At 71.0% G+C, this 55,190-nt stretch carries 55 protein-coding genes and 2 pseudogenes (1 of these 57 running past the window's edge); 28 read left to right on the forward strand and 29 right to left on the reverse strand.

Annotated elements, in window-relative coordinates:
• Positions 1-340: 340 nt before the first annotated feature.
• Positions 341-2,398 carry a HelD family protein gene (locus ADK36_RS29740; RefSeq protein WP_053199659.1) on the reverse strand — a complete coding sequence of 686 codons (2,058 nt, stop codon included), beginning with the start codon at positions 2,396-2,398 and terminating at the stop codon, positions 341-343.
• A 290-nt stretch (positions 2,399-2,688) separates the two neighbouring features.
• On the opposite strand from ADK36_RS29740, the gene ADK36_RS29745 reads away from it, so the two are divergent.
• Entirely contained in the window at positions 2,689-2,868 is a 180-nt protein-coding gene (locus ADK36_RS29745) for a hypothetical protein (protein ID WP_048581198.1), read from the forward strand.
• A gap of 10 nt (positions 2,869-2,878) precedes the next feature.
• Here ADK36_RS29745 and ADK36_RS29750 read toward each other — a convergent pair whose 3' ends face one another.
• Positions 2,879-4,522, reverse strand: coding sequence for a DNA repair helicase XPB (locus tag ADK36_RS29750; protein WP_048581199.1), 1,644 nt, complete (start codon positions 4,520-4,522; stop codon positions 2,879-2,881).
• Between the two features lie 158 nt (positions 4,523-4,680).
• Between ADK36_RS29750 and istB the strand changes: the two genes are divergently transcribed.
• Positions 4,681-5,889 (forward strand): IS21-like element helper ATPase IstB, encoded by a 1,209-nt coding sequence (gene istB, locus ADK36_RS51160; RefSeq protein WP_107086929.1) that lies wholly within the window; start codon positions 4,681-4,683, stop codon positions 5,887-5,889.
• Here the strand turns inward: istB and ADK36_RS29760 are convergent.
• The 3 genes from ADK36_RS29760 to ADK36_RS29765 all read right to left on the reverse strand — a co-directional run bounded on the left by ADK36_RS29760 (position 5,867) and on the right by ADK36_RS29765 (position 8,992).
• Positions 5,867-6,079: a hypothetical protein gene (locus tag ADK36_RS29760; protein WP_048581201.1), complete on the reverse strand. Its 213-nt coding sequence runs from the start codon at positions 6,077-6,079 to the stop codon at positions 5,867-5,869. The two genes, istB and ADK36_RS29760, sit on opposite strands and share 23 nt — an antisense overlap.
• A gap of 81 nt (positions 6,080-6,160) precedes the next feature.
• Positions 6,161-6,289, reverse strand: coding sequence for a hypothetical protein (locus ADK36_RS51045; RefSeq protein ID WP_267132852.1), 129 nt, complete (start codon positions 6,287-6,289; stop codon positions 6,161-6,163).
• Between the two features lie 168 nt (positions 6,290-6,457).
• Positions 6,458-8,992, reverse strand: a complete 2,535-nt coding sequence (locus ADK36_RS29765; RefSeq protein ID WP_048581202.1) for a helicase C-terminal domain-containing protein — start codon at positions 8,990-8,992, stop codon at positions 6,458-6,460.
• Between the two features lie 130 nt (positions 8,993-9,122).
• Between ADK36_RS29765 and ADK36_RS29770 the strand changes: the two genes are divergently transcribed.
• Both ADK36_RS29770 and ADK36_RS29775 read left to right on the forward strand, forming a co-directional pair.
• Positions 9,123-10,121 (forward strand): hypothetical protein, encoded by a 999-nt coding sequence (locus ADK36_RS29770; protein WP_048581203.1) that lies wholly within the window; start codon positions 9,123-9,125, stop codon positions 10,119-10,121.
• Positions 10,122-10,172: 51 nt separating this feature from the next.
• Positions 10,173-10,802 (forward strand): HAD family hydrolase, encoded by a 630-nt coding sequence (locus ADK36_RS29775; RefSeq protein WP_048581204.1) that lies wholly within the window; start codon positions 10,173-10,175, stop codon positions 10,800-10,802.
• Here the strand turns inward: ADK36_RS29775 and ADK36_RS50575 are convergent.
• Positions 10,778-11,029, reverse strand: coding sequence for a hypothetical protein (locus tag ADK36_RS50575; RefSeq protein WP_053215189.1), 252 nt, complete (start codon positions 11,027-11,029; stop codon positions 10,778-10,780). The genes ADK36_RS29775 and ADK36_RS50575 overlap by 25 nt on opposite strands.
• 165 nt (positions 11,030-11,194) lie before the next feature.
• Between ADK36_RS50575 and ADK36_RS51165 the strand changes: the two genes are divergently transcribed.
• Positions 11,195-11,578, forward strand: a complete 384-nt coding sequence (locus tag ADK36_RS51165) for a cold-shock protein (protein WP_048581205.1) — start codon at positions 11,195-11,197, stop codon at positions 11,576-11,578.
• 161 nt (positions 11,579-11,739) lie between these two features.
• Here ADK36_RS51165 and ADK36_RS29785 read toward each other — a convergent pair whose 3' ends face one another.
• The 4 genes from ADK36_RS29785 to ADK36_RS29800 form a co-directional block, all read right to left on the reverse strand.
• Entirely contained in the window at positions 11,740-12,603 is an 864-nt protein-coding gene (locus tag ADK36_RS29785; protein WP_048581206.1) for a 1,4-dihydroxy-6-naphthoate synthase, read from the reverse strand.
• Positions 12,593-13,294 (reverse strand): futalosine hydrolase, encoded by a 702-nt coding sequence (locus tag ADK36_RS29790; protein ID WP_199830276.1) that lies wholly within the window; start codon positions 13,292-13,294, stop codon positions 12,593-12,595. Before ADK36_RS29790 ends, ADK36_RS29785 begins: the two co-directional genes overlap by 11 nt.
• A complete protein-coding gene (locus ADK36_RS29795) occupies positions 13,264-13,761 on the reverse strand; it encodes a DUF2771 domain-containing protein (RefSeq protein ID WP_199830277.1) in 498 nt (165 codons plus the stop codon). Before ADK36_RS29795 ends, ADK36_RS29790 begins: the two co-directional genes overlap by 31 nt.
• Positions 13,762-13,841: 80 nt before the next feature.
• Complete coding sequence (locus ADK36_RS29800; RefSeq protein WP_048581208.1) at positions 13,842-15,269, reverse strand: MFS transporter; 1,428 nt, start codon at positions 15,267-15,269, stop codon at positions 13,842-13,844.
• Positions 15,270-15,594: 325 nt separating this feature from the next.
• Here ADK36_RS29800 and ADK36_RS29805 point away from each other — a divergent pair, with 325 nt between their 5' ends.
• Both ADK36_RS29805 and ADK36_RS29810 read left to right on the forward strand, forming a co-directional pair.
• Positions 15,595-16,521, forward strand: a complete 927-nt coding sequence (locus tag ADK36_RS29805; protein ID WP_048581209.1) for a DUF3027 domain-containing protein — start codon at positions 15,595-15,597, stop codon at positions 16,519-16,521.
• Positions 16,522-16,620: 99 nt separating this feature from the next.
• Positions 16,621-19,743: a sacsin N-terminal ATP-binding-like domain-containing protein gene (locus tag ADK36_RS29810; protein WP_048581210.1), complete on the forward strand. Its 3,123-nt coding sequence runs from the start codon at positions 16,621-16,623 to the stop codon at positions 19,741-19,743.
• Positions 19,744-19,759: 16 nt separating this feature from the next.
• Here the strand turns inward: ADK36_RS29810 and ADK36_RS29815 are convergent, their stop codons facing one another.
• On the reverse strand, positions 19,760-19,996 hold the full coding sequence (locus ADK36_RS29815; protein ID WP_048581211.1) for a DUF7683 domain-containing protein: 237 nt from the start codon (positions 19,994-19,996) through the stop codon (positions 19,760-19,762).
• Positions 19,997-20,217: 221 nt separating this feature from the next.
• On the opposite strand from ADK36_RS29815, the gene ADK36_RS29820 reads away from it, so the two are divergent.
• Both ADK36_RS29820 and ADK36_RS29825 read left to right on the forward strand, forming a co-directional pair.
• Complete coding sequence (locus ADK36_RS29820; RefSeq protein ID WP_048581212.1) at positions 20,218-20,997, forward strand: hypothetical protein; 780 nt, start codon at positions 20,218-20,220, stop codon at positions 20,995-20,997.
• 226 nt (positions 20,998-21,223) lie between these two features.
• Entirely contained in the window at positions 21,224-22,135 is a 912-nt protein-coding gene (locus ADK36_RS29825; protein ID WP_048581213.1) for a hypothetical protein, read from the forward strand.
• 119 nt (positions 22,136-22,254) lie between these two features.
• Here ADK36_RS29825 and ADK36_RS29830 read toward each other — a convergent pair whose 3' ends face one another.
• Complete coding sequence (locus ADK36_RS29830; RefSeq protein WP_048581214.1) at positions 22,255-24,651, reverse strand: cation-translocating P-type ATPase; 2,397 nt, start codon at positions 24,649-24,651, stop codon at positions 22,255-22,257.
• Positions 24,652-24,748: 97 nt separating this feature from the next.
• The gene (locus ADK36_RS29835; RefSeq protein ID WP_048581215.1) at positions 24,749-25,045 is read right to left on the reverse strand and encodes a DUF2530 domain-containing protein; all 297 of its coding nucleotides are present in this window, start codon (positions 25,043-25,045) and stop codon (positions 24,749-24,751) included.
• 128 nt (positions 25,046-25,173) lie between these two features.
• Between ADK36_RS29835 and ADK36_RS29840 the strand changes: the two genes are divergently transcribed.
• Complete coding sequence (locus ADK36_RS29840) at positions 25,174-26,574, forward strand: NCS2 family permease (protein ID WP_048581216.1); 1,401 nt, start codon at positions 25,174-25,176, stop codon at positions 26,572-26,574.
• A 9-nt stretch (positions 26,575-26,583) separates the two neighbouring features.
• Here the strand turns inward: ADK36_RS29840 and ADK36_RS29845 are convergent, their stop codons facing one another.
• Positions 26,584-26,766 (reverse strand): ribbon-helix-helix protein, CopG family, encoded by a 183-nt coding sequence (locus ADK36_RS29845; protein ID WP_048581217.1) that lies wholly within the window; start codon positions 26,764-26,766, stop codon positions 26,584-26,586.
• A gap of 166 nt (positions 26,767-26,932) precedes the next feature.
• Here ADK36_RS29845 and ADK36_RS29850 point away from each other — a divergent pair, with 166 nt between their 5' ends.
• Together ADK36_RS29850 and ADK36_RS29855 are read left to right on the forward strand one after the other, a co-directional pair.
• On the forward strand, positions 26,933-27,370 hold the full coding sequence (locus ADK36_RS29850; RefSeq protein WP_048581218.1) for a MarR family winged helix-turn-helix transcriptional regulator: 438 nt from the start codon (positions 26,933-26,935) through the stop codon (positions 27,368-27,370).
• Between the two features lie 27 nt (positions 27,371-27,397).
• Entirely contained in the window at positions 27,398-28,813 is a 1,416-nt protein-coding gene (locus ADK36_RS29855) for an MFS transporter (RefSeq protein ID WP_107086927.1), read from the forward strand.
• Positions 28,814-28,977: 164 nt separating this feature from the next.
• Here the strand turns inward: ADK36_RS29855 and ADK36_RS29860 are convergent, their stop codons facing one another.
• A complete protein-coding gene (locus ADK36_RS29860) occupies positions 28,978-29,496 on the reverse strand; it encodes a GNAT family N-acetyltransferase (protein WP_053199663.1) in 519 nt (172 codons plus the stop codon).
• Positions 29,497-29,522: 26 nt separating this feature from the next.
• Between ADK36_RS29860 and thpR the strand changes: the two genes are divergently transcribed.
• Positions 29,523-30,095: an RNA 2',3'-cyclic phosphodiesterase gene (gene thpR / locus ADK36_RS29865; RefSeq protein WP_048581220.1), complete on the forward strand. Its 573-nt coding sequence runs from the start codon at positions 29,523-29,525 to the stop codon at positions 30,093-30,095.
• A 35-nt stretch (positions 30,096-30,130) separates the two neighbouring features.
• Here the strand turns inward: thpR and ADK36_RS46900 are convergent, their stop codons facing one another.
• The gene (locus ADK36_RS46900; RefSeq protein WP_234329925.1) at positions 30,131-30,589 is read right to left on the reverse strand and encodes a LuxR C-terminal-related transcriptional regulator; all 459 of its coding nucleotides are present in this window, start codon (positions 30,587-30,589) and stop codon (positions 30,131-30,133) included.
• A gap of 39 nt (positions 30,590-30,628) precedes the next feature.
• Positions 30,629-31,621, reverse strand: a complete 993-nt coding sequence (locus tag ADK36_RS29870; protein WP_048581221.1) for an aldo/keto reductase — start codon at positions 31,619-31,621, stop codon at positions 30,629-30,631.
• 150 nt (positions 31,622-31,771) lie between these two features.
• Here ADK36_RS29870 and ADK36_RS29875 point away from each other — a divergent pair, with 150 nt between their 5' ends.
• A complete protein-coding gene (locus ADK36_RS29875; RefSeq protein ID WP_048581222.1) occupies positions 31,772-32,704 on the forward strand; it encodes a nuclear transport factor 2 family protein in 933 nt (310 codons plus the stop codon).
• On the opposite strand, the gene ADK36_RS29880 is transcribed toward ADK36_RS29875, so the two are convergent.
• Together ADK36_RS29880 and ADK36_RS29885 are read right to left on the reverse strand one after the other, a co-directional pair.
• Positions 32,701-32,934, reverse strand: coding sequence for a DUF397 domain-containing protein (locus tag ADK36_RS29880; protein ID WP_048581223.1), 234 nt, complete (start codon positions 32,932-32,934; stop codon positions 32,701-32,703). The genes ADK36_RS29875 and ADK36_RS29880 overlap by 4 nt on opposite strands.
• Positions 32,931-33,740, reverse strand: a complete 810-nt coding sequence (locus ADK36_RS29885) for a helix-turn-helix domain-containing protein (protein WP_048581224.1) — start codon at positions 33,738-33,740, stop codon at positions 32,931-32,933. Before ADK36_RS29885 ends, ADK36_RS29880 begins: the two co-directional genes overlap by 4 nt.
• An 83-nt stretch (positions 33,741-33,823) precedes the next feature.
• Here ADK36_RS29885 and ADK36_RS29890 point away from each other — a divergent pair, with 83 nt between their 5' ends.
• Positions 33,824-34,252: a hypothetical protein gene (locus ADK36_RS29890; RefSeq protein WP_048581225.1), complete on the forward strand. Its 429-nt coding sequence runs from the start codon at positions 33,824-33,826 to the stop codon at positions 34,250-34,252.
• A gap of 8 nt (positions 34,253-34,260) precedes the next feature.
• Here ADK36_RS29890 and ADK36_RS29895 read toward each other — a convergent pair whose 3' ends face one another.
• The 3 genes from ADK36_RS29895 to ADK36_RS29905 form a co-directional block, all read right to left on the reverse strand.
• Positions 34,261-34,926, reverse strand: coding sequence for a maltokinase N-terminal cap-like domain-containing protein (locus ADK36_RS29895; protein ID WP_048581338.1), 666 nt, complete (start codon positions 34,924-34,926; stop codon positions 34,261-34,263).
• Positions 34,927-34,939: 13 nt separating this feature from the next.
• On the reverse strand, positions 34,940-35,533 hold the full coding sequence (locus ADK36_RS29900; RefSeq protein WP_048581226.1) for a Uma2 family endonuclease: 594 nt from the start codon (positions 35,531-35,533) through the stop codon (positions 34,940-34,942).
• Between the two features lie 114 nt (positions 35,534-35,647).
• A complete protein-coding gene (locus ADK36_RS29905) occupies positions 35,648-36,328 on the reverse strand; it encodes an SGNH/GDSL hydrolase family protein (protein WP_048581227.1) in 681 nt (226 codons plus the stop codon).
• A gap of 165 nt (positions 36,329-36,493) precedes the next feature.
• Here ADK36_RS29905 and ADK36_RS29910 point away from each other — a divergent pair, with 165 nt between their 5' ends.
• From ADK36_RS29910 to ADK36_RS29925, 4 genes and pseudogenes are all read left to right on the forward strand, one after another.
• Positions 36,494-37,480, forward strand: coding sequence for a WD40 repeat domain-containing protein (locus ADK36_RS29910; protein ID WP_048581228.1), 987 nt, complete (start codon positions 36,494-36,496; stop codon positions 37,478-37,480).
• A 168-nt stretch (positions 37,481-37,648) separates the two neighbouring features.
• Positions 37,649-38,275, forward strand: coding sequence for a hypothetical protein (locus ADK36_RS29915; RefSeq protein WP_048581229.1), 627 nt, complete (start codon positions 37,649-37,651; stop codon positions 38,273-38,275).
• Positions 38,272-38,823 carry a hypothetical protein gene (locus ADK36_RS29920; protein ID WP_048581230.1) on the forward strand — a complete coding sequence of 184 codons (552 nt, stop codon included), beginning with the start codon at positions 38,272-38,274 and terminating at the stop codon, positions 38,821-38,823. Before ADK36_RS29915 ends, ADK36_RS29920 begins: the two co-directional genes overlap by 4 nt.
• A 345-nt stretch (positions 38,824-39,168) precedes the next feature.
• Positions 39,169-39,318: pseudogene (locus tag ADK36_RS29925) on the forward strand (endonuclease/exonuclease/phosphatase family protein); the annotation flags it as partial.
• 4 nt (positions 39,319-39,322) lie between these two features.
• Here the strand turns inward: ADK36_RS29925 and ADK36_RS29930 are convergent.
• Together ADK36_RS29930 and ADK36_RS29935 are read right to left on the reverse strand one after the other, a co-directional pair.
• Positions 39,323-40,294, reverse strand: a complete 972-nt coding sequence (locus ADK36_RS29930) for a CU044_5270 family protein (RefSeq protein WP_048581232.1) — start codon at positions 40,292-40,294, stop codon at positions 39,323-39,325.
• A complete protein-coding gene (locus tag ADK36_RS29935; RefSeq protein ID WP_048581233.1) occupies positions 40,287-40,919 on the reverse strand; it encodes an RNA polymerase sigma factor in 633 nt (210 codons plus the stop codon). The genes ADK36_RS29930 and ADK36_RS29935 overlap by 8 nt, the downstream gene beginning before the upstream one ends.
• 100 nt (positions 40,920-41,019) lie before the next feature.
• Here ADK36_RS29935 and ADK36_RS29940 point away from each other — a divergent pair.
• Positions 41,020-41,319, forward strand: a pseudogene (locus ADK36_RS29940) (metallophosphoesterase family protein); the annotation flags it as partial.
• 161 nt (positions 41,320-41,480) lie between these two features.
• Here the strand turns inward: ADK36_RS29940 and ADK36_RS51050 are convergent.
• Both ADK36_RS51050 and ADK36_RS29945 read right to left on the reverse strand, forming a co-directional pair.
• The gene (locus tag ADK36_RS51050; protein ID WP_267887426.1) at positions 41,481-41,606 is read right to left on the reverse strand and encodes a hypothetical protein; all 126 of its coding nucleotides are present in this window, start codon (positions 41,604-41,606) and stop codon (positions 41,481-41,483) included.
• 32 nt (positions 41,607-41,638) lie between these two features.
• Entirely contained in the window at positions 41,639-42,436 is a 798-nt protein-coding gene (locus ADK36_RS29945) for a TetR/AcrR family transcriptional regulator (protein ID WP_048581234.1), read from the reverse strand.
• A gap of 88 nt (positions 42,437-42,524) precedes the next feature.
• Between ADK36_RS29945 and ADK36_RS29950 the strand changes: the two genes are divergently transcribed.
• The 3 genes from ADK36_RS29950 (at position 42,525) to ADK36_RS29960 (ending at position 46,047) form a co-directional block, all read left to right on the forward strand.
• Positions 42,525-43,535 carry an ATP-binding cassette domain-containing protein gene (locus ADK36_RS29950; RefSeq protein ID WP_048581235.1) on the forward strand — a complete coding sequence of 337 codons (1,011 nt, stop codon included), beginning with the start codon at positions 42,525-42,527 and terminating at the stop codon, positions 43,533-43,535.
• Entirely contained in the window at positions 43,532-44,359 is an 828-nt protein-coding gene (locus ADK36_RS29955; protein ID WP_048581236.1) for an ABC transporter permease, read from the forward strand. The genes ADK36_RS29950 and ADK36_RS29955 overlap by 4 nt, the downstream gene beginning before the upstream one ends.
• A 125-nt stretch (positions 44,360-44,484) precedes the next feature.
• Entirely contained in the window at positions 44,485-46,047 is a 1,563-nt protein-coding gene (locus ADK36_RS29960) for a cellulase family glycosylhydrolase (protein WP_048581237.1), read from the forward strand.
• Between the two features lie 48 nt (positions 46,048-46,095).
• On the opposite strand, the gene ADK36_RS29965 is transcribed toward ADK36_RS29960, so the two are convergent.
• Entirely contained in the window at positions 46,096-46,710 is a 615-nt protein-coding gene (locus ADK36_RS29965; RefSeq protein WP_048581238.1) for a dihydrofolate reductase family protein, read from the reverse strand.
• 68 nt (positions 46,711-46,778) lie between these two features.
• On the opposite strand from ADK36_RS29965, the gene ADK36_RS29970 reads away from it, so the two are divergent.
• Positions 46,779-47,357 carry a TetR/AcrR family transcriptional regulator gene (locus ADK36_RS29970; RefSeq protein WP_048581239.1) on the forward strand — a complete coding sequence of 193 codons (579 nt, stop codon included), beginning with the start codon at positions 46,779-46,781 and terminating at the stop codon, positions 47,355-47,357.
• 32 nt (positions 47,358-47,389) lie between these two features.
• Here the strand turns inward: ADK36_RS29970 and ADK36_RS49100 are convergent, their stop codons facing one another.
• Positions 47,390-47,542 (reverse strand): hypothetical protein, encoded by a 153-nt coding sequence (locus ADK36_RS49100; protein ID WP_159029134.1) that lies wholly within the window; start codon positions 47,540-47,542, stop codon positions 47,390-47,392.
• Positions 47,543-47,701: 159 nt separating this feature from the next.
• On the reverse strand, positions 47,702-48,820 hold the full coding sequence (gene serC / locus ADK36_RS29975) for a phosphoserine transaminase (protein ID WP_048581240.1): 1,119 nt from the start codon (positions 48,818-48,820) through the stop codon (positions 47,702-47,704).
• A gap of 182 nt (positions 48,821-49,002) precedes the next feature.
• Here serC and ADK36_RS29980 point away from each other — a divergent pair, with 182 nt between their 5' ends.
• The 4 genes from ADK36_RS29980 to ADK36_RS29995 all read left to right on the forward strand — a co-directional run.
• The gene (locus tag ADK36_RS29980; RefSeq protein WP_048581241.1) at positions 49,003-51,939 is read left to right on the forward strand and encodes an FAD-binding and (Fe-S)-binding domain-containing protein; all 2,937 of its coding nucleotides are present in this window, start codon (positions 49,003-49,005) and stop codon (positions 51,937-51,939) included.
• 211 nt (positions 51,940-52,150) lie between these two features.
• Positions 52,151-53,284, forward strand: a complete 1,134-nt coding sequence (locus ADK36_RS29985; protein ID WP_276525473.1) for a lipid II:glycine glycyltransferase FemX — start codon at positions 52,151-52,153, stop codon at positions 53,282-53,284.
• A gap of 214 nt (positions 53,285-53,498) precedes the next feature.
• Positions 53,499-54,443 carry an EamA family transporter gene (locus ADK36_RS29990; RefSeq protein ID WP_048581242.1) on the forward strand — a complete coding sequence of 315 codons (945 nt, stop codon included), beginning with the start codon at positions 53,499-53,501 and terminating at the stop codon, positions 54,441-54,443.
• 120 nt (positions 54,444-54,563) lie between these two features.
• A protein-coding gene (locus ADK36_RS29995; protein ID WP_048581243.1) for a hypothetical protein crosses the window boundary here: on the forward strand, positions 54,564-55,190 show its start. 1,866 nt of this gene lie beyond the right edge of the window; 627 of the gene's 2,493 nt are visible here — the first part of the coding sequence; the start codon lies at positions 54,564-54,566; its stop codon lies beyond the right edge, outside the window.

The following is a 55,190-nucleotide window of genomic DNA, read 5'->3' on the forward strand; positions in this document are numbered from 1 at the left end:
GGTGTCCGCTGCCGCTGTGGCGCAGTGGCGGGCTGTGCTGGACGGCGGTTCGTAAGCGGGGCGGGGTTCGTAGGTACCCGGCGTGCGGGCTGGCCCGGGGTGGGTCGCGCAGCCCGGCGCTACGGGGTGCCGCCGCGCCCACCCGTGCCGCCCCAGCGGCACGACTGCCCGCAGCTACGGCGCCGCGTCCGCAGCTACGGGCTCGCGTCCGCTGCAACGCCCCCAGGGGTGCGGGGCTGTGTCGGTGTGCGGCTGCGCCGCGTGGGCGCGACCAGCCATATCTGTCCCGCAGCCCGCGACGAGACCGCACCACCCCCGAGCCTCTCGACCCTCGCCCCCGTCACCCCAACTGCGCCGGCAACGGCGCCCCATGCACCACGATCAACCCCGACACCGCACGCGTCAGGGCGACATACAACCGCCGCAACCCCGTCCGCTCGTCCGGCTCGCCGTCGACCACCGCCTGGGGTTCGTCCAGGACGACGTAGTCGTACTCCAGGCCCTTGGCGAGCGACGCCGGGACCAGCGTCAGACGGGTCTGCCGGGTCGTCTCCTCACCCGGGGCCAGGTAGCTGATCCCCGCCTCCGTCAGCGCCTCCGCCAGGGCGGGGATCCGGGCGTCCGCGGCGATCAGGCCGATCGAGCCCTCGTTGCGCAGCAACTCCTCGCAGGCGGCGACGACTTCCGGGTCCGCCGACTCCCGCGACGCCGGACGAACCTCGAAGAACCCGGGGTTCTCACGGATCGACGCCACGGGCGTCAAACCCGGCGCGATCGAAGGGAGCAGGCGGGAGGCATACGTGATGACGTCCGTCGGGACGCGGAAGCCGGCCGTCAGCTCCTCGATGACCCCCTCCGACTTGCCCAGGTGGGCCAGCGCCTCGTCCCAACTCCGCGTCGCCCAGGGAGTCGTCCCCTGTGCCAGGTCCCCGAGGACCGTCGCCGAACCGGTCGTGCAGCGGCGGCCCACCGCCCGGTACTGCATGGGGGAGAGGTCCTGTGCCTCGTCGAGGACGACATGCCCCAGGGAGGGCGTCCGCGCGACGATGTCGTTCGCCTCGTCGATCAGCACGGCATCCGCGGCCGACCACTTGGCCGACTTCACGCTGCGCGCCGGCTTCGCCCACAGGATCGTCTTCTGCTCGTCCGCGCTCAGCACGCCCTCCGCGTGTACGGCGAGGAAGTCCGCGTCCGACAGCAGCCGCAGTACGAGCTTCGCCGGGTCGACCGGCGGCCAGATCTCCTTCACGGCGGCCTTCACCGCGCTGTTGCGGGCCACCGCGTCCTGCACCCGGTCGTCCGGCGCCTCGCCCGCCCGTTCCATCTGGACGAGCACGGCGTGCGCGATGCGCTGCGGAAGAGCCTCGCGGGCGGCGCCGTAGCGGATGTCGCGGGCGAGCAACTCGCCGACGATCTCCTCGACTTCGTACGCCGGGACGCGCCACCTTCGCGACCCGCGCACGACGACGACCGCCTCCGTCGGCATGGTCACGTGCGAGTAGACGGCCCGTCGCAGCACCTCCGCCAGCCTCGCGTCGCCCTTGACGACCGCGGCCGCCGCGTCGTCCGTGCCGCGCACCTCGACGTGGGCGACGAGGTCGTCCACCGTCGCCTGGCGGACCGTCAACTCGCCCAGCGCCGGGAGGACCTGCTCGATGTAGTGCAGGAAGGACTTGTTCGGCCCGATGACGAGGGTGCCGGTGCGGGCGAGCCGCTCGCGATGGGCGTAGAGGAGATACGCGACCCGGTGCAGGCCCACCGCCGTCTTCCCGGTGCCCGGGCCGCCCTGGACGCAGACCGTCCCGCCGAGCCCCGACCGCACGATCTCGTCCTGCTCCGGCTGGATCGTCGCCACGATGTCGCGCATCGGGCCGACGCGCGGGCGCTCGATCTCCTGCTGGAGCAGCTTGCTGGTCCGGGCCGCCTCCGCCGGGTCGGACAGGTGCTCGTCCTCGTACGCCGTGAGGTCGCCGCCCGTGTAGCCGAAGCGGCGGCGCAGCGCGATGTCCATCGGGTCCTTCTTGGACGCCCGGTAGAACGGCTGGGAGACGGGTGCGCGCCAGTCGATGACCATCGGGTCGCCCTCTGCGTCGTGCACATGCCGACGCCCGATGTAGAAGTGTTCGCCCGCCGCGCCTTCCGCCCGCTCCGCGCCGGGCGCGTGCAGGTAGTCGAGCCGGCCGAAGAACAGCGGGGTGTCGCTGAGATCGGCCAGCGCCTTGATGCGCTCGTCGATCTGGCGGGCGAGGACTTCGGCGTTGACCCAGTTCGCGGTGACGTCGCTGATGTCGAGGGACTCGACGTCCTCGCGCATGGCACGCAGGGCGGAGCGGGAGGAGGCGAGATGGGAGCGCTCTCGGGCGAGCGGGTCGAGGGCGTCGTCGACGGGCGTGGACAAGGGGGTGCCTCCGGAGGGACCTACAGGTGGGTGACAGGCAGGTGGTCGAGAGAACCGACCGGTTTCCGTCCGGGCGGCGGCACTCCGCGGGGGGAGGCAGGCAAGAGCGGAGATTTTAGGTGAGCGGGGATGGCGAACGCCAACGAATATCCGGCCCGGCATCCGTCCCCTAGGGGACGAGGCCCTCCTCCCTGGGGGTACGCGCTCCGTCCGGAGGCGTACGCGGGCAGTAGGCGGCTTCGGCCCGTAGGCCGATGCCCTCTTTATGTCCGCGAACGCATCATGGAGACATGAGCGCAGCAACCATCCACCCAGCACCCGTGGGTCCCCCCGGAGCGACAGCGCTCCAGGGGAACCACCGTCATCGCCTCGGTGAAGCCCTGCGTGCCGTCAAGGTGTTCGCAGGTGCGGCCTTCGACGTGATCATCCTCGGTGAGTACGGCGAGGAGGCGGGCGTCCGCCGCAAGTGACGCCGTAGTCCTACCCCTCCGAAAGGATCTCGTCCGCGTCCACGATCCGGTACGCGTACCCCTGCTCCGCCAGGAAGCGCTGGCGGTGGGCGGCGAAGTCCTGGTCGATCGTGTCGCGGGCGACGACGGAGTAGAAGTGGGCCTGATGGCCGTCGGCCTTCGGGCGCAGCACCCGTCCCAGCCGCTGCGCCTCCTCCTGGCGGGAGCCGAAGGTGCCCGAGACCTGGATGGCGACCGTGGCCTCCGGCAGGTCGATGGAGAAGTTGGCGACCTTGGACACGACGAGGACGCTGATCTCGCCCTCCCGGAAGGCGTCGAAGAGCTTCTCGCGCTGGGCGTTGGAGGTCTCGCCCTTGATCACGGGGGCGTTCAGGTGCTCGCCTAGTTCGTCGAGCTGGTCGATGTACTGGCCGATGACCAGGATCTGCTGCCCGGCGAAACGCCGGACGATGGCCTCGGTGACCTTCCGCTTGGTGGCGGTGGTCGCGCAGAAGCGGTACTTCTCCTCCTGCTCGGCGGTGGCGTACGCGAGCCGCTCGGAGTCGGTGAGGTTGACGCGGACCTCCACGCAGTCGGCGGGCGCGATGTAGCCCTGCGCCTCGATCTCCTTCCACGGGGCGTCGAACCGCTTCGGCCCGATCAGTGAGAACACGTCCGACTCACGGCCGTCCTCCCGCACGAGGGTCGCGGTCAGCCCGAGCCGGCGCCGGGCCTGAAGGTCGGCCGTGAACTTGAAGACCGGCGCGGGCAGCAGGTGCACCTCGTCGTAGAGGATGAGCCCCCAGTCGCGGGAGTCGAAGAGCTCCAGGTGCGGATAGACACCCTTCCGCTTCGTCGTCAGGACCTGGTACGTCGCGATGGTGACGGGCCGGATCTCCTTCTTCGTCCCGCTGTACTCCCCGATCTCGTCCTCCGTCAGCGACGTCCGCTTCACCAGCTCGTGCTTCCACTGCCGGGCGGAGACGGTGTTGGTGACGAGGATGAGGGTGGTCGACTTCGCCTGGGCCATGGACCCGGCGCCGACCAGGGTCTTCCCGGCGCCGCAGGGCAGCACCACGACCCCGCTCCCGCCGTGCCAGAAGTTCTCCACCGCCTGCTTCTGGTACGGCCGCAGCGCCCAGCCGTCCTCGTGCAGCTCGATGTGGTGCGCCTCGCCGTCGACGTACCCGGCGAGGTCCTCGGCCGGCCAGCCCAGCTTCAGCAGCGTCTGCTTGATCTGGCCGCGCTCGGAGGGGTGCACGGCGACGGTGTCGGGGTCGAGGCGGGCGCCGACGAGCGGTGCGATGCGCTTGGAGCGCAGCACCTCCTCCAGGACCGGGCGGTCAGTGGTGGTGAGGACGAGGCCGTGCGCCGGGTGCTTGCTCAGCGTCAGCCGGCCGTACCGGTCCATCGTGTCGGCGATGTCCACCAGCAGCGCGTGCGGCACGGGGTAGCGGCTGTACGTCACCAGCGCGTCCACGACCTGCTCGGCGTCGTGCCCGGCCGCGCGCGCGTTCCACAGGCCGAGCGGCGTCACCCGGTAGGTGTGGATGTGCTCGGGCGCCCGCTCCAGTTCCGCGAACGCCGCGATCGCCCGACGGCACGCGTCGGCCTGCTCGTGATCGACTTCCAGGAGCAGGGTCTTGTCCGACTGGACGATCAGTGGTCCGTTCACGTGCGTGAGTCCTTCCGCTCGACCACCCGACCAAACGTCCAGTGTGCCTGATCGATTCCTGGTCGATTCCGGAGTCCTACAGGATGTCTTTTCATTCCTGTGAGTGGTGTGGTTTCACCTGGACGGCGGAGGCTGCGAAGAATGCGACCGTGCAGGCCATCTCTCGTGACTCGTCCCCGACCACCACCACTCCCCTCGGGTACGCCCTGTTCGCCACCCGTTGGCTACAGGCCCCGCTGTACTTCGGCCTCGTGGCCGCGCAGGGGGTGTACGTCTACAAGTTCTTCAACGAGCTGTGGACCTTAGTGCTCCGCTGTGTGACCGGCCAGGCGACCGAGACGTACGTCATGCTCGCCGTGCTCAAGCTGGTCGACGTCGTGATGATCGCCAACCTGCTGATCATGGTGATCGTCGGCGGCTATGAGACGTTCGTCTCCCGCATCGGCCTCCAGGGCCACCGCGACCAGCCCGAGTGGCTCTCGCACGTCAACTCCAACGTGCTGAAGGTCAAGCTCGCCACCGCCATCGTGGGCATCTCCTCCGTCCATCTGCTCCAGATGTTCGTGGACGTCCACCACACCTCGCGGCACGCTCTGCTGTGGGGCACGGTGATCCACATGGCGTTCATCGCGTCGGCGGCGATCCTGGCGTACATGTCGGGGCCGATGGCCGCGCAGAGCGAGCGGGTCTCTCATGAGACCCACAAGGAGCCCGCCCCCGAGGAGGTGCGGTCCCCGAAGGCGTTCGTCCCGGCCCAGGCCGGGTCACGCCACGACGACGAGCCCAGCGTCGAGGAGCGGCTGCGCGCCGCCGGGTTCCCGGCCCGCAAGCTGCTGGAGGAATTCGACTCCGAGCATCCGCACTCCTTCGACCGGGAGACGGTGGCCCGGCTCGGCAAGCTGGACTTCGTCGCCGCCCGCCGCAACGTGGTCTTCGTCGGCCCGCCCGGCACCGGCAAGACGCATCTGGCCGTCGGCCTCGGCGTGCGGGCCTGCCAGGCCGGGCACTCGGTGCTGTTCGCCACCGCCGAGGAATGGGCGGCCCGGCTGGCCGGCGCGCGGGACGCCGGGCGGCTCGCGGAGGAGCTGGCCGCGCTCGACGACCACCCGGTGCTGATCGTCGACGAGGTCGGCTACACCCCCTTCGACGCGGGCACCGCCGGCCTCTTCTTCCAGCTGATCGCGCACCGCTACGAACGCTCCTCGCTGATCGTGACCAGCGACCGCCCGCTCGGCCGCTGGGACGAGATCTTCGGCGGCCCCTCGGCCCTGGCGATGGTGGACCGGCTGGCCCACCACGCGGAGCTGGTGCGGATCGACGGGGAGAGCTATCGGACGCGGCGTGCTACTTCAGCGTGGGCAGATTGAGGTTGTTGACCAGCGGCTGGGCGAACACGTGCCCGTCGACGTTGACGATGGGCTCGCCTCCGGCCCCGGCCACCGGGAGCGGCAGGGGTGCCGCCGAGGCCTCGGGCGTGAGGACGGCAGCCATCGCGGCCGCCGAGCAGAGGACGGCGACGGCGGCGGTACGGGTGCGGACGGGGCGCTTGGGACGCATGGGGCTTCAGGGCCTTTCAGGTACGGAGGGCGGGCCGGCCCTGGGACGCCGGGGCCGGCCCGAGGGTGCGCTGCGGTCGCGTCAGATCTGCGGGGTCTCGATGACCAGCCCGGCGGCGTCGATGCCGATCGCTGCGGCCTGGGCGGTGAAGGCGCCCATCATCAGGGCTGCGGCGGCCAGGACGGTGGCAAGGCGACGAGCTGTGCGCATGGGACAACTACCTCTCTGTTGCGCTCACTTGAGCGTGATCAGGACACCCGGTGGCTGCCCTGCGCCGTGAGACGCGATGCGGAAAGGTCCCGAAGGTCGCTCAACAGTTGGACAAGCCCGGCGTGGCGCGCATGAACCGCCGCGTACACCCGAACGGGTGGGGTGCCGTCAGGTCTGGTCGTCCGCCAGTTCCGCCACCCCCGTGATCCGGTGCAGCGGATACGTCCGCACCTCGTCCGCCGTGTGGTCGTACGCCGTCACGAACCCGCCCTCCACCCGCACCGGCGCGATCACCCGCTGACTGGCGGCGCCCTCGGCGTTGACGTACCCGATCCACAGCGCCTCGCCGGTCAGGACGGCGGCCTGCATGGTGGCGAGGGTCTCCGCGGGGGTGGTGCGGGGCAGCTCGCCGCCGGTCACGGCGGGGCCGGTCGCGCTCGGCTTGCGTGGGGTCGTGGAGGCGAGGTCGCCCGCGCGGATGGCGCGGATCGCGGCCGCCAGCAGGGTGGCGTCCGGCGTCGGCGGGCCGTCCGGGACCGGCTCGGGCGCCGTGCGCGGCGGTGTGCGGTGGGCGTCGGCGCGGGTGATCAGGACGTCGCCCTCCGCCGACTCGGCGGCCGGCGCGAAGCCCATCGCGCGCAGGCCCTCCAGCAGCGTGGCCGGATCCGTGTGGGTGGCCAGGACCGTCGGGGCCAGTCGGCGCAGGCGCAGACCCGCGGCCCGCTTGTCGGCGAGGATCTCGTTCAGCACCGCGTCGTCGTCGCAGCGGACGTACCCGGAGGCCGCGCCCACCCGCAGATGGCCGTGCTTACGGGCCACGTCGTCGATCAGGTACGCCAGCGGCTGCGGCACCGGCGTCCGGGAGTGCTCGGCGAGGAAGGCGTGCAGGTCGGAGGCGCTGCGGCCGGCGTCGAGGGCGCGGCGTACCGAGCCGGGCGTGAACCGGTACACCGTCGCACCGCCCTTCGACTCGACGTCCGCGAGCACGCTCAGCATGTCGGCCAGCGGTCGTCGCAGCGGGCCGGGTGCCACGGCCGTCAGGTCGGCCTGGAGGAGGACGTGGTCCAGCGGCTCGGGGAGGAGGGGGGCCAGGAGACGGGCGGCCGTGGCGGAGGCGGTGGCCTGTTCGGTGGGGGAGAGGGGTTCCGGGGGCGGGGCCGGGCGGTGGTGCACGGGGAGTTTGTCGCCGGGGCCGGCCGGCTGCTCCTCGGCCGCCGGTTCCGGCTGCGGCGCGCCCAGCAGTGCCCGTCCGTGCGCCGACAACGCCCCCCGCCCCGTCACCCCGAGCATCTCCGCCTCGCTCAGCGTCCACCGGGCGAGGCGGCCCCGCAGGTCGTCGTCCTGCTGGGGTCCCCGGAGCGGACGCTCCCAGCGCAGGCGGGCCAGCACCGACTCGGTGGACGGGGACGCCCCCTCCGGCAGGCCGGCGAGGAGGGTCAGCACCCGGTGCCGTACCTCCGGCGCGGCCGAGCGGTCCAGGCCGGGGCCCAGCGCCGACAACGTACGGTCCTTCGTGTCCCGTCCGCCGACCACGCCCGCGGTGCGCGTCGCCGTCAGCCACGCCTGCGCCAGCAGGGCCCAGCGCTGGGCGGGGGGCTGCTCCAGCCACTCGTCGTAGGCGGGGGTCGCCGCGTACCGTTCGTCGGGCTCGCCGTCGGAGGCCAGCAGCCCGGCGGCGTAGGCGAGCTCGACCCAGAAGGCGGCCAGGGGTTCGGACACGTCGAGGGCGACGGCGGTGCGCTTGAGGTCACGCACGCTCAGGCCGCCCGCCCGCAGCACGGTGGGCCCGCCCTCGTGCCAGTCCTTCAGCAGCTCCTCGACGGTCGCCAGCGCGGTGTACGCCTGCCCGGCCGCGGCCGCGTCCACAACCTGTGGACGGTGCGTCGCGGCCGCCTCGACGGGCGGCGGCAGCGGCTCCGTGGTGCGGTGCGCGCGGCCGGCCCGCAGATGCAGGGCGACCTCGCGGGGGAGTACGACCGTGCCGGGCGCGGTGGGCAGGAGCAGGCCGCGGTCCAGGAGCCAGCGCAGGCGCGGGGCCGGGTCCGCGGTGACCTGGCCGTACGGCGGCCCCCAGACCAGGCGGGAGAGGACCTCCCGGGACTCCTCCGGGGCGTCGGCGAGCAGGGCCGCCATCCGCCGCCGGTCGCTGAACAGGGCGGACAGCGACGACACGGCGGACACGGCGTCGTGGGTCGAGGGCAGCCCGGCCGTCGTGACGATCTCCTGGATACGGCCCGGCGACATACCCGCGGTGGCTTCCTGCACGGTCGGGCCCAGCCCGGTGGGGGACGGGTGCTGCGGCGAGGGCGCCAGCAGCTCACGTGCCGTACGCACCAGCCGCAGCCGGTCGTCGGCGCCCCACACCAGGGCCTGCTCGCGCAGCGTCCCGAGAGCGTGCGGCAGCGCCCCGGCGACGGCCGGGTCGCCCGCGTCGCCGGCCATCAGCGCGAGCAGTTCGTCGTACGTCGCCGGATCCGCCGCCACGGCCAGCGCCTCCGCCGTCTGCAACGCGAGGCGGTCCAGCCGTTCCAGGGCCCGCACGACGGAGGCCCGGGTGCCGGCCCGGGTCGCCAGCTGTGTGAGGTCCGTCGGGACGGGGGTGATGAGGTCGGGGCGGCTGCGCAGAAGTACGGCCAGGGAGGCGTCGTCCCGCACGCGGAGCGCTTCCGCGAGGGAACGGGGCGGTGTAGCCGGGTCGCTCATCCTGCCCACGTTAGCGGGTTGCCTCCGGCGGCAAGAGGGACCGCCCGGGTCCGGCCCGGACCTGGCACCCCTGTCCTGCGCTAACGTCGTCCCCACCGGGCTTCAGCACACCCACCCCGGAGGGGACTTCGTGGGGATCGAGAGCGACCAGGTCGTCTACGAGTATCTGAGCCGCGTCGGTGACGTGGCGCAGCAGCGGCAGCTGCCGTCGGGCACCCGCATGCGCCTGGTGAACGAGCTGCGGGGCGAGATCGACCGGCGTCGCGCCAAGGCCGCCGTCGACAGTCCCGCCGCCGTCCGCCGCATCATCGCCCGCCTCGGCACCCCGGACGAGGTCGTCGCCGCCGCCGGAGGCACCGCCGCCCCCGCGCCCCAGGCGCCGGTCACCTCCGTGCCGGTGCAACCGGACGGCGCGGACCACGACGAACGACCCAAGGGCCTGCGCCGGATCGTGCCCCGCCCGCGCCCCGCCGAGGCCCCGGCCCGGCCCGACGACGCGCCCCCGCCGCCGCACCTCGCCAGCACCGCGGACCTCGGGGGAAGCGCGCTCCAGCCGGACTGGTGGCGGGTGGACAGCAGCACGTTCGGGCCCGGCGAGGACGTCCCGGGATTCGTCGGCGGCGTCGAGATCCCGGAGATGCTCAGGCGCCCGCCCGCGCAGGAGGAGACGCGGCTCCGGAAGAAGGAGCCGGTCGAGGAACCTGAAGCGGACGCCGTGATCGAGGCCGAGGCCGAGGTGCCGGAAACCTCCCGTCGCCGTCGCCTCATCCGTCGGCCGACCCTCCCGTCCGGCCGCTGGAGCAACCCCCTCCTCCTGCTCGCCGCCGCCCTCCTCGTCGTCGGCGCGGTCCTCGGTCACCTCGTCGTCCTGCTCCTCGGCTGGCTCATCGCCTGGGGCTCGCGACGGCTGAGCGACGCCGAGACGAAGTGGGCGGTCGTGATCCTGCCCGGCCTGTCCCTCACCGCCGGCGTCGTCTGGCTGTGGGGCCGCACCAACGGCCGCTGGGGCGACCCCATCGCGGAGGGCCACATGAACGCCGCGCTCAGCGAGACCTGGCCCTGGGTACTGCGGGGAGCGGCGGTGGCGTCGGCGCTGTTCATCGTCTGGCGATCACAGAGGCAGCAGTAGCGCCCCGAACGGGGGCGAGGTGACCGACCTCAGTGGCGCGGGCTGGGCACAATGACCCACATGGCTTCCCTCACCGTCGGCTTCGACCTCGACATGACCCTCATAGACTCCCGCCCCGGCATCCACGCCTGCTACACGGCGCTGTCCGCGCGCACAGGGACCCGCATCGACGCCGACCTGGCGATCACCCGGCTGGGACCGCCCCTCGCCGACGAGCTGATCAACTGGTTCCCGGCGGAACAGGTCGAGGCCATGACCGACCTCTACCGCGAGATGTACCCGGCGATAGCCATCACCGCCACCCCCGCACTCCCCGGCGCCCGCGAGGCGATCACCGCCGTACGGGACGCGGGCGGCCGCGCGATCGTCGTCACCGCCAAGTACGAACCGAACGCCAAACTGCACCTGGAACACCTCGGCATCCAGCCCGACGCGGTCATCGGCAACCTCTGGGCCGAGCAGAAGGCCGAGGCCCTGCGCGAGTACGCGTCGGGCGTCTACGTCGGCGACCACCAGGGAGACATCCGTGCCGCCCGCGCGGCCGACGCGCTGTCCGTCACCGTGGCGACCGGGCCCTACAGCGCGGCGGAACTCGGCGAGCTCGGCGCGGACGTCGTCCTCACGGACCTGACGGAGTTCCCGGACTGGCTCTCCGGCTACCTGGCCGCGCCACGCGCCTGACGTCGCCCCGCCGCGACCGAGCGGAGCACCCCCGCACCGGCGACGAGGAATCCGACGCCCATGAGCATGCTCAATCCGAACATGTATGTGGGAAATGGCGTCGTTCCGAGCAGGAACGGGGCCACGGTGACCAGAGTGGCCACAGCACCGATGAAGAAGACGACCGCACCGGCACGGATCAGTCGGTCACCGGGAGCGGCGGAATTCGTTTGGGTTTTGTCACGCACCGGACCAGGGTAGTTCCCTGCGCGAAGGAACAACCGGGCGACGTCTTGTCACCGGCTCCGGGAGCATTAGCCTTGGTAGCGGCGGGTCATGGTCGACCCGCTGTAGTGCTATCAAGAGCCGTTTTCAGAAGCAGTTTTCCGACGAGTACGAGGACGAGGACAGACGTGCCTACCGGCAAGGTCAAGTGGTTCAACAGCGAGAAGGGCTTCGGCTTTCTCTCCCGCGACGACGGCGGTGACGTCTTCGTTCATTCCTCGGTCCTCCCCGCCGGAGTAGACACACTCAAGCCGGGACAGCGAGTGGAGTTCGGGGTGGTCGCCGGTCAGCGCGGTGACCAGGCACTTTCGGTCGCGATTCTCGACCCGACCCCCTCGGTCGCGGCCGCCCAGCGCAAGAAGCCGGACGAACTGGCCTCCATCGTCCAGGATTTGACGACCGTCCTGGAGAACATCACGCCGATGCTGGAGCGGGGCCGCTACCCCGACAAGGCCGCCGGCAAGAAGATCGCCGGGCTGCTGCGGGCGGTCGCCGACCAGCTCGACGTATAGGAACTTCCAGGCAGTTGCCGGGCTTACCGGTCTTAAACGGACAGGTTTGCGCGGGCTTACGCGTTCTTACGGGAAATCCAACGTAACCGGGCCGAGGGGCGACACCAGCCCCTCGGCTTCTGCGCGTCAGCTCCTGCGCGTCGGTTCAGGGGCGCGGGGGTTCAGGGAAAAGACAGGGCTTCGGGCCCGAGGGGCGGAACCAGGCCCTCGGCCGCCGCGCGGGTGAGCAGTCCGCGTACGGCCGCGTAGCCGTCCTCGCCGAGGTCGGACGTGAACTCGTTGACGTACAGGCCGATGTGCTGGTCCGCGACGGCCGGGTCCATCTCCTGGGCGTGCTCCATGACATACGGACGCGACGCCTCGGGGTCGTCCCAGGCGGCCCGTACGGAGGTGCGGATCGAGTCGGCCAGGAGCAGCAACTTCTGTGCGCCCAGCGACCGCTTGGCGATGATCGCGCCCAGGGGGATGGGCAGACCCGTCGTGCTCTCCCAGTGCTCGCCCATGTCGGCCAGCTTGTGCAGGCCGTAGTTCTGGTACGTGAAGCGCGCCTCGTGGATGACGAGCCCCGCGTCGACCTTCCCGTCCCGCACGGCGGGCATGATCTCGTGGAACGGCATCACGACGATCTCGCCGACGCCGTCGGGGAGCGTGTCCGCCGCCCAGAGGCGGAAGAGGAGATACGCCGTCGACCTCTCGCTCGGCACCGCGACCGTACGGCCGGTGAGGTCCACCCCCTCCTCCCGCGTCAGCACCAGCGGGCCGCAACCCCGGCCCAGCGCGCCCCCGCAGGGCAGCAGGGCGTACTCGTCGAGGACGTACGGCAGGACGGCGTACGACACCTTCAGCACGTCGAACTCGCCGCGCTCGGCCATGCCGTTGGTGATGTCGATGTCCGCGAAGGTGACGTCGAGCGTGGGGGCGCCGGGGACGCGGTCGTGGGCGAGGGCGTCGAAGACGAAGGTGTCGTTCGGGCAGGGGGAGTACGCGATCTGCACGGTCTGTCGCTGCTGCTGCTCACCGGTCATGCGGGTGCCAACCTTCCAGGACGGGTGCGAGCTTCCCGAACGCCTCGTTGAGGGCCGCGAGGGCGTCGCCGATGCGCCAGGCGGCGCGGTCGCGCGGGCCGACGGGGTTGGAGACCGCGCGCAGCTCCAGTACGGGCGTGCCGTGCGCGGCGGCGGCCTCGGCGACGCCGAAGCCCTCCATGGCCTCGGCCAGCGCGGTGGGATGGCGCTCGCGCAGCCGCGCGGCGCGCACGGCGGTGCCGGTCACGGTGGAGACGGTGAGGACGGCGCCGGGGCGGGCGCCGGCGGCGGTCGCCACTTCTCGTACGAGTGCTTCCGGCGGACGGTGGGTGACGGTGCCGAAGCCCAGCTCGGTGACGGGCAGGAAGCCGTCGGGGGTCTCCGCGCCCAGGTCGGCGGCCGTGATCTCGTCGGCGACGACGAGGGAGCCGACGGGGGCGTGCGGGGCGAACCCGCCCGCGATGCCGGCGGAGACGGCCAGGCCGTAGGGGGCGCCTTCGAGGGCGGCCCGGGTGAGGGCGGTGGCGGTGGCGGCGGCGGCCCGGGCGGGGCCCACGCCAACGGCGATCACGTCGACGCCGGGCAGGTCGAGCGCCTGAGCCACCGCGTCCCGCTCAGCCGGGACGGCGGTGGCCACCAGGAGTCGTACGGCGGACGTGGTCAGCTGTCCTTCTTGAGCTTGAAGGACCACAGGCCCGTCACGTCCTGCTCGCCCTCCTTGATGGAGACGAGCGTGGAGTCGCCGCTGGCGCCGTACTGCGCGTTGAAGAACACGCTGCCCGGGACGGTGCGGTAGGTCTTGGTGCTGGAGTCGGTGAGCGGCTGGCCGTTCATGAGGATGGTCCAGCCCTCGTCGGCGATCTCCGGGTCGACGCCGAAGCGGACGGTGTCGTCGGGGTCCACCTTGATGGACTCGATGTCCTTGTCCTTCAGGCACTTGGCCAGGTCCGCGGACTTCAGGGCGTCGCCCTCACCACCACAGGTGGCTTCCGCGTTGACGGAGGAGGTGCCGACGGTGATCGTCGCCATCGGGGTCGGCTTGTCGCAGGCCGACAGGACGAGCAGTCCAGCGGAAACGGCGCCGGCGGCGGCGAGCGCGCGGCGGCGTCGCACAACGGCGCGGACGATAGCGGCTCCGCCGCGTGGCATCGTGGTCATGGGCGAAGGTTATCGGGCCCGTGTGACGCTCTCTCTATGCGGGGGCGGCGTGCCCCGCGTGACGGGCGTGGGTGGGCGTGTCAGGCCACGTGCGGCCGGGTGCGGCCGCCGTGCCGGGCCGAGCCGATCAGGCCCTTGATGGTGGTCAGCCAGCCGACGGCGACGATCCCCGCGCCCACCAGCAGGCCCAGGGAGCCCTTCAGCGGCAGCACGATGCCGATCGCTCCGCCGAGTACCCAGGAGACCTGGAGCAGCGTCTCGGAGCGCGCGAAGGCCGACGTACGGACCAGTTCGGGCACGTCCCGCTGGATCAGCGCGTCCAGGGACAGCTTGGCCAGCGCCTGCGCGAACCCGGCCGTCGCCGCCAGGAACGCCACCAGGATCGCGCCGAAGAAGGTCGCGGCCGTGAGCGCCGCGAGCAGCACGAAGCCCACCACCGTCACGATGATGATCTCGGGCGCCCGGGAGCGCAGCCACGCGCCGACCGCCGTGCCGCAGGCGTTGCCGATCCCGGCCGAGGCGGCCACTATGCCCAGCGACACGGCCGCGCTCTGGCCGGACATCGGGTGCTCGCGCAGCAGGAACGCGAGGAAGAAGATCAGGAAGCCGGAGAGGCAGCGCAGGGCGGCGTTGGCGCCGAGGGCGTGGGTGACGGCGATACCGACCGTGCGCAGCCCGGGGCGCTTGACGGGCTGGCGGTGCGGGCCGTGCAGATGCTGCTCGTCGGCCGCGAGCAGCGCGGTGTCCTCACCCTTGGCCGAGTCGACCTTCGGCGGCAGCGTGAACGACAGGAACGTACCGGCGATGAAGATCAGGAAGGCGCCGTACAGCGGATAGCGCGGCCCGAGCGCCTGGAGTCCCGCGCCGATGGGCGCGGCGATGCCGGTGGCGAGGAGGCCGCCGAGGGTGACCCGGGAATTGGCCTTCACCAGGGAGAAGCGGGGTGGCAGCAGCCGGGGCACCACGGCGCTCCTGACGACGCCGTAGGCCTTCGAGGCGACCAGCACCCCGAGCGCGGCCGGATAGAGCTCGATACTGCCGGTGACGACGGCTCCGGCCAGGACCAGCGCGAGCATCGCCCGGGCGAACATGGCCCCGGCCATCGCGGCGCGCCGGCCGTGGGGGACGCGGTCGAGGAGCGGGCCGATCACCGGCGCGAGGACGGTGAACGGTGCCATGGTGATGCCGAGGTAGAGGGCGACCCGGCCGCGCGCCTCGTCGGTGGGGACGGAGAAGAAGACGGTGGAGGCGAGGGCGACGGTGATCATCATGTCGCCGGCGCCGTTCACCCCGTGCAGCTCGATCAGCTTGCCGAGGCCGGACTCGCCCGCCCCGTGCGCGTGGGTGGCCTTGCGGATACCGCGTGCGGTTCCGGTGAACGGGAAGTGCAGGGCACGGCCGACCGCACGGAAGGAGCCGCGCCTCCGGCCCGTTCCGCCGCCTCGCCTGCGGCCGCCCTTGGCGCCACCGATGCCGGTGGCTCCTTCGGGCTGCTTCGCGGTTGCCACGACGCAATAGTGCCCCGAAGTGAGGGCGGGTAGTGCGGTTACGGCGCGTATGGGGGGCAAGGTCCCGCATCGGCGGAGGGCAACCGTCGGCTCGACGAGAAGGTTCCGCCACCCGCCGCGCAGCGGTGAATGGACCGTCGGTGTAGGCCCAGCGCCCGCGAGCAGGTAGCGTGCGTATCTCAGCCATCCCGCACAATGGATGACGTAGGTGCGCCCGAGCGCGATTCGGATGCGGACGTCGACGCGGCCCACAGGTCCGCTCCGTCTGTTCCGTCGCCTCAAGGGCACCGCACCCGAGAGACGGCGTAGGAGAGAAGCGATACCTGTGAGCGCAGCGACAACGCGAAGCCGCACCCCCGACCGTCTGTGCGCCGAGGCGGTCGACCTCGCCCGCAGTGCCGCCGAGGAGGCCGCCGCGCCCGGCGTCGTGGGCGAGCACGCGGGTCTGGTCTCCGAGGGCGACCGCGTTGTCACGCACTTCTTCGAGTGCAAGGAGTTCGGGTACCGCGGCTGGCGCTGGGCGGTGACGGTGGCGCGGGCATCGCGCGCCAAGGTCGTCACGCTGGACGAGGTGGTCCTGCTCCCGGGCCCGGACGCCCTCCTGGCCCCCGAGTGGGTGCCCTGGAGCGAGCGCCTGCGCCCCGGCGACATGGGCCCCGGCGACCTGCTCCCCACGGACGCCGAGGACCTCCGCCTGGAGCCCGGCTACTCCGGGGAGGACGAACCCGGGCCGAACTCGCCCGTCTCGGAGGAGATGGCGGAACTGGTCGAGGCGGAGGACGCCGAGGTCACGGCGGCCACCCCCGCGAACCTCCCGGTCGCCCCCTCCCGTGGCTCGATCGCCGCGGTCGCCGAGGAACTGGGCATGCGCCGCGCCCGCGTCCTGTCCCGCTACGGCCTCCACGTCGCCGCGGACCGCTGGGAAGAGGCGTACGGGGCGAAGACCCCCATGGCCCAGGCGGCCCCGGCCTCCTGTGTCACCTGTGGCTTCCTGGCCCCCATCGGCGGCTCCCTGGGCCAGGCCTTCGGTGTCTGCGCGAACGAGTTCGCCCCGGCCGACGGCCGGGTGGTGTCCCTGACGTACGGCTGCGGCGGCCACTCCGAGGCGGCCGTGATGCCCAAGCCCCCGCGTCCGGCTCCGCCGGTGATCGACGAGACGCGGGTGGACCCGTTCCCGCTGCGTCCGGCGGCGGACTCGGGGTCGGTGCCGGTGGGGGCGGACGAGGACTCGGCGGAGCTGGGGCACTCCTAGGACGTACGCGTTCCCGCGTGTCAGCGGGTGGCCCAACCTGTGCTCCGTACCCCGCTTCCCAGGCGGTACCTTCATCGTCAGCCGATGAGGAGAGTCAACGTGAGCAAGTTCGTGCGGCCCGCGGCCGAAGGCGCCGACCCCTTCGGTACGGCCCGTCTGCGGCGCGGGGTCCTGGACGCCTGGGCCACCAGCCCCGCCCGCTTCCGTGAGGACGCCAACGCCGAGGAGGACCTCGTCCTCGGCGGGTACCGGGACCGGCTCGTCGTCGAGCTCGCTCAGAACGCCGCCGACGCCGCCGCCAGGGCAGGGGTGGCCGGGCGCCTTCGGCTCACCCTCCGCGAGGGTGTTCTCGTCGCCGCCAACACCGGTGCTCCGCTGGACGCGGGCGGCGTCGAGTCGCTGTCCACCCTGCGTGCCTCGGCCAAGCGGGACACGGCTTCCGTGGGGCGCTTCGGTGTCGGGTTCGCCGCCGTTGTCTCCGTCACCGACGAGCCCGCCGTGGTCGGGCGGCACGGCGGTGTGCGGTGGTCCCTCGCCGAGGCCCGGGAGCTGGCCCGGGAGACCGCGCGGCACAGCCCGGGGCTCGGGGACGAGGTCCGCCGGCGGGACGGGCACGTACCGCTCCTCCGGCTGCCGTTCGCCGCCGAGGGCACCGCCCCCGATCCGTACGACACCGCCGTCATCCTCCCGCTGCGCGACACCGCCGCCGCCGACCTCGCCGAGCGGCTGCTGCGCACCGTCGACGACGCCCTGCTCCTCGCCCTGCCCGGCCTCGAGGAGGTCGTGATCGAGGTCGGCGACGACGAGCCGCGCACCCTGCGCCGCAGTGCCGACGGCCCTTTCACGGTCGTGGAGGACTCCCGCGACGGCGTCACCCACTGGCGTACGGCCGCCGCCGACGGACCGCTCACCCCCGACCTCCTCGCCGACCGCCCGGTGGAGGAGCGGCTGCGTCCCCACTGGTCGCTCACCTGGGCCGTGCCCGTCAACGCCGCCGACAGCACGCCCGCCCGGCCCCGCACCGCCCCCGTCGTCCACGCGCCCACGCCCAGCGACGAACCCCTCGGCGTCCCCGCCCTCCTCATCGCCTCCTTCCCCCTCGACACCACCCGCCGCCACGCCGCGCCCGGTCCGCTCACCGACTTCCTGGTGCAGCGGGCGGCGGACGCGTACGCCGAACTGCTCGCCGACTGGCGCCCCGTGAGCGAGGGCGTCATCGGCCTCGTGCCCGGGCCGCTCGGCAAGGGCGAACTGGACGGCGCCCTGCGCCAGGCCGTCCTGGACCGGCTGCCCCGCACCTCCTTCCTCCCGCCCGCCGTCGAGCCGCCCGAGGACGACTCCGAACTGCCCGAGTCGCTCCGGCCGCGGGACGCCGAGATCGTCGAGGGCGCCGGTGCCGACACCGTGCGCGTGCTCGCCGAGGTCCTGCCCACCCTCCTGCCCGCCGGGCTCGAACGCCGCGTGGAGCTGCGGACCCTGGGCGTCGCCCGCGTCCCGCTCACCGACGCCGTCGACCGGCTGGCCGGGCTGGAGAAGGAGCCGGACTGGTGGCGGCGGCTCTACGACAGCCTCGCCGGGGTCGACCCGGACCGGCTGTCCGGGCTGCCGGTGCCGCTGGCCGACGGGCGCACGACGATCGGCCCCCGGCAGATCCTGCTCCCCGCCTCCGACGGGGCACCCGTCGACCCCGAGATCCTCGCCCGCCTCGGCCTCAAGGTCGCCCACCCGGACGCCGCGCACCCGCTCCTGGAGAAGCTCGGCGCCCTGCCGGCCACGCCCCGCGCGGTCCTCACCACGCCCCAGGTGCGCGCCGCGGTCGCCGCCTCCCTGGACGACGACGGCGGGGTGAGCTGGGAGGAGGACGCCCCGGACGCCGAGGAACTCGCCGACACCGTGCTCGCGCTGGTGCGGGACGCGGGCCTGGAGCCCGGTGACGAGCCGTGGCTCGGCGCGCTCGCCCTGCCCGACGAGGAGGGGGAGTTGGCACCGGCCGGTGAACTGGTCCTCCCCGGCAGCCCCTTCGCCCAGGTCATGCGCGAGGACGAACTCGCCACCGTCGACGCCGAACTGGCCGAGAAGTGGGGCGAACAGCCGCTCGCCGCCTGCGGTGTCCTCGCCAACTTCGCCCTCGTCCGGGCCACGGACGTCGTCCTCGACCCCGATGAACTGGAGCCGCGCGAGGGCGACTTCGCCGAGCCCGACGACGCCGGCCTGCTGGACGCCGTCGACGTCTGGAGCGAGGACATCCTCGACCGCTTCCCGGACACGCCCGTACCGCCGGTCGCCACCGAGCTGATCGCCGTACGCGACCTGGATCTGGTGGACGACGACAAGTGGCCGCAGGCCCTCGCCCTGCTCGCCCAGCCGCCGCTGCGGGACGCGCTGACCCAGCAGGTGCGGATCCTGCTGCCCGACGGCACGCATGAGGTCGTACGGCCGTACACCGCCTGGTGGCTGCGGGGCAACCCGGTGCTGGACGGCCGCCGCCCGGCGGGCCTGCTGGCCTCCGGCGGCGATCCGCTCCTGCGCGGCCTGTACGACGAGGCCGACGCCACCGGCTTCGACGACGAGCAGGTGCTGCGGGCGCTCGGGGTGCGCACCTCCGTCGCCGCGCTGCTGGACGAGCCGGGCGGCGCCGCCGAGCTCCTCGACCGCCTCGCCGACCCCGACCGCCCCGTCACCTCCGCCCAACTGCACGCCCTGTACGGCGCCCTGGCCGACCTGGACCCCGATCAGGTGACCCTGCCGGACGAGCTGCGGGCCGTCATCGACGGCCGGGTCGAGGTCGTGGACGCGGCCGACGCGGTGGTCGTCGACTCACCGGATCTGCTGCCCTTCACCGAGGGCGTGCCGCTGCTGCCGGTACGGCCGACGCGGGCCGCCGAGCTGGCCGAGCTGTTCCAGGTGCGGCGGCTGAGCGAGTCCGTCACCGGGGAGGTGACGAGCGAGGGCGCCGAGCGCGACGTACCGGAGTCGGTACGGCTGCTGCTCGGGGCGCGGACCCCGGACTCGTACGTCGAGCACGAGGAACTCGTCGTCGACGGCGTCGAGATCGACTGGCGGCTGACCAACGACGGTGCCCTGCACGCCGCCACGCTGGAGGGTGTCGCCGCGGGGCTCGCGTGGGCGGCGGGGCAGTGGCCGCGGCGGTTCGAGGTGGCGGCGCTGCTGGAGGATCCCTCGCGGACGGGGGAGCTGGCGCGGGATCGCTGGTTCGACTGACGATCCCCGTGAACGGTCAGTCCGCCTCGGTTTCCAGGAAGTAGTCGTACGTCTCCAGGTCGAGCGTGATCCCGGTGAGCTGCCGGACGCGCTCGGCGTGCTTGTGCGTCAGCGGATACACGTCGGCCAGCTGCTCCGGCGGCATCCCCAGGAGTTCGCCGAAGGCTTCCCCGCCGACCTCGGTGACGTCGGTGGTCGCGTCGGGCCGTTCCTCGTCCTTGAGATAGCGGACGATGAGGAAGTAAACGGTCACAGCATCACTTTCCGGGCGGCGTGGATCAGCGGGCCCGTCGAGGATCCCATCGATCTTGAAATCTCCCGCACAAATTTCTCACGAGACGTACAACCATTCGCATCCGTCGCGAATCTGATCACGTGGGTCAACAGACTCTCTGATCACTCGGGTCCCGTACCGCCCCACGAGCCGCTGGGCGCGACAGGCGAGGGGCCCCGTCTCCACGTGGGGAACAACACATGCGCATGCGTGCCACCCTCGGCGTCGTCACCGGCGCTCTGGCCCTTTCCGCTCTTGCCGTGCCGGCCGCTCAGGCCGACGAGGTCGAGGGCGACACGACGATCTCGAACGTCGTGGTGAACGGTGGCAAGGCGGCGGTCGTCGGTTCGACCGCGAAGAAGACCATCACCGTCTCCTTCACCGTCAAGGACAACTCTGGCGTCGACTGGGCCCAGGCGATCCTGTACCACGGTGCGAACATCGACAGCTCCGACTCCGGCGCCGTCGCCAACAGCAGCGACGGCCGTGCCACCTGCACGGTGGTCAGCGCCACGACGTCGAACTGCAAGTCCACCTTCGACCTCGAGCCGGGCTACAACCTGATCAACAGCGTGGCCGGCGGCTGGAAGGTCTGGGCGATCGCGGCGGGCAACGACGCCGACTACGTCCAGAAGGACAACGCCAAGAGCTTCAACGTGCAGCGCCTGTCGAAGCTGACGGTCAACGCCTCCCCGGAGCCCGTGAAGAAGGGCAAGACCATCACGGTCACCGGCAAGCTGACCCGTGCCAACTGGGACCGCGGCACGTACAACGGCTACTCCACCCAGCCGGTGAAGCTGCAGTTCCGCAAGAAGAGCTCCACCACCTACACCACCGTCAAGACCATCAAGACGAGCACCACCGGTGACCTGAAGACCACGGTCACCGCGTCCGTCGACGGCTACTTCCGCTACTCCTTCGCGGGCACCTCGACCACCCCGGCGGTCAACGCCGCGGGTGACTTCGTCGACGTGCAGTAGGCGACAGAGCTGTAGCAGGAACAGGGCACGCGTCACGAACTCCCGGCCACAGACGGGAGTTCGTGACGAAGCTCACGAAGATTCCGCATGCACCGCACAACCGGCAGCGCCCGCCGCCTATCTGATCACATGGACCAACAGGTCCCACGATCACCCGGGCCCCGATGTGACCAGCAGTGCAGGGAACGACGACCAGCGGGGCCCCCTTTCCGTACCAGGGGAACGCATGCGCATCAGAGCCACCGTGGCTGCCGTCTCCGGCGCCCTGGCCCTCTCCGCCCTCGCCGTGCCGGCCGCTCAGGCCGACGACTCCGCCGCCTCCTACCGCGCGGACGTCGCGAAGATCCGCCAGGCGGCGCTCGCCGCGTCCGGCAGGGCCGCCGCCGAGGAGGGCAAGCCGTACGCCCTGAACGTCTCCTTCTCCAACTTCAAGATCGCCAAGACGGTCAAGGTCGGCACGACCAACCACGTCTCCACCACGGTGACCTACACGCTGACCCACGGCGCGGACGTCAAGATCACCGCCGCCGACTTCGTCACCGACCCCATCATCTACCGGGGTTCCGCCACCGCGCCGGACAACATGCTCTACGGCAACAAGCCGGCCAAGTGCACCGCGACCTCCGCGACCACCGCCGACTGCAAGGGCACCATCGACGTCTACCCGGGCGACCACGAGCTGGTCAACGCGGACGCCGGCACGTGGCGGGCCGCCGCGGAGGCCACCGCCTTCAACGGCCAGGACCCGCAGGGCGAGACCTTCGACATCACCAAGGTCGGCTACAAGGGCCAGAGCGGCCTCGGCACCACGCTGATGCAGCGCTTCTCCAAGCTGACGGTCAACGCCTCGCCGGAGCCGGTGAAGAAGGGCAAGACCATCACGGTCACCGGCAAGCTCTCCCGCGCCAACTGGGAGGACAACAAGTACCACGGCTACGTCGGCCAGCCGGTGAACCTCCAGTTCCGCAAGAAGAACAGCAACACCTACACCACGGTGAAGACCATCAAGACGAACTCGACGGGTGAGCTGAAGACCACCGTCAAGGCCACCCAGGACGGCTACTTCCGCTACACCTTCGCGGGCACGACGACGACGCCCGCCGTCAACGCCACTGGCGATTTCATCGACGTCCAGTAGGCGCGCCCCGCAAGGGGCGCGGGGCTGTGTCGATCTGCGGCTCCGCCGCGTGGGCGCGACAAGCCACAGTGGACCCGCAGTGACCCACGGCGCCCTTCGGCCCAAGCCAAGCGCAGCGGCTACGCGGGGAAGCGGCGGTCGACCCATTTCCAGGTGAACTCCAGGGCGACCGCCGCCACCCCGGCAATCCCCACCGCGATCCACGGCATCGTCACCCCGACGAGCCGCAGCGCGAAGAACTCCTGCAGCCACGGCACCACCAGCACCAGCAGGAACCCGAGGCCCATCGCGGCGACCAGCGCGATCCGCCACCAGGTGTACGGCCGGGCGATGATGGCCAGCACCCACATCGAGATCAGGAAGAGCACCAGGGTGGCGACGCTGGTCTCCGCGTCCAGCGCGCCCTCCCCGGTGTAGTGGTGACGGGCGATCAGATACGTCGCGAACGTCGCCACCGCGGCCACCAGCCCGCCCGGGATCGCGTACCGCATGACCCGTCGTACGAAGTGGGGTTTCGCGCGTTCCTTGTTGGGGGCGAGGGCCAGGAAGAAGGCCGGGACGCCGATCGTGAGGGTGGAGAGCAGCGTCAGATGGCGCGGCAGGAAGGGGTACTCCACCTGCCAGAACACCACCATCAGCGCCAGCAGCACCGAGTAGACGGTCTTCACCAGGAACAGCGTCGCGACCCGGGTGATGTTGCCGATCACCCGCCGCCCCTCCGCGACCACCGACGGCAGCGTCGCGAAGCTGTTGTTGAGCAGCACGATCTGCGCGACGGCCCGGGTCGCCTCCGAGCCCGAGCCCATCGCCACGCCGATGTCGGCGTCCTTCAGGGCGAGGACGTCGTTCACGCCGTCGCCGGTCATGGCGACGGTGTGCCCGTGGGACTGGAGCGCGCCCACCATGTCCCGCTTCTGCTGCGGGGTGACCCGCCCGAAGACCGTGGCGTCGTCGAGAGCCGTCGCCATGCCGTCCCTGTCCTGGGGGAGCCGGCGTGCGTCGACCGTCGTACCGGTCAGTCCGAGCTTGGTCGCGACCGCGCCCACGGACACGGCGTTGTCCCCGGAGATCACCTTGGCGCGGACGTTCTGCTCGGCGAAGTAGCGCAGGGTGTCGGCGGCGTCGGGGCGCAGCCGCTGTTCCAGTACGACGAGAGCGGCGGGCTTGGCCCCTTCCGCCACGTCGGGATCGTCGAGGTCGCGGTCGGCGCGGGCGAGCAGCAGGACGCGCAGCCCTTGTTCGTTCAGCCGATCGGTTTCGGCCAGGGCCGGGTCGTCGGCGGTGAGAAGCACGTCGGGGGCGCCCAGCAGCCAGGTACTGGCCTCGCCGTTGCCCTCGCTGAAGGTGGCGCCGCTGTACTTGCGGGCCGAGGAGAAGGGCAGGGACTCGGTGCAGCGCCAGTCCTCGGCGTCGGGGTAGGCGTCGATGACGGCCTGGAGGGAGGCGTTCGGGCGGGGGTCGGACTCGCCGAGGGCGCCCAGCACCTTGCGTATGTACTCCTCGTCGCTGCCGCCCAGGGCCCGTAGCTCGGTGACGTCCATGCCGCCCTCGGTGAGGGTGCCGGTCTTGTCGAGGCAGACGGTGTCGACGCGGGCGAGGCCCTCGATGGCGGGGAGTTCCTGCACCAGGCACTGCTGCCGGCCGAGCCGGATGACGCCGATGGCGAAGGCGACGGAGGTGAGGAGCACCAGCCCCTCCGGGACCATGGGCACGATGCCGCCGACGGTGCGGGCGATCGAGTCGTCGAGTTCGTTGTCCTTGGCGACCAGCTGGGTGATGATCAGGCCGGTGGCGGCCGGGATCATCATCCAGGTCACGTACTTGAGGATGGTCGAGATGCCGGAGCGCAGCTCGGAGTGGACCAGCGTGAACCGGGATGCCTCCTCGGCGAGCTGGGCGGCGTAGGCCTCGCGCCCGACCTTGGTGGCCTGGAAGGCGCCGCCTCCCGCGACGACGAAACTGCCGGACAGGACCTGGTCCCCCGGCCGTTTGACGACCGGATCGGCCTCCCCGGTGAGCAGCGACTCGTCGATCTCCAGCCCGTCGGCCTCGACGCACACCCCGTCCACGACGGCCTTGTCCCCCGGCCCGATCTCGATCAGGTCGTCCAGCACGATCTCGGACGTACTGACCTCGGCGGCGACCCCGTCCCGCCGCACCGTGGGCCGCGCCTCGCCGATCACCGCGAGCGAGTCGAGGGTCTTCTTCGCCCGCCACTCCTGGATGATCCCGATGCCCGTGTTGGCGAGGATCACGAACCCGAACAGGCTGTCCTGGATCGGCGCGACGAACAGCATGATCACCCAGAGCACGCCGATGATCGCGTTGAACCGGGTGAAGACGTTGGCGCGGACGATCTCGGTCATCGACCGGCTGCTGCGCACCGGCACGTCGTTGACCCGCCCCTGCGCGACCCGCTCGGCCACCTCGGCGGCGGTCAGCCCGCCCGTCGCCACCGGGGCGGTGGCGGGGTACACGGGGTTGTCCACTTCGGTGCCCGCGTCGGCATGCGTCATGCATTCGACGGTACGTGCGGATCTACGGCTTCACCCGCCGAGTGCACGGAAGTTCCGACCTGGGGAGGACGGGCGTCGTACCGGGGTTGTACGGCGGCTAGTCGGTGGACGGCGCCGGTGACTGCTCCGGCCGCGTCTCCGTCGTCTCGCCCGACGCCGCCCTCTTGAGCGCGGCGTCGCGTCGGCGGACGTACCAGATGCCGATGAGTCCCAGCCCGCCGCCGGCGAGGCAGGTCCAGACCCACCAGGTGAGGTCGCGGTCGTCGAACCAGCTGTAGAAGGGGAGCTGGACGACGAAGAGGACGAACCACAGGATCGTGCCGCCGGTGATGGTGGCGACCACGGGGCCCTCCAGGGGCTCCGGCGCCTCGTGCTTGGGGGTCCACTTCGCCATGGGGGACAGCTTACGAGGCGATCGGATCCACGCGGATCTACGCGCGGAGATCGCCGTTCCCGGCTTTATATGTTCATACTGAAACGGTTTATGCCTGACCACTTCTCTTCGTAGGAACAGCCAAAAGCATGCCCGCATACGGCGCACTCGACCGCTACTTCAGGATCTCCGAGCGGGGCAGCACCCTGCCCCGCGAGATCCGCGGCGGTCTCGCCACCTTCTTCGCGATGGCGTACATCATCGTGCTGAACCCGATCATCCTCGGCAGCGCGAAGGACATGTACGGCCACCAGCTGGACAACGGACAGCTGGTCACCGCCACGGCCCTGACGGCGGCTTTCGCCACGCTCCTCATGGGCGTCATCGGCAACGTGCCGATCGCGCTCGCCGCCGGACTCGGTGTGAACTCGGTTGTCGCGCTCCAGCTGGCGCCCCGGATGTCCTGGCCGGACGCGATGGGCATGGTGGTCCTGGCCGGCTTCGTGGTCATGCTGCTCGTCGCCACGGGTCTGCGCGAGCGCGTCATGAACGCCGTGCCCTACAGCCTCCGCAAGGCCATCTCCATCGGTATCGGCCTGTTCATCATGCTGATCGGCCTCGTCGACTCCGGCTTCGTCTCCCGCATCCCGGACGTCGCCCAGACGACCGTGCCGCTCCAGCTCGGCGGCGACGGTCACCTCAACGGCTGGCCGGTCCTCGTCTTCGTTCTGGGCGCGCTGCTCACCCTCGCCCTCATCGTCCGCAAGGTCTCCGGCGCGATCCTCATCTCGATCGTCACCATGACCGTGGTCGCGGTCGCCATCGAGGCCGTCGCCAACGTGCCGTCCTGGGGCCTGACGACCCCGAAGTGGCCCGGCAACCCCGTCGCCAGCCCCGACTTCGGCCTGATCGGCGAGGTCAGCCTGTTCGGCGGGTTCGAGAAGGTCGGCGCGCTGACCGGCGTCCTCTTCGTCTTCACGGTCCTGCTGTCCTGCTTCTTCGACGCCATGGGCACGATCATGGGCGTCAGCGACGAGGCGAAGCTGACCGACGCCCAGGGGCAGATGCCGGGCATCAACAAGGTCCTGTTCGTCGACGGCCTCGCCGTCGCCGCGGGCGGCGCCAGCTCCTCCTCGGCCACCACCGCATTCGTGGAGTCCACGGCAGGCGTGGGCGAGGGTGCCCGTACCGGCTTCGCGAACGTCGTCACCGGCGCCCTCTTCGGCGTCGCGCTGTTCCTGACGCCCGTCGCCACCATGGTCCCGTCCCAGGCGGCCACCCCGGCCCTGCTCGCGGTCGGCTTCCTGATCCTGGCGAACTCCGTCAAGGAGATCGACTGGGCCGACTACACGGTCGCGATCCCGGCCTTCGTGACGATGGTGATGATGCCGTTCACCTACTCGATCACCAACGGCATCGGCATGGGCTTCATCACCTTCGCGGTGCTGCGGCTGGCCGCCGGGCGGGGCCGCGAGGTGCCGGTCGCGATGTACGTCGTGGCGGCGGTGTTCGGCTTCTACTACCTGATGCCGGCGCTGGGCCTCACGTAGGTCCGGGTCTCACGTGAGCCCGTAGAACTTCTCGGTCTCCTCGACCGCGGACTGGAACCGCTCGTCGAAGTCATCGCGGATGAGCGTCCGGACGACGTAGTCCTGGACGCTCATTCCTCTTTTCGCCGCATGCTCCCGGAGTCGTTCGAGCAGCTCGTGGTCTATCCGCAGGCTGAGCACGCTGGTCCCCATGGACACGAGGGTGGTGGCACTCTTCGGTGCGGTGTGTCACGTTCCGCCGTCGGATCACCCATATGAGTGATGTCTCGATTCAGTGGCCAGTGTCACGGGCATCGATGCGTGTCCTCGGCGCTTTTCGAGTGGTCCTTAGCGAGAGTAATGAGTTACTCTAAAGAACATGTCGGACCTTACCCATGGCGACGACGCTGCCGCCGTGAACTCCCTGCGCTCCGCCGTGATGCGGCTGTCGCGTCGACTCAAGCACCAGCGGGTCGACGAGTCGCTGAGCCCCACCGAGATGTCGGTGCTGGGCACCCTCTCCCTCTGCGGCAAGGCCACCCCCGGTGAGCTCGCCCGCAAGGAGCACGTCCAGCCGCCGTCGATGACCCGCATCGTCGCCCTGCTGGAGGCGAAGGGCCTGGTCCGGCTGGAGCCGCACCCCGAGGACCGGCGCCAGAAGGTCGTCACGAAGACGGAGCAGGCCGAGGCGATGCTCGAGGAGAGCCGCCGTAAGCGCAACGCCTTCCTGGCCACCCTGGTCGAGGGTCTCGACGAGGACGAGTGGGCGAAGATCCGCGCCGCCGCCCCCGTGCTGGAGAAGCTCGCACACCTGTAAGCAGCGTTCACGAGGAGGCGAACCCTTTTGAGTACGGGACCCGGAGCAGATTCCGCCCCCGCACCGACCACCCACAACTCCCCGCCCGCCCCTGAGCTCCGCAAGACCCGCAAGACCCGCAAGACCCGCAAGCCCTCGAAGCCCTCGCAGTCCTCCAAGTCCTCGATGTTCAGCTCGCTGAAGGTCAGGAACTACCGCCTCTTCTTCCTCGGCCAGGTCGTCTCCAACACCGGCACCTGGATGCAGCGCATCGCCCAGGACTGGCTGGTGCTGAGCCTCACCGGCTCCGCCACCGCCGTCGGCATCACCACGGCCCTCCAGTTCCTGCCGATGCTGCTCTTCGGCCTCTACGGCGGAGTCCTCGTCGACCGGCTGCCCAAGCGCGGCACGCTGCTCGTCACGCAGTCGGCGATGGCCCTCACCGGTATCGCGCTCGCCGTCCTCACGCTCACCGGGCACGTCCAGGTCTGGCACGTCTATCTGGCCGCCTTCGCCGTCGGCCTCGCGACCGTCGTCGACAACCCGGCCCGTCAGTCGTTCGTCTCCGAGATGGTCGGCCCGGACCAGCTGCAGAACGCGGTCAGTCTGAACTCCGCGAACTTCCAGTCGGCCCGCCTGATCGGCCCCGCCGTGGCCGGCCTGATGATCACCGGTGTCGGCACGGGCTGGGCGTTCCTCGCCAACGGCCTCTCCTTCGTCGCGCCCATCGCCGGTCTGCTGCTGATGCGGGCGCGTGAGCTGTACGCCGTCGAGCGGGCGCCGCGCGGCAAGGGCCAGCTGCGGGAGGGCCTGCGCTATGTCGCCGGACGCCCGGAGCTGATCTGGACCATCGCCCTGGCCGGGTTCGTGAGCACCTTCGGCTTCAACTTCCCCGTCTATCTGTCCGCCTTCGCCGACGACGTCTTCCACGCGGGCGCCGGCTCCTACAGCCTCTTCAACACCCTGATGGCGGTCGGCTCCCTGGCGGGCGCGCTGCTCGCGGCCCGGCGCGGTACCGCCCGGATGCGGGTGCTGATCGTGGGGGCGCTGGCCTTCGGCACGATGGAGATCGTCGCCGCGTTCGCCCCCTCGCTGTGGCTGTTCGCCCTGCTCATGGCGCCCATAGGCATGTTCGGCATGACGGTGAACGTGACGGCGAACAGCAGCATTCAGATGTCCACCGACCCGAGCATGCGGGGCCGTGTGATGGCCCTGTACATGATGGTCTTCATGGGCGGAGCCCCGCTGGGCGCGCCGATCGCCGGCTGGATCACGGACGCGTACGGCGTCCGGGCGGGGTTGGCGGTGGGCGGCGCGATCACGGCGGCCGCCGCGGTGACGATCGCCTTGGTGCTGGCCCGCGTGGGTGGCCTGAGGCTGTCGGTGGGGTGGAATCAGGGGCATCCGCGTGCTCGGTTCGTTCCTCGGGAGGAGCGGGAGGAGCAGTTGGCCACGGCTGCGTAGTCAGTCGCGGGGGAACTCGTCGACGATCTCGATCCTGTCGTCAAGGACGGTCATCGTGGCGCTCCTCCCCGCCTGCCGCCCGGACGAGTGCAGCCGCGCAGTCCCACGATACGCACGGTGACCGTGTCACGTGTGGCCATGGTCACGCGCACGTCCCGCGGCGACTAGACCCTCCGCGCCAGCACCTGCCCCGGCCAGTCCCCCGTCCCCCGGTAGGTCTCCGTGCGGACGAAGCCGTTGCTCTCGTAGAAGCGCACCAGCTTGCCGTCGCCGCCCGCGTAACAGTCCACCCGCAGCAGGGAGAGGCCCGCCCGGCGGGTCTCCTCGGCGGCGTGGGCGAGCAGGGCGCTGCCCAGGCCGTGGCCCTGGAAGCGGCGGTCGGAGGCGAGCCAGTGGATGTAGCGCTCGGGCTCGCCGGGCGGCGGGAGGTGGGAGAGGTAGGCGCCGGGCGCGCCGGTGAGGGTGAGGGTGGCTCCCGGGACGCCGTCGGCCTCGGCGATGAAGACGCTGCCCTCGTCCATGTGCCGGGTCACCGACTCCACCACCCTCGGGTTCTCCGACAGCGGCTTGGTCCCCCACTGCCCCGTGCGCCCCTGCCCGACCAGCCACTCCACACAGCTGTCGAGCATGCCGAGTATCGCGGGGATGTCGTCGTGTCCGCCGTCCCTGATGATGATCTCCATCCCGTCATGGTGCCAGGCTGGATGCCATGAGACTCTTCGCCGCCGTACTGCCGCCCGAGGACGTGACCAGTGAACTGGCCGCCGAAGTGGCCGAGTTGAGGAAGCTGCCCGGCGCGGACGGGCTGCGCTGGACCGGCCGCCCGGGTTGGCACTTCACACTGGCCTTCTACGGCGAGGTCGACGACGACCTCGTACCGGACCTGTCGGCGCGGCTGGAGCGCGCGGCCCATCGCACCGCCCCCTTCCCGCTGGCGCTGCGCGGCGGCGGCCAGTTCGGGCACGGGCGGGCGCTGTGGGCGGGCGCGGAGGGGGATCTGGCGACGCTGCGGCTGCTGGCGGACCGGAGTGAGGCGGCGGCGCGGAAGGCGGGGGTGCCGATGGGGGAGCACCGGCGGTACAAGGCCCACCTGACGGTGGCCAGGAGCCGCTCGGCGGTGGACGTACGGCCGTATGTGGCGACCCTCGACGAGTTCACGAGCCGGACCTGGACCGTGGGCGAGCTGGCGCTGGTGCGGAGCAACCTGCCGAAGTCCGGAGTGGCGGGCGAACAGCCCCGGTACGAGGTGGTCGCCCGCTGGCCGCTCGGAGGGGCCGGTTAGGCTCGGTCCCGTGGACCCGAAAACCCGGAACCGGATCATGGCCGGTGCGCTTGTGTTGATGTTCGTCCTGGTCGCGGTAGCGGCGGCGCTCGGACAGTAGGCCCGCCCCCCCCGCGCCGGTTCAGGCGAACTCGATCACCCCCGCCGGACGGCCTCGCTGACCGTCGCCGCCCGGTTCTCCGCGCCGAGCTCGCGTAGTTCGGTACGGGGTGGGTCTTGACCGGCGCCTCGGCCAGGAACGGCGTGCTCGCGATGGCCCGGTTGCTGTGCCCCTCGGTGAGCAGCCGTACGACCTCGATCTCCCGCTTGCTGAGCACCGGCCCGGGGCGCTCGACCGCGTGCCCGGCGACCCCGGCGGCGGCCTCCGGCGCCAGGGCCATGCCCCCGGCCGCCGCTGTGCGCACCGCGCGGAACAGCTCCTCGGGAGGGCCCGCCTTGACCGGCCGCCCCGCCCGGCCCAGCCGCTCCCACCGGGCCGGGCCGGTCGCGTGCATGGGCCGAAGGGGACTCGGGGGTGCCGTCAGGAACCGCCCTTACCAGGCGAAGGCCTCCGGAGACGGCCCAGGCCCCGGGAAGATCTCGTCCAGCCCCGCCAGCAACTCCTCGCCGAGCTCCAACTCGGCGGCCCGCAGGGCGGATTCGAGCTGCTCCGCCGTACGCGGGCCGACGATCGGGCCGGTCACGCCGGGACGGGTGAGCAGCCAGGCCAGGGCCGCCTCGCCGGGCTCCAGGCCGTGCTTGTCGAGCAGGTCCTCGTACGCCTGGATCTTCGCGCGTACGGCCGGGTCGGCGAGGGTGTCGGTGGCCCGCCCGGAGCTGCGCCGTCCGCCCTCGACCTCCTTCTTGATGACGCCGCCGAGCAGGCCGCCGTGCAGCGGCGACCACGGGATGACGCCGAGGCCGTACTCCTGCGCGGCCGGGATGACCTCCATCTCGGCGCGGCGCTCATAGAGGTTGTAGAGGCACTGCTCGCTGACGAGCCCGATGGTGCCGCCCCGCCGGGCGGCGATCTCGTTGGCCTGGGCGATCTTGTAGCCGGGGAAGTTGGAGGACCCGACGTACAGGATCTTCCCCTGCTGGACCAGCACGTCGATGGCCTGCCAGATCTCCTCGAAGGGAGTGGCGCGGTCGATGTGGTGGAACTGGTAGACGTCGATGTAGTCGGTCTGGAGCCGCTTGAGCGACGCGTCGACGGCCCGCCGGATGTTCACGGCCGACAGCTTGTCGTGGTTGGGCCACGCCTCGCCGTCCGCGCCCATGTTGCCGTAGACCTTGGTGGCGAGGACGACCTTCTCGCGTCGCTCGCCGCCCTTCGCGAACCAGTTGCCGATGATGCTTTCGGTACGGCCCTTGTTCTCGCCCCAGCCGTAGACGTTCGCCGTGTCGAAGAAATTGATGCCTGCGTCCAGCGCCGCGTCCATGATCGCGTGACTGTCGCCCTCGTCGGTCTGCGGACCGAAGTTCATGGTGCCGAGGACGAGCCTGCTGACCTTGAGTCCCGTGCGTCCGAGCTGCGTGTACTTCATGGTCCGCACGCTAGTCGGGTGGAGTGCGCTCTAGGCAAGCGCGTTCAGCCACGAGGGCACCTTGATCCTTGACGCTAACTGCTGGTTAGTGCTTTCCTTTGGTGAGCAGTAGCTTGAACTTTCAATATCGCCGGGAAAGAGAGCAGCATCGTGACCCCCACCACCACTGCCCGCCGGGCCGTCGTCGCCGCGTTCGCCGCGGCGGCCCTCGCCGTCCCCCTCGCCGCCGCGCCTGCGATGGCGGCCACGCCGAGCGCTGCCGCTCATCACGCCGGGTACGGCGACCAGGCGCGCCTCGCGTACCAGAAGTACGTCACTGTCCGGGTCCTGAAGGGCGTGTTCGAGCAGGGTGACACCGCGGTCGTCGACCGTTATGTCCGGCAGGACTACATCCAGCACAACCCGCTGGCGCCCGATGGCGCCGAGACGCTGAAGAACCTCGGCCAGGCCATCCATCAGCAGTTCCCGGACGCCGAGTACGGCATCAAGCGGGTCATCTCCGAGGGCGACCTGGTGCTGGTGCACTCAAACGTGGTGATGACGCCGGGCACGCGCGGACAGGCCGTCTTCGACATCTTCCGCTTCCAGGGCGGGAAGATCGCCGAGCACTGGGATGTCGGGCAGAACGTGCCGGAGGGCTCCGCCAACGGGAACGACATGTTCTCCACGGTGAGTTGGCCGCGGACGGAGGAGCCGGGGCCGGGGTGGCTGACCGCGTACAACAAGCGGCTCGTGACCAAGGCCTTCGAGCAGTTGATCGTGCGGAAGGATCTCTCGGCCCTTGACCGGTACTGGGGGGCCGAGTACCACCAGCACAACCCGAACATCGCGGACGGGGTGGCCGGCGCGAAGGCGGGGCTCGGCGGGTTCTTCGAGCAGTTCCCGCAGCTGAAAGTGACGCCGAAGCGGGTGATCGCCGAGGGCGATCTGGTCGCGGTGCACAGCCACTACGTGGCCGTGCCGGGGGAGCGGGGGCAGGCCGTGGTGGACCTGTTCCGGGTGCGGGGCGGGAAGATCGTGGAGCACTGGGATGTGCTTCAGGATGTTCCGGCCACGTCCGCGAATGACAACGGGATGTTCTAGGGCAGGGAGTTGAGGAAGGTCGTCCAGGTGGTGGGGGTTACCTGGACGGCCGGGGTGGTGGGGGTTTTTGAGTCGCGGATGTGGATCGTGGTGGGGGTGAGGGCTACTTCGAGGCACTCGCCGCCCTGGCTGCTGCTGTAGCTCGACTTGGTCCAGCTCAGAGCGACCTCTACGCACTCGCCTTCGCCGTCGCTGTAGCTGCTCTTGAACCAGACGAGGTCTGCACTCATAGCTTCCCTGCCACCTCTTCGATCAGCCTTGCCGACTCCTCGGGTGTGAGGGCCTGCGCTCGCAGAATGCCATATTTGCCGAACAGGTCGCCCACGTCGGGTTGGTCACTTACGAAGTAGCCGCCCCGGTGGCCTTCGACATAGGCAAGTTGGTGACGATCGGCCGTCTCCAGAAGGCTCATACGGCCCGCGAGCCCGGCGTGGTCCTGTCGATGGTGTGGCATCACCTGGATCTCGACGTGGCGCAACTCGCCGAACCTCAGGATGTGGTGAAGCTGCTCCTTGAGTGTGGCTGCGCCACCCAACGGGCGTGTAAGCACGGACTCTTCGAGCACATAGCTGATGGTGGGGGTGGGCTTGCGTGTAAAGAGCTGCTGGCGTTTCAGTCGGGAGGCCACACGTCTCTCGACCTCCGCATCGTCCAAGGTCGGGCAGCGGTTGGAAGTGAAGACCGCCCGGGCATAAGCCTCCGTCTGGATCGAACCGGGGATCAGATGGGTCTGGTACACATGCACCGCCGAGGCTTTCATCTCCTCCGCCAGGTAGTCCTCGGTCCACGGCCGAAGCCCACCCTTCCCGAACTCCTTCTCCGCCAGCACCAGCAGTGCACCCTGTGCACCGAGCACGTCGTCCGCGATCTCGACGAACCGCCCCTTCGGCGACCGCTCACCCCGCTCCACCATCGCCACCTGCGACTTGGAGTACCCGACGTGCTTGGCCAGGCCCTCCTGTGTCATCCCGGCCCGCTCGCGGAAGAACCTCAACAGCGCGCCGAACGACTCCGACCCTCGATCACCGGAGTGCACACCGACCTCCCCAACTGCACATCCCCGCACCACCGTTGTAAACCTCTGGTCACAGTATGTGAGCGCCCGGAACGATTTGCGGCATGAACGAGAGAATCGCCGCCCCCTGGATCCCGACCTGGATCCCCGCCACCGGCCACTCGCTCCGCCTCGCCGGTATCCACTTCGATGCCGTACGCGTCAGAGGCGCCGCAGGTGAGCGCGTCGCCTCGGAGCTGATCTCGGCCACGTACTTCGCCGCGGGGCCCGTGGTCCAGGAGTTCGTGGGCGAGCGGAGCATGTACTTCCTGTTGCCCCCGCAAACCGCGTCGGCCTTTCGCTGGCCTTCCGGAGTACGGGCGCTGACGCGCGGTGACAGCACTCTGGCGTACGTCGGTGTCCCCGCGCTGGCCGGCATGACCTGGCCGTTGGGGTGGAGGTCGGAGCCGTCGGAGAGGGTGCCGTTCGTGGCGGGGGAGTTGCTGTGGGATGTGGTGACGCAAGTGGTGGGGCGGGTGGGCGCCCGACGGTGACGTGGCCGTCAGAGCTGGTGCGCGGCCGGGTGCAGCGTCGCGAACACGGCGCGGGCGCGGGTGTCGTCCGGGGACTGCCAGGCGCCGATGACATGACCGGCGGCGTCGGAGGGGGCGATGTCCGGGTCGGTGGGCCGCAGGACCCGGTGGATACGGAGCGTCATGCCACCCGGGGCGGGAAGCTCTGTGCCGTCCTGGTCGTCGGTGGCCTTGACGAGCCCCTCCCAGGCGGGGAGGCCGTCGCCGGTGTAGGAGTGGGTGACCTCGTGGTCGGGGGTGTCGGAGAGGCTCTGGGCCTGGGCCTGGACGCGGCCCTCGAACAGGGCCAGCAACTGGGCGACCAGCACCGGGTCGTGGACGCCGTCGTAGGCCCAACGGGGTCCCAGTACGCCGTGCTCCATGGTGCCGACGAGGGCGTGTTCCGCGCCGTCGAGGGGGGCGCCTCGGTAGGTGAGCGGCACGAGGTAGTGGACCGGCTCGGGGCCGGCGGCGGAGGCGTCCGTGGCCACCATGAACTCGATTCCGACCTCGCCCTCCGGGTCGTCGAGCCGGAAACCGCCGGTCCTGCTCAACGCCGGTTCGCCGGTGCCGACGTACCAGGGGCGGGTGGGCAGCCAGGAGGCGAGCAGTTCGAGCTTGGTCGGCTTGAGGGTGGTGTTGTGGATGACGGCCATGCCGCTCAGCTTCTCATCGGTCGCGGGGGAACTCATCCGTTTTCAGGGTGAGGCCGAGGAGAGTGGTGGCCATGTCGACGTCCCCGCCGTATGTGATGGACGTGTCGCTCACGTAGTCGCCGTCCTTGGGCTGGGTGAAGAGGTGGCACTTGCCCGTGTACGGGTCGGCGATGAGATAGACGGGGACTTCGGCGAGGGCGTACGCGGTCTTCTTGGGACCGTAGTCGTTCTTGGCCGTGTCCGTGGAGATGACCTCGGCGATGAACTCGACGTCCTCGTGGCGCCAGCGGCCTTCGGCGTTCTTCTGGGCACCGTCGCGCAGCTTCGCCACGTCCGGGGCGAGGCCGTTCTTGCGACCGGGGAAGTCGATGCGGACGTCCGAGAACACCTTGACGTCCATGCCGAACGTGTCCTCCAAGGCTCGGACGATCCTGCGAATGGTCTCCCAGTGGATGTCCCGCTGCGGCGACATGTAGATGGTCCCCTCGACGATCTCGACCTTGTATCCCTCGGGGACGGGCATCTTCTCGAGCCGCTCGAACATCTCGTCGAGCCAGTACGTGTCGTCGCTCTGGGCCATCGCGATCCTGTCTTCAAGGACGGTCATCGTGGCGCTCCTCCCCGGCTGCCCCATCGACGAGTGCTACCGCGCAGTACAACGATACGCACGGTGACCTGACACGGAGAGGAAGCTCACATACCAGATCATGCGGCGCAAGGATCACACCGCGTAGGGCTCGCCCAGGTCCCACGCCTGGTACATCGCCTCCGCGAACGCCTCCGCGATCTTGTGCTCACCGCTCGCGTTCGGGTGCGTGCCGTCGTACGTGTCGAGGTGGATGTCGTACGACGGGGGCGGCGACGCCAGCAGCAGCGGGGAGCGCGGCTCGTCCAGGTCGGCGACCGCCTTCGCGAGGAGTTCGTTGAAGCGGGCGACCTCGGCCGCGAAGGCCGGCTCCGTCTCGGCGCGGACGTTCGGGATCACCGGCAGGACGGCGATCCGCACCCGGGGGTCGGCCGAGCGCGCCTCGGCCACGAAGGCCCGTACGTTCTCCGCCGTCTGCTCGGCGTTCGTGTAGAAGCCGAGGTCGATCAGGCCCAGCGCCACCAGCAGCACGTTCGCCCGGCACGTCCGCACCGCCTCGCCGATCAGCGGCGCCATGTGCAGCCAGCCCTCGCCCCAACCGGCCAGATGGGCGCGGGGGAAGGCCGGGTCGGGGTCGGCGTACTCGTACGACGTGGGGGCGTCCAGGGCCTTGTCGTAGAGCGTCTCGCGCGGGCCGACGAGGGCGAAGGGGCCGCCGTACGTCTCACGCAGGTGCTGCCACATGCGGTAGCGCCACGTGTGTTCGCCGGCGCTGCCGATGGTCTGGGAGTCGCCGACGGGCATGAACCTGAGCATCCGCTCATGATGGACGATCGCTACCTGGCGGTAGGGGCAGGCGGGGTGTGAAGCCTGACACGCCACTCCGACCACGCCACTCCGACGCGCCACGGACGTGCCACCGACCGTCACCCTCCGTCGACCCGGCCTCCGAATCACCAGGCCGGATGGCAGGCTTGGGGCATGCGCCGACCGATCGCCCTTCTCGCCGGACTCCTGCTCGCGGGTGCCTGCGCCCTGCCCGCCTCCGCCGCCGACGGGGACGGCAAGGGCACCGAGGACTTCACGATCAAGGACCCGCGCATCACCGAGTCCAGCGGCCTCGCCGCCTCGCGCCTGCACCCCGGCGTCTACTGGACGCACAACGACCAGGACGAGGGCGCCTACCTCTACGCCGTCGACAGCGCCACCGGCGAGACCGTCGCCAGGATCACCATGACCGGTGTCGGCACCCCGCGCGACGTGGAGGCGATCTCCATCGGGCCGGACAACGAGATCTGGGTCGGCGACATCGGCGACAACGACGGTGTGCAGTGGCCTTATGTCTGGATCTACCGCCTCCCCGAGCCCAAGACCCTCAAGGACCAGACGGTCCGTGCCACGCAGTACGTGGTGAAGTACTCCGACGGCAGCCGCGACGCCGAGTCCCTCGTCGTGCACCCCAGGACCGGGCGCGTCTACATCATCGACAAGCAGGAGGACGGCGGGCACCTGTACGAGGGCCCGGCCGAGCTCTCCGCCTCCGGCACGAACGTCTTCAAGCCCACCGTCCCCGTCGACATGTGGGCCACCGACGCCGCCTTCTCCCCGGACGGCAAGACGCTCGCCGTACGCGGCTACTTCGGCGGCGTCGCCTACGACTGGAACGGCGGCAGGCTCAAGCGGCTGGAGCGCATCAGCGTGCCCCTCGGCCAGGGCGAGTCCGCCAGCTACTCGACCGACGGCACCAAGCTCATGCTCGGCAGCGAGGGCGTCGGCAGCGCGGTGGTGGCCGAGGACGCGCCCGGCGACGCCGGGTCCTCCGACTCCTCCTCCGGCAGCGGCAGTTCGGCCTCGCCGGGCGACGGTGACGACGGCGGCAGGACCGGGGACCTCAAGGTCGGCGCCATCGCCGTACTCGTCGGCTGTGTGGTCGTCTTCGGGTTCCGGCGGCTGCTGCGGAGGCGATGAGCGGAGAGGGTGAGGGGACGGGACGAGGGGAGGGGATGAGGGGAGGGGATGAGGGGAGATCGCGCAGGTTCGCGAGCAGGCAAGTGGCCCTGCTGCGGGCCCTGATAGCGTCCCCCCGGCCCAGCCGGCCGATCTTGCGATCCAGCCACAAGGACCATTCCGCCCCGCATGGACAACCCACCCGCGGCACCCGACGTCGCCCAGGTGCTCAAGCACAACCGCGCGCTGCTGTACCGGCACACAGCCGCGCGCCTCGCGCTCGCCGGGGGTCTGCTCGCGGTGCCGTACGCGGCGCATCTGGTCGCGTATGACGCCGCCCTGCCGGCGTTCGCGATCCCGGCCGCCTTCTTCGTGCTGATCTTCCTGCTGCTCCGGCTGCGCCACGGCTCGCGCCTCAAGGTGTGCGAGAAGGTGTTGCGCACCTACCCGCTGGAGTACCGCACCCGGGTGTCCAAGAAGGGCTCCGAACGGAAGTACTTGGGCGATGTGCACACCGTCCGGCTCTCGGTGCGCGGGCAGCACGGTGCCCCCTCGCTGCGTGCGGTCAACGCCTCGACGGTGCGCCGCTGGCCGGCGGAGGCCGAGGCGGGCGGCGCCTGGTTCGCCGGTGACCCGGCCTTCGGCGGCGTCATGATCGTGCCGGCGGGCAACGCCATGCTCTTCCTGCAGCCCGCGCCTTGGGCGAAGTACGAGGAGGAGCGCGCACAGGCCGGCCGGCAGCGCACCCTCCTCGCCGAACAGGCCGGTATCTCCCGGCTGTTGGAGAAGGAACCGAACATCATGGTGGGCGGATGAAGCGCGTTCTCGGCTGGGTGAGCGGTGTCCTCCTCGCCCTCGTCATGGCCTTCTGGTGCGTCACCGCGACCGCCGACATGGCCCTGTCCGCCGGTATCTACGGCACCCCGGGCACGTACAAGGTGGAGCGCTGCTACGACACCGACCTGAGCGGCAAGCACTCCGACTACGACTGCCACGGGGACTTCACGCCCGACAGGAAGACCGCCGCGGACGCCGACTACGTGCCCCTTGAGGACACCGGACGCGACTACCCGGACGGCACGGAGTTCGACGCGCGGCAAGGTATCGAGCCGGAGACGCTCCAGCGGGTCGGGTTCTGGGGAGTCGTCGGCGAGCTCTGGCAGGTCTCGATCTGCGTGGCCGTCCTCGCGGTCCTCGCGTACCAGGCGATCAAGCCGCGCGGGGCGGACCGACGCCGCGAGGACCACCGCCGGGAGCCCTCGCGGCGCCAGAAGGCGGCCGACCGGGTGGGGTACGCCGTCCTGGTCGCCGTCCCCGTGGGGCTGCTGAGCTGGATCGCCATGGTCGCGGAGCCGACACCGTAGGTGGGTAAGCACGCGCGAACGGACCGGAGCAGATGCAGGTTGCGAGCCGTGCGGTGATTCGAGACCTCTACAACGTTAGGCCGCGGCCTGCGGAAGGCACCACGGAAATTCTGTGTCCAGCCCGAGCGTGTTGCCGGATGCAGCGTCAGGTCCAACGGCGGCCGACTCCAATGGGAACGCCACGCCGCACGTCAAGAAGAGGTTCAACGCCGTCGAGGCCACCGCGCACTAAGCCAGCAGGATCGGCGACAGCCGGCGTCCCGGCCGAGAAGGACCGCACCCCGGCATGGTCACCGCGTGCCGGTGGAATTCCTGACTGACGAGCAGGCCGTTGCCGTTTCAACCCCGGACCGCCGTATCGACGCGGCGTTCGCGACGCCGGGTGGCGAGGTCCTCGGCTGCGGCATCCCCACTGATCTCCCGGAGGCAATCCTCAGGGCCGCCGGCGACCATCTGCCGGTGCCGGCGGCCCTGCGGGTCCCGGCCTCGGGATAGCGGCCTACGGGCGCTGCTTCACCCGGTCGACGATCCCCCAGTCCACGACGTGCGACAGCTGGATGTACTTCTTCTTCCCGGAAGCCGAGATCCGCTCGTCGCGGAAGCCCAGGAATTCATACGACGCCGGGTCGAAGATCAGGTACTTGTACCCGCGCTCGGTATGGGCGATCCCCACCCCGGTCCGCCCGGCGGAGTCCTTCACTCCCGGGATCGTCTTGACGCCGGGCACAAGGGCCAGCGCCTCGTACGCCGCGGGGCGCAGTCCCTGGGGCAGCACCGGGTTCTTCAGGAGCTCGCCGAGCAGCCAGTAGGCCTCGAACCGCTCGAGCTTGTCGAGATCGCTGATCGACCGGTCGTCGGACCCGCCGAGGGAGCCGGAGATGATGGTCGAGATGAGCTTCTGCGGGTCTTGGGGCAGCTTCTTCAGCTCGCTCCACTTCCGGGGTGGCCACACCCCGCCGCCCTTCCCCGCCGGCTCCTCCCACATCTCGCGGCCCAGTTCCATGGTCAAGGAGGGCTTGGAGACGTCCACCGAGTCCCACATCTCGTCGGTGTAGGTCTTGACCTTGCCGGTCTTCTGCTCCGTCTCCTTGATGATCCGCTTCGAGTAGATGAACTGGTCGTCGCGGGGTGCCACCGGCTCCTTCTCCTGCTCGCGCTCCCACGCCGCCGCCCCGTTCAGCACCGTCGCGGCGGCGTTCTCCACCCGCGGGGTGCTCGTGCCCGGTGCGCCGTCCTCGCCGGAGCCGTCCGTGCCGATCAGCACCGCCGTCCCCGTAACCGCCGTGGCGACCACCGCGGACGCCGCGAGGCGCAGTGCGTGGCGGCGACTGGGGCCGGTGCCGGTGCCGGTGCGCTGGTCCGCGTGGGCCATCGCGTTGAGCAGCTGGTGCCGGGCCCGGTCCCGGGCCGGACCGGTGAGCGGGGCCGCGTCCGCGTCCCACTCCCTCAAGAGTTCGAGTTCGTCACTCATGGTCGGATGCCTCTCGCAGTGCCGTCGGATTGGATCCGCCCAATGCTTCGCGCAGCTTGCCGCGAGCCCGGTGCAGCCGTGATCTGACCGTGCCCACGGGGATACCGAGGGCCTGGGCCGCCTCCTCGTAGCCGAGATCACCCCAGGCCACCAGCAGCAGCACGTCCCGGTGCCGAGCGGGCAGCGCGGCCAGCGCCGCCGCCAGCTCGCGGCGTACGGCCCGCGCCACCACCCGGTCCGCGGCCCGGTCGGCCAGCGGCTCGTCGTGGTCGGCGAGGGCCGGGACCCGGGCCATGGCCTTGAACCGGCGGGCCTCAGCCCGCCGATGCCGGCCGACCAAGTTGGTCGCTATGCCAAACAGCCAGGGCCGGGCGTCGGCGCCCGCGCCGCGGGCCGGGTCGTAGCGATGCCGCTGCTGGAATGCGGTGGTGAAGGTCTCCGCCACGAGGTCATCGGCGACCTCGCCGCCGAGGCGGCGGGCCGCATAGCGGTGCACGGCGTCGGCGTGCCGGTCGAAGAGCGCGGCGAACGCCTCGGGCTCATCCCGGGACCGCGCGATCACTGAGGCGTCGCTCTCCGCATCGGCACGCGCGGTGCCGATGCCGACGCCTGGTCCGACGGTCATCGGGGCTCCTCTCGTCCAAGGGACGATGCTCGAATACTTGGGCTTTCACCTGTCCTTCGCCCATCGCGCCGAAGCGGTTCCCTCAGACCCCCTCGGCGACACCGTGGTCTGCGGCCACACCCACATGCCGTTCGTCCGCCTCGCCCACGGCCGGCTCGTGATCAACCCCGGCAGCATCGGCATGCCCTACGGACGGACCGGAGCGCACTGGGCCCTGCTGGGGCCGGGCGTCGAACTCCGCACCACGCACGATATCGAGGCCGCAGCCACCCAACTCGGCCAGGACTCGTCCTATCCCGACATCACCGAATGGGCCGGCTACTTCCTGCACGCTCGCGCGACCGACGCCGACGCCCTCGCAGCCTTCGCTCCACGGGACGGACGCGACCACAGTTCGTGACACTCGCGCCCCATCCACGACAGCGGGCAGCCGAACGAACACCGACTACACGATCAACGACGCCTACCAACGAGCCGCCAGCCCCGCCGGGCACGGAATAAGCCAGCAGGATCGTCGCCAGCCGCAAACTGCAAGCTGTTGAGCCGGTTTCGGCCCGGCGGTCAGCGGGTGTGGCGGACCGGCGGCGGCTCGTCGCCGTCGCGCATCGGCTCACCGCCCACCGGGGGCAACAGGTTCGCGTCGAGGCGGAGGACCACACCCGTGTCAGGCTCAGCCTTGCCGGGCATGAGGTGCCGCCGGAGCCGTCGACGGCTCGGCCTTAGGTCTGTTCCTCCGCCTGTTCCTCCGCCGCGCGCCGGGCGACGAAGACCTCCAGGCCGTCCAGGATCCGCTGCAGGCCGAACTCGAAGTGGTCGAAGTCGGGGCCCCAGGTGTCCTCGTCGAGGGTCGCGAGGAGCGGGTAGCGGCCGGAGGCCATGATCTTCTCCAGCATCGGCGTCTGCGCCTGCCAGAACTCCGTGTCCGTCAGGCCCGTCCGGCGCTCCGCCTCCTGCGCGTACAGCTGGGTGCGCGCGGCCCCGACGACGTACCCGTCGATCATGATGATCGCCGAGACCAGCTCGGGGTCGGTCAGGCCCATCGGCTTGATGCGGTCGAGCACCTTCTCCATGCCGTCGAGGGCGCTCGGGCCCAGGATCGGGCGGGACTGGTTGACCTGGAGCAGCCAGGGATGGCGGCGGTAGAGGTCGAGGGTCGCGCGGCCCAGGGCTTCCAGCGCCGAGCGCCAGCTGCCGTCGCCGAGGTCGGCCGGGTTCTCGGAGGGACGTTGGACGCGGTCCAGCATGAGGTCGAGCAGCTCGGCCTTGCCGGGGAGGTAGCGGTAGAGCGACATCGTGCCGGTGCCCAGCTCCGCGGCGACCCGGCGCATGGACAGTGACTCCAGCCCCTCGGTGTCCGCGACGCGGACGGCCGCTTCCACGATCTGGTCCAGCGTCAGGGCCGGCTTGGGTCCGCGACTGGGCCGCCGGCCCGTCTCCCACAGGAGCTCCAGGGTGCGGACGATATCGCCGCTGCCGCTGGTCTCCGTACCGCTGGTACCGCCCTTGCCGCTCGTCATGCACTTCAGCTTAAGTCCTTCCAAAAAAACTGGGTACGGTGTACGCGCAATCGGGTACGGTGTACCCAGTTAAGGAAAGGGGGACCCCATGGGTGAGGGAAACGTCGGGAACGACGGATACGGCGACGGATACGCGGTGCGGGCCGAGGGGCTGGAGAAGCGCTACGGCGAGAAGCGCGCCCTCGACGGCTTCGATCTGGCCGTCCGCGAGGGCACGGTGCACGGCCTGCTCGGTCCGAACGGCGCCGGCAAGACCACCGCCGTCCGCATCCTGTCCACGCTGATCAAGCTGGACGGCGGCCGGGCGACGGTGGCCGGACTGGACGTGGCCGGGCAGCCGCGCGAGGTGCGGGCGCGGATCGGACTCACCGGGCAGTACGCGGCCGTGGACGAGGTGCTCACCGGCCGGCAGAACCTGGAGATGTTCGGCCGGCTCTTCCACCTGGGTGGCAAGCGGGCCAAGCTGCGCGCCACCGAACTGCTGGAGCAGTTCGACCTGACCGACGCCGCCGACCGGGGCGTCGGCAAGTACAGCGGCGGTATGCGGCGCCGCCTCGACCTCGCCGCCTCGATGATCCTCGCCCCGGCCGTCCTCTTCCTCGACGAGCCGACGACGGGACTCGACCCGCGCAGTCGCGGCGAAGTCTGGGAGTCGGTGCGGGCGTTGGTGGCGAGCGGCACGACCGTACTGCTGACCACGCAGTATCTGGAGGAGGCCGACAAGCTGGCCTCGCAGATCACCGTCATCGACCAGGGGCGGGCCATCGCCGACGACACCCCGGACGGGCTGAAGAACCTCGTCGGCGGCGACCGTATCGAGGTCGTGGTCGCCGAGCGGTCCGACATCGCGCGCGCGGTGAAGGTGGTCGCCCGGGTCTCGGACGGCGAACCCGAGGCGGACGAGGAGGAGCTGCGGGTGCACGCCCCGGTCACCGACCGGGTGTCCGCGCTGACCGAGGTGGCGCGGACCCTCCAGGACGAGGGCGTCCAGGTCGAGGACATCGGGCTGCGCAGGCCGAGCCTCGACGACGTGTTCCTGCGCCTGACCGGACACCGCACCGAGTCCACCCCCTCGGCACAGAAGGAGGCCGTCGCATGACCGCCGTAGACCTGACCGTCCCGGCCACGCGCGGCCGCGTGTACTGGGCCCTCGCCGACGTCTGGAACATCGTCCGCCGGGGCATCACCCACTACCAGCGCCAACCGGTGAACATCGCCTGGCAGTTGGGCTTCCCGATCCTGTCCGTCCTCCTCTACGGCTATGTCTTCGGCAGCGCCATGAAGGTGCCCGGCGGCGGGGACTACAAGGACTTCCTGATGCCGGGCATGTTCGTGATGACGATGGCCTTCGGCTTCATCAACACCGCGACGCTCGTCGTCTACGACTCGACGAAGGGCGTCATCGACCGCTTCCGCTCCATGCCGATGGCCTCGTCCGCGGTGGTCGCCGGGCGCGGGATCACCGATCTCCTCGCCGCCTGCGCCGAGTTGGCGATCATGATGCTGACGGCCTTCGCGATGGGCTGGCGCCCGGACGGCGGTCTCGGCTTCCTCGGCGCCTTCGGGCTGCTGCTGTGGCTGCGGTTCGCGCTGATCTGGATCGGGGTGTGGCTGGGCCTGCTCGTGCCCAACCCGGAGGCCGCCGGTGGCCTGTTCGCCGTGGCCTTCCCGCTCACCATGATCTCCAGCATCTTCGTCGCGCCCCAGCTGATGCCCGACTGGCTGGGCTGGGTGGCGGCCTGGAACCCGATCTCCTCCACGGCGGCGGCCAGCCGCGAACTGTTCGGGGTGCCGGGCGCGGCGGTGGCCGGGGACTCCTGGGTCGAGCAGCACGCGCTGCTGATGGCGGGGGTGTGGCCGGTGATCCTGACGGCGGTCTTCCTGCCGCTGGCGGTGCGCCGGTTCCAGAAGCTGAGCCGGTAGTGAACGGGTGAATGCCGCGCACCTCCTTGACGTGCCCATGGTGCGTCAGTTTCCTGGGAGGTGCGCGGTGTATGGGAGCGCTCCCATCGTTCCGGGGCCGCGCCACCCCGAGAGGAACAAGGGACATGTTCCGCAGCTTGCGAAGAGCGCTGTGCGCGGTGGCCGCCGCGCTGCTGCTACCGCTGGGGGCCGGTGCGCAGGCCGCCCATGCGGCGAAGTCCGGTGCCGTACGGGACGCCGGTACCGGTGCCGGGGGCGTACAGGCCGCCGAGGCCGGCGCCGGCTACTGGCGTACCAGCGGACGGCAGATCCTGGACGCGTCCGGGCAGCCGGTCCGGATCGCCGGGATCAACTGGTTCGGCTTCGAGACCGCCAACCACGTCCCCCACGGTCTCTGGTCCCGCGACTACAAGAGCATGCTCGACCAGATGACCTCGCTCGGCTACAACACCCTCCGCCTGCCCTTCAGCGACGACATCCTCAAGTCCGGCACCCTGCCGGACAGCATCAACTTCGACGGCGGCAAGAACGCCGACCTCCGGGGCCTGACGTCCTTGCAGGTCATGGACAGGATCGTGGCGTACGCCGGTCAGATCGGCCTGAAGATCGTTCTCGACCGGCATCGTCCCGACGCGGGCGGCCAGTCGGCGCTCTGGTACACGACGGCGGTCCCCGAGTCGACGTGGATCGCCAACCTGAAGGCGCTGGCGACGCGTTACGCCGGCAACCCGACCGTCATCGGCATCGACCTGCACAACGAGCCGCACGACCCCGCCTGCTGGGGCTGCGGCGACACGACCCGTGACTGGCGCCTGGCCGCCCAGCGGGCCGGGAACGCGGTCCTGTCCGCCAACCCGGATCTCCTCGTCATGGTCGAGGGCGTCCAGTCGCACGACGGCGTCAACGGCTGGTGGGGCGGCAACCTCATGGGCGTGGCCCAGTACCCGGTCCAGCTGAACGTCCCGAACCGGCTCGTGTACTCGGCCCACGACTACGCCACCAGCGTGGCCCAGCAGCCCTGGTTCGGCGATCCGTCGTTCCCCGCCAACATGCCGGGTGTCTGGGACAAGTACTGGGGCTACATCTTCAAGCAGAACATCGCCCCGGTCTGGCTCGGCGAGTTCGGTACGACACTCCAGTCGACGGTGGACCAGAAGTGGCTGACCGCGCTGGTGACGTACCTACGGTCGACGTCGACGTACGGCGCGGACTCGTTCCACTGGACCTTCTGGTCCTGGAACCCCAACTCCGGGGACACGGGCGGCATCCTCAAGGACGACTGGTCGACCGTGGACACGGTGAAGGACGGATACCTGGCGAGCATCAAGGCGCCGGGCTTCCCGGCGGGCGGCGGGGGCGACCCCGACCCGGACCCTGGCGGCGGCATGGCCACCTGCGCTGCCGCCTACACCGTCAGCAGCGACTGGGGCGGCGGCTTCAATGCCGAGGTGAAGGTGACCAACACGGGGGCGACGCCGCTCACCTCCTGGAAGGTGACCTGGACCTGGTCCGGCTCCCAGCGGGTGACATCCATGTGGAACGCGTCCTACACGCAGAGCGGCGCGACGGTGACCGCGTCCAACGCCGGGCACAACGGGGCGGTGCCGGTGGGCGGTTCGGCGAGTTTCGGGTTCGGGGGCGCGCCTGGGGGCGGGGGTGTGCCGAGCGTGAGTTGTGCGGCGGGATGACCGGTGCGAACGGGCTCCGTGGCCTCGTCGGGACGGAGCCCGTTCGAACTACTCAAACTGGCGGCGGGCGGGGCGGGTGAGACGGGTGAGAGTGACCCCGTTGGGGAAGGCGGTGCGCTCGGCGACGTCGAAGACGGTGGGGTCGAAGGCGCCGTCGAACACCGGGATTCCGGTACCGGCGACGACCGGATAGGTCTTGATCAGCAGTTCGTCGATCTCGGGCAACAGGGCGCCCGCGAGTCGGCCGCCCCCGCAGAGCCAGATGTCCAGCCCGGTGCCCGCCTCCTCACCCTTGAGTTCGCGGACGAGGGCGAGCGGGTCGCTCGGTACGACGGTGACGGCTGGATCGGTGTCCGGCTTGAGGGTGCTGGACACCACGTACTGGCGCAGGTGGGCGTACGGGCTGCTGATCCCGTTGTCGAGGGGGAGCCGGTAGGTGCCGTGGCCCATGACGACGGTGTCGAAACGCCGGTTGGGTGCGTCGGCGACCCCGGCGGCCGCCCGGTAAGCGGTCGGGACGGTGTCCGGGTACAGCGCGTTCACCCAGGCCGAGTAGGCGGCGGCCTGCTGTTCGTCGCCCTGCGGAAAGAACCCGAACTCGCCGCCGGGACCGGCGATGCGGCCGTCGAGCGAGATGCCGATGTAGTACACGAGCTTTCGCACAGCGACCCCCACATGTAGTACTCTGTTTGTAGTGGTTTCAACGTAGTACTACATCTGGAGTGGTGTCAATGGTGAGACGCAACGACCAGCGGCGCGCGGCCCTCGTTGACGCGGCGATCGAGGTGCTGGCCCGAGAGGGCGCGCGCGGCCTGACTTTCCGGGCCGTGGATGCCGAGGCCGCCGTTCCCGCCGGCACGGCGTCCAACTACTTCGCCAACCGCGACGACCTGTTCACCCAGGTCGGCGCCCGGGTGTACGAGCGACTCCAGCCCGACGAGGCCACGATCGTCCGCCATCGGACGGCCGACCGCGACCGGGAGACCTACGCCGCGCTGATGCGCGAACTCGTCGGCCGCGTCGCCTCTTTCCGCACCGGATACCTCGCGCTGCTGGAACTCCGTCTTGAGGCCACCCGCCGCCCCGAACTGCGCAAGGTCCTCACCGAGCGGGTCCGGGCCGATGTCGACGCCAACGTCGCCTATCACGAGGCTTCCGGCCTCCCCGGCGACGCCACGGCCGTCAAACTGCTCATGCTGACGCTGAACTGGCTGATCGTCGAGCAGCTCACCCTGCCGGACGTGTTCACCGAGGCGGAGCGGGAACAGCTGGTGACGGCCGCGGTGGAGCGCATCGTGGCGGCGGAGTAGGCGACTCGGCCCTGTTCGGCGTCACGTCCTACTCATCCGGGTCCCAGGCCTGGAGCCAGCGTCCACTCGGGGCAGGTCGGCACCTGCACGTCGAGGCTGGGCGCGGAGGCGACCGCTGCGCTGAAGGCGGCCGACCGTTCGTCGATCAGCCGCAGCAGATCGGGGAACTGCAGAGTCTTTTCCACTCCGGGTGTCCATCACCGTGCTCCGGCAACCGGACAGCGATTTTCGCAGCCGACGCGGCAAGCGCGCGGCGCGGGCCACGCGCCCTCGGATTCCGACGATCAGTAAGGGCGCCCCGCGTGACTCCGCGGGGCGCCCTTCGGCGTACGTACCTCGTACGGTTACAGCTTCTCGATCACATAGTCGATGCACTTCGTCAGCGCCTCGACGTCCGCCGGGTCGATCGCCGGGAACATCGCGACGCGGAGCTGGTTGCGGCCGAGCTTGCGGTAGGGCTCGGTGTCGACGATGCCGTTGGCGCGCAGGACCTTGGCGACGGCGGCGGCGTCGATCTCGTCCGTGAAGTCGATCGTGCCGATGACCGCCGAGCGCTTGGCCGGGTCGGTGACGAACGGGCTGGCGTACTTGATGTCCTCGGCCCAGCCGTACAGCGTGCGGGCGGAGGTGGCCGTGCGGCGGACCGCCCAGTCGAGGCCGCCCTGGCCGTTGATCCACTCCAGCTGCTGGTTGAGGAGGAAGAGGGTCGAGAGGGCGGGGGTGTTGTACGTCTGGTTCTTGCGGGAGTTGTCGATCGCCGTGGGCAGCGAGAAGAACTCCGGGATGTGCCGGCCGGACGCGTGAACGCGCTCGGCGCGCTCGATCGCCGCCGGGGAGAAGACGCCGATCCACAGGCCGCCGTCGGAGGCGAAGGACTTCTGCGGGGCGAAGTAGTAGACGTCGGTCTCGGAGACGTCGACCGGGAGGCCGCCGGCGCCCGACGTGGCGTCGACCAGGACCAGCGCGCCCTCGTCGGCACCGGCCACGCGCTTGATCGGCATGGCGACGCCGGTGGAGGTCTCGTTGTGGGTGAAGGCGTAGACGTCGACGCCCGCCTCGGCCTCCGGCTGCGGGTGCGTGCCGGGGTCGCTGGCGATGACGGTGGGCTCGGCCAGCCAGGGGGCCAGCTTGGCGGCCTTCGCGAACTTCGAGCTGAACTCGCCGAAGTTCAGGTGCTGCGACTTGTTCTCGATCAGGCCGTGCGTCGCGACGTCCCAGAACGCGGTGGAGCCGCCGTTGCCGAGGATCACCTCGTAGCCGTCGGGCAGCTGGAACAGCTCGCGGATGCCCTCGCGCACCTGGCCGACCAGGTTCTTGACCGGGGCCTGTCGGTGGGAGGTGCCCATGAGGGAGGTGCCGGTCGCGGCCAGCGCGTCCAGCGCTTCCGTCCGCACCTTGGAGGGGCCCGCGCCGAAACGTCCGTCGGCGGGCTTGATGTCAGCGGGAATCTGGATCTCAGCCACGGGGCGAGCGTAGCTGTTTCGGGAAACCTCGGTGAAACCTCGTCCGTCGGGTGAGACGGCGTTTCGGTGGGCGTCGGAGCTGAGGGCTGTCGCCCCCAGACCCCTGCTTCGGCCCTGAAGGGGCCTCGTCCTCACGGGCCGGACGGGCTGGAATGCCGGGCATCGGCTGGTTTGCTGGAGGCATGAGGGATCTAGAAGCTGCGCTGCGTGCCGTCGTCCGGGGCGAGGTCGGGTTCGATGTCACCTCCCGGGCGTTGGTCACCATGGACGCTTCCAACTACCGGCGAGTCCCCCTGGGTGTGGTCGCACCACATGACGCCGAGGACGTCGCCGCCGTGCTGGAGGTGTGCCGCGACCACATGGTGCCGGTCGTGGCACGTGGCGGAGGCACCTCCATCGCGGGACAGGCCACCGGCACCGGGGTCGTCCTGGACTTCACCCGCCACATGAACCGGATCGTGTCCCTGGACCCGGAGACCCGTACCGCCGTCGTCGAGCCCGGTGTCGTCCTCGACCGTCTCCAGGGCGCCGCCGCCCCGCACGGGCTGCGCTTCGGCCCCGACCCCTCCACCCACAGCCGCTGCACGCTCGGCGGAATGATCGGCAACAACTCGTGCGGCTCGCACTCGGTGGCGTGGGGGACGACCGCGGACAGTGTGCGGGAGCTGGACGTCCTCACGGCGCGTGGGGCGCGGCTGCGGCTCGGGCAGGGGTGGGCCGGTGCGCCGGAGGGACTGCGGGAGCTGGTGGAAGGGCACCTGGCCCGGCTGCGGACCGGCTTCCCCGAACTGCCCCGCCGCATCTCCGGGTACGCGCTCGACGCCCTGCTGACCGAGAAGGGCGCCGATGTCGCCCGCTCCTTCTGCGGGAGCGAGGGCACCCTCGGGATCCTCACCGAGGCGGTCGTACGGCTGGTTGAGGCGCCACGCGCGCGTGCGCTCGCCGTGCTGGCGTACGCGGACGAGAGCGCGGCGGCGGAGGCGGCCGCGGGGCTGCTGCCGTACGGGCCGCTGACGGTGGAGGGCATGGCGGCCGACCTGGTGCCCTCGCCGAACTCGCTTCCGGCGGGCGGCGCCTGGCTGTTCGTCGAGACGGGCGGGGAGTCGCAGGGGGAGGCACGCGCGCGTGCGGAGGCGATCGTGCGGGCCGCCGATGTCGTCGGCGCCCTGGTCGTCACCGATCCGGCCGGGCAGCGGGCCCTGTGGCGCATCAGGGAGGACGCGAGCGGTACGGCGACCCGGATGCCCGACGGGAGTGAGGCCTGGCCCGGTTGGGAGGACTGCGCGGTGCCGCCGCCGCGGCTCGGCGCCTACCTGCGGGACTTCCGGGCGCTGCTGACCGCCCACGGGCTGCGCGGCACGCCGTACGGACACTTCGGGGACGGCTGCATCCACGTCCGTATCGACTTCGACCTGCTGACGGAGGCGGGCATCGGCCGCTTCCGGCGCTTCTCGGAGGAGCTCGCCGAGGTCGTCGTGGCGCACGGAGGCTCGCTGTCCGGGGAGCACGGGGACGGGCAGGCACGGGCCGAGCTGCTGCCGAGGATGTACGGGGAGGAGATGGTCGGTCTCTTCGAGCGGGCGAAGGGGGTGTGGGACCCCGACGATCTGCTCAACCCGGGGATGCTGGTGCGCCCGGCGCCCCTCGACTCGAACCTCCGCTTCTCCGTCCTGCCCCGCGAGCCGGTCGACGTCGCCTTCGGCTACCAGGCCGACGGCGGGGACTTCGCGGCGGCCGTACGGCGCTGCGTCGGGGTCGCCAAGTGCCGTACGACGTCGGCGACCGGCCCCGCCGTGATGTGCCCGTCCTTCCGGGCCACCGGAGACGAGGAGCACTCCACGCGCGGGCGTGCCCGGCTGCTGCACGAGATGCTCGCCGGGGAACTGGTGACCGACGGGTGGCGGTCGACGGAGGTACGGGACGCGCTGGACCTGTGCCTGGCGTGCAAGGGGTGCCGGTCCGACTGTCCGGTCGAGGTCGACATGGCCACGTACAAGGCGGAGTTCCTGCACCACCACTACGAAGGCCGACGGCGGCCGGCCGCGCACCACAGCATGGGGCGGCTGCCGGAGTGGCTGCGCCTGGTGGCACGCACGCGTACCGCGTCCTTGGCCAACGCCCTGGCCGCCGTACCGCCGTTGGCGTGGGCGGCGAAGCGGCTCGGCGGGATCGCGCCGGAGCGGGATATTCCGCGGCTGGCGACGCGGACGTTCAGCCGGTGGTGGGAGCGGCGCGAGAAGCCTCCCGCCGGCCCGCGCGGCGACCTGGTCATCCTGTGGCCGGACACCTTCACCGAGCACCTCTCGCCGTCCGTGGGGCAGGCGGCCGTACGCGTGCTGGAGGCGGCCGGGCTGCGGGTGGCGCTGCCGCCGACGGTGCGCATGAAGACGCCGTCGGGGGACGAGGGAGCGGGAGCGAAGGGGGGAGCGGGCGAGGGTGTGGTGGTGGCGATGGACCCGGTCTCGCTGCTGCGGGGCCGGGAGCGGGTCTGCTGTGGCCTGACGTACGTCTCCACGGGGCAGCTCGACCGCGCCCGCGCGGTGCTGCGGCGCACGCTCGACCTCATGGAGCCGGTGCTGGAGACGGCCGCCCCGGTCGTGGTCCTGGAGCCGAGCTGCGCGGCCGCCCTGCGCTCGGACCTTCCGGAACTGCTGCACGACGATCCGCGCGCCCGCCGCCTGGCCGACCGTGTCCTGACCTTCGCGGAGACGCTGGAACGGCTCGCTCCGGACTGGACCCCGCCCCGCGTGGACCGGCCGGCCGTCGGGCAGACCCACTGCCATCAGCACGCGGTCCTGGGCGACAAGGCCGACCGCCGGCTGCGCGAGGCCGCGGGGCTGAACGGGGAGCTGAGCGGGGGCTGCTGCGGTCTCGCGGGCAACTTCGGGTTCGAGAAGGGGCACTTCGAGGTGTCGGTGGCGTGTGCGGAGGAGCGGCTGCTGCCGGGGGTGCGGGCGGCGGGCGAGGGGGCCGTGGTGCTGGCCGACGGGTTCTCCTGCCGGACGCAGCTGGAGCAGCTGGCGGGGGTGCGGGGACGGCATCTGGCGGAGGTGCTGGCGGACGGGCTGGCCCAGGGACTGGCGGACGGGCTGGAGGGTCACCGGTCGGGGGAGGCGTGACGGTGACGGTGGCGATGTGGTGGGTGAGCGGTGAAGGGTACTGTCCCGGTGCGCCGCGCGATCGACACCCGGGCGGACTTCACGGCCACCGGAGTGAGGCTCCACGACCAGTACTTCCCGGTCCGCTGCGCCCAGGGGGCGGCTTCGTAGGCTGGCCCGATCCGGCCCGACCCAACCCGGCCCGACCAGCCATCCGCAAGGAGCCCCGTCCGTGACCCGACCGCCTCTGCGCATCCAGCCCCTCACCCGCGACCAGCACCTCGCCTTCGTCGCGGCCCGCCCCTCCGCCAGCCACACACAGCTCCCCTCCTGGGGCGAGGTGAAGCCGGACTGGACGGCGGAGAGCCTGGGGTGGTTCGACGAGGAGGGGCGGCCGGTGGGGGCGGGGCTCGTGCTCTACCGCCCGCTGCCGAAGCTGAAGAAGTACCTGGCGTATCTGCCGGAGGGGCCGCTGATCGACTGGCACGCGCCCGACCTCGCCGAGCGGTGGCTCGCACCGATGCTCGCGTACCTCAAGGGCAGGGGTGCCTTCTCGGTCAAGATGGGCCCGCCCGTCGTCGTACGCCGCTGGAACAGCGACGCGGCGAAGGCCGCCATCGCCGACCCGGCCGCCCGTCGGCTGCGCGACGCGGAGCCGACGTCCTGCGATCAGCGCGCCCTCGACATCGCCGAACGGCTGCGGCGGGGCGGCTGGCGGCAGGCCGAGCCGGGGAGCGAGGAGGGCTTCGCCGCCGGGCAGCCGCGCTACGTCTGTCAGGTGCCGTTCGCCGGGCGGTCGCTGGACGACATCCACCGCGGCCTCAACCAGCAGTGGCGGCGCAACATCAAGAAGGCCGAGAAGGCCGGCGTGAAGGTCGTGCGGGGCGGCCACGAGGACCTGCCCGCCTTCTACGACCTCTACGCCGAGACGGCCGAGCGTGACCGTTTCATCCCGCGCCCGCTGCCCTACTTCCAGCGCATGTGGAGCGCGCTCACCGCCGAACACCCCGACCGTATGCGGCTCTACCTCGCCCAGCACGACGGCGACACCCTCGCCGCCGCCACCATGATCACCGTCGGCGACCATGTCTGGTACTCCTACGGCGCCTCCACCAGCCGCAAGCGGGAGGTCCAGCCCAACAACGCCATGCAGTGGCGCATGATGACCGACGCCCACGAACTCGGCGCCGCCGTCTACGACTTCCGCGGCATCACCGACACGCTGGAGGAGTCCAACCACCTGCTCGGCCTGCTGCGGTTCAAGGTGGGGGCGGGCGGTGAGGCCGTCGAGTACCTGGGGGAGTGGGACTTCCCGCTCAACCGGCTGCTGCACAAGGCGCTGGATCTGTACATGGCGCGGCGGTAGGTCGGTCGGGCCCGCAGCGACTCGGTGGTCGGGGGGCGGGGGTGGACCGGGGCGGCTGGGCCGGCTCGTCCGGGCCGGCCCGTCCACACCCTGGAACAGTGGCGTAATGGGTTCACACGCCTGACGTAGGTCCACTAGCATGGACCCTGCAGTACAGCGCGATGAACACATGGAACCCGCCCTGCCCCACCCCGAGTCGAGCCCTGGAACGCCCGTGAGCACCCCCGATGCCGCCGCCACGCCCGCACCGACCCGCACCCGGGCCGTCCCCGAGCCGGGTGCCGGTGCTCCGCGCCGCTGGGGCTCCCTCGGTCCCGTGGGCCTCGTGCTCGCCGGAGGGATCTCCGTGCAGTTCGGCGGCGCCCTGGCGGTGAGCCTGATGCCGCGGGCGGGCGCGCTCGGTGTGGTGGCGCTGCGGCTGGTCGTGGCGGCGGTCGTCCTGCTCCTGATCTGCCGCCCCCGGCTGCGCGGTCACTCCCGTACCGACTGGGGCACGGTGATCGTCTTCGGCGTCACCATGGCCGCGATGAACGGCCTCTTCTACCAGTCGGTCGCCCGCATCCCGCTGGGCCCCGCGGTCACGCTCGAGGTGCTGGGCCCGCTCGCCCTCTCCGTCCTGTCGTCCCGCCGCGCCGTCAACGTCATCTGGGCCGGACTCGCCCTCGCCGGTGTCTTCCTCCTCGGCGGCGGAGGCTTCGAGAATCTCGACCCCATAGGTGTCGCCTTTGCCCTGGGTGCCGGCGCCATGTGGGCGGCCTACATAATCTTCAGCGCCCGCACGGGCCGACGCTTCCCCCAGGCCGACGGGCTGGCGCTCGCCATGGCGGTGGGCGCCGTACTGTTCCTCCCCCTGGGAATCGCCGAAGCGGGCACGAAGCTCCTCGACCCGGTGACGCTCGGACTGGGCGCGGCCGTGGCCGTCCTCTCCTCGGTCCTCCCCTACACCCTCGAACTCCTCGCCCTGCGCCGCCTGCCCGCGGCGACCTTCGCCATCCTGATGAGCCTCGAACCGGCCGTCGCCGCGACCGCCGGCTTCCTCATCCTCGACCAGGCCCTCTCCGCCCTCCAGGCCCTGGCGATCGCCCTGGTCATCGCGGCGAGCATGGGGGCGGTGCGGACGCAGGTCGGGCGGGGGAAGCCGACCGGAGCGCACGCCTGACCGCGCTCCCAGCTCGTACTTTCAACGCATTGTCAGTGATTGCCCATGGCCTCACGCTGATCTGCCATGGACAACGGAACTCAGGCTCCCCGAGCGGCGCGATCGGCACGAGCGGCGCGATTGGCACGGCCGGCTGAACCGGCCGAACCGGCCGAACCACCGGAACTGGTCGAGCTGGTCATTCCCGGGACCGGAGTGGTGGACCGGGAGGAAGCCCTCCGGTCGCCGGACGTACGGCTGGTGAGCGGGGACGGGAGCGCGGGCTGGTACCGGGCCTCGGAGGCGGACGGCGCACAGGAACCGCACGTCCTGCGGGAGGTGTACGACTGGCCCCGGCTGATGATCGGCGGGGCGGGCCGGGCCGTCTGGCTCTTCCTGTTGCCCTTTCTCGTGATCAACCTGGTGACGTGGATGCAGCCCCGATTAGCGAGAGGCCGCTCCTGGGCAGGGTCCCTGTACAGCTTCGGGGCCCGGCTGCTCGGCCTGTCGCTGACCGTGATGCTGGTGGGCGTGTTCGGGCAGACGGCCATGGACCAGGTCGTCTGGCAGTGCGGAGCCGAGTCCTCCGGGTGCGCTGTGGAGAACGCGCTGGTGAGCACCGCACGGAGGATGGACCCCGGTGTGGGGCTGGTGCTGGCGGCCTTCGTTCCTCTGGTCGTCGGAACCCTGATGGCGTTCAGCGCACGGGACGCCAAACGCGAGTACCGGCCGGTGCTGAGGACGGCACAGCGCACGAGCTACGAACGG

Origin of the sequence: Streptomyces viridochromogenes (assembly GCF_001270495.1) — a bacterium.
Classification (GTDB): domain Bacteria; phylum Actinomycetota; class Actinomycetes; order Streptomycetales; family Streptomycetaceae; genus Streptomyces; species Streptomyces viridochromogenes_A.

What these genes read in the sequence shown, in the direction of transcription:
- ADK36_RS29745 (WP_048581198.1), top strand. Translation starts at nt 2,689, where the DNA reads ATGAGCGCAGCAACCATCCACCCAGCACCCGTGGGTCCCCCCGGAGCG.
- ADK36_RS29760 (WP_048581201.1), bottom strand. Translation starts at nt 6,079, where the DNA reads ATGCGTCCCAAGCGCCCCGTCCGCACCCGTACCGCCGCCGTCGCCGTC.
- ADK36_RS51045 (WP_267132852.1), bottom strand. Translation starts at nt 6,289, where the DNA reads ATGCGCACAGCTCGTCGCCTTGCCACCGTCCTGGCCGCCGCAGCCCTG.
- ADK36_RS29765 (WP_048581202.1), bottom strand. Translation starts at nt 8,992, where the DNA reads ATGAGCGACCCGGCTACACCGCCCCGTTCCCTCGCGGAAGCGCTCCGC.
- ADK36_RS29775 (WP_048581204.1), top strand. Translation starts at nt 10,173, where the DNA reads ATGACCCACATGGCTTCCCTCACCGTCGGCTTCGACCTCGACATGACC.
- ADK36_RS29785 (WP_048581206.1), bottom strand. Translation starts at nt 12,603, where the DNA reads ATGACCGGTGAGCAGCAGCAGCGACAGACCGTGCAGATCGCGTACTCC.
- ADK36_RS29795 (WP_199830277.1), bottom strand. Translation starts at nt 13,761, where the DNA reads ATGACCACGATGCCACGCGGCGGAGCCGCTATCGTCCGCGCCGTTGTG.
- ADK36_RS29820 (WP_048581212.1), top strand. Translation starts at nt 20,218, where the DNA reads ATGCGCATGCGTGCCACCCTCGGCGTCGTCACCGGCGCTCTGGCCCTT.
- ADK36_RS29825 (WP_048581213.1), top strand. Translation starts at nt 21,224, where the DNA reads ATGCGCATCAGAGCCACCGTGGCTGCCGTCTCCGGCGCCCTGGCCCTC.
- ADK36_RS29830 (WP_048581214.1), bottom strand. Translation starts at nt 24,651, where the DNA reads ATGACGCATGCCGACGCGGGCACCGAAGTGGACAACCCCGTGTACCCC.
- ADK36_RS29835 (WP_048581215.1), bottom strand. Translation starts at nt 25,045, where the DNA reads ATGGCGAAGTGGACCCCCAAGCACGAGGCGCCGGAGCCCCTGGAGGGC.
- ADK36_RS29840 (WP_048581216.1), top strand. Translation starts at nt 25,174, where the DNA reads ATGCCCGCATACGGCGCACTCGACCGCTACTTCAGGATCTCCGAGCGG.
- ADK36_RS29845 (WP_048581217.1), bottom strand. Translation starts at nt 26,766, where the DNA reads ATGGGGACCAGCGTGCTCAGCCTGCGGATAGACCACGAGCTGCTCGAA.
- ADK36_RS29850 (WP_048581218.1), top strand. Translation starts at nt 26,933, where the DNA reads ATGTCGGACCTTACCCATGGCGACGACGCTGCCGCCGTGAACTCCCTG.
- ADK36_RS29860 (WP_053199663.1), bottom strand. Translation starts at nt 29,496, where the DNA reads ATGGAGATCATCATCAGGGACGGCGGACACGACGACATCCCCGCGATA.
- thpR (WP_048581220.1), top strand. Translation starts at nt 29,523, where the DNA reads ATGAGACTCTTCGCCGCCGTACTGCCGCCCGAGGACGTGACCAGTGAA.
- ADK36_RS46900 (WP_234329925.1), bottom strand. Translation starts at nt 30,589, where the DNA reads ATGCACGCGACCGGCCCGGCCCGGTGGGAGCGGCTGGGCCGGGCGGGG.
- ADK36_RS29870 (WP_048581221.1), bottom strand. Translation starts at nt 31,621, where the DNA reads ATGAAGTACACGCAGCTCGGACGCACGGGACTCAAGGTCAGCAGGCTC.
- ADK36_RS29880 (WP_048581223.1), bottom strand. Translation starts at nt 32,934, where the DNA reads ATGAGTGCAGACCTCGTCTGGTTCAAGAGCAGCTACAGCGACGGCGAA.
- ADK36_RS29890 (WP_048581225.1), top strand. Translation starts at nt 33,824, where the DNA reads ATGAACGAGAGAATCGCCGCCCCCTGGATCCCGACCTGGATCCCCGCC.
- ADK36_RS29895 (WP_048581338.1), bottom strand. Translation starts at nt 34,926, where the DNA reads ATGGCCGTCATCCACAACACCACCCTCAAGCCGACCAAGCTCGAACTG.
- ADK36_RS29900 (WP_048581226.1), bottom strand. Translation starts at nt 35,533, where the DNA reads ATGACCGTCCTTGAAGACAGGATCGCGATGGCCCAGAGCGACGACACG.
- ADK36_RS29905 (WP_048581227.1), bottom strand. Translation starts at nt 36,328, where the DNA reads ATGCTCAGGTTCATGCCCGTCGGCGACTCCCAGACCATCGGCAGCGCC.
- ADK36_RS29910 (WP_048581228.1), top strand. Translation starts at nt 36,494, where the DNA reads ATGCGCCGACCGATCGCCCTTCTCGCCGGACTCCTGCTCGCGGGTGCC.
- ADK36_RS29915 (WP_048581229.1), top strand. Translation starts at nt 37,649, where the DNA reads ATGGACAACCCACCCGCGGCACCCGACGTCGCCCAGGTGCTCAAGCAC.
- ADK36_RS29920 (WP_048581230.1), top strand. Translation starts at nt 38,272, where the DNA reads ATGAAGCGCGTTCTCGGCTGGGTGAGCGGTGTCCTCCTCGCCCTCGTC.
- ADK36_RS29930 (WP_048581232.1), bottom strand. Translation starts at nt 40,294, where the DNA reads ATGAGTGACGAACTCGAACTCTTGAGGGAGTGGGACGCGGACGCGGCC.
- ADK36_RS29935 (WP_048581233.1), bottom strand. Translation starts at nt 40,919, where the DNA reads ATGACCGTCGGACCAGGCGTCGGCATCGGCACCGCGCGTGCCGATGCG.
- ADK36_RS51050 (WP_267887426.1), bottom strand. Translation starts at nt 41,606, where the DNA reads ATGCCCGGCAAGGCTGAGCCTGACACGGGTGTGGTCCTCCGCCTCGAC.
- ADK36_RS29945 (WP_048581234.1), bottom strand. Translation starts at nt 42,436, where the DNA reads ATGACGAGCGGCAAGGGCGGTACCAGCGGTACGGAGACCAGCGGCAGC.
- ADK36_RS29950 (WP_048581235.1), top strand. Translation starts at nt 42,525, where the DNA reads ATGGGTGAGGGAAACGTCGGGAACGACGGATACGGCGACGGATACGCG.
- ADK36_RS29955 (WP_048581236.1), top strand. Translation starts at nt 43,532, where the DNA reads ATGACCGCCGTAGACCTGACCGTCCCGGCCACGCGCGGCCGCGTGTAC.
- ADK36_RS29960 (WP_048581237.1), top strand. Translation starts at nt 44,485, where the DNA reads ATGTTCCGCAGCTTGCGAAGAGCGCTGTGCGCGGTGGCCGCCGCGCTG.
- ADK36_RS29970 (WP_048581239.1), top strand. Translation starts at nt 46,779, where the DNA reads ATGGTGAGACGCAACGACCAGCGGCGCGCGGCCCTCGTTGACGCGGCG.
- ADK36_RS29980 (WP_048581241.1), top strand. Translation starts at nt 49,003, where the DNA reads ATGAGGGATCTAGAAGCTGCGCTGCGTGCCGTCGTCCGGGGCGAGGTC.